The organism is Erwinia aphidicola, assembly GCF_014773485.1.
GTDB lineage: Bacteria > Pseudomonadota > Gammaproteobacteria > Enterobacterales > Enterobacteriaceae > Erwinia > Erwinia aphidicola.
This window is the reverse complement of sequence record NZ_JACXBP010000013.1, coordinates 1-57,671: the sequence shown is the minus strand read 5'-3', so window position 1 is coordinate 57,671 and position 57,671 is coordinate 1. Positions and strand designations below refer to the sequence as shown.

Here is a 57,671-nt window from a genome sequence, read left to right as displayed (position 1 = left end):
GACTTGCCTGCTGGTATTTGGCTTTGACGTGCAGGTGGTGCCGCCAGAGTATCTGTTACAGGCGCTGCTGTCGGCGGGCTGTTTCTATGCCATCTACTATGTCAGCTACAAAACCCGGCTGCGCGCGCGCAGCACGGCTCCTGCACGACAGATATTTACCATCAACCGTATTGAAGCCCACCTGAGCTGGGGGCTGATGGCTCTGGTGGCGCTGGGCACCGTCAGCGTGTTCTTTATGCATAACGGCTTTCTGCTGTTTAAGCTGCACAGTTACAGCCAGATTTTCTCTGCGGATGTCTCCGGCGTGGCGCTCAAGCGCTTCTTCTACTTCTTTATTCCGGCGATGCTGGTGGTTTACTTCCTTAAGCAGGATTTACGCGGCTGGCTGTTCTTCCTCGTTGCCACCGTCGGCTTTGGTCTGCTGACCTACACCATCGTCGGCGGCACGCGCGCCAATATCATCATCGCCTTCGCCCTGTTTCTGTTTATCGGCATTATTCGCGGCTGGATCACGCTGTGGATGCTGGTGCTGGCGGGTGTGGGTGGCATTGTTGGCATGTTCTGGCTGGCGCTTAAGCGCTATAACCTCGACGTTAGCGGTCCGGAGGCGTTCTACACTTTCCTCTATCTGACGCGGGATACCTTCTCCCCCTGGGAGAATCTCGGCCTGCTGCTGCAAAACTACGACAAGATTGATTTTCAGGGGCTGGCCCCAATCTGGCGCGATTTCTATGTGTTTATCCCCAGCTGGCTGTGGCACGGGCGGCCAACAGAAGTGCTTAACAGCGCGAACTACTTTACCTGGGAAGTGCTGGATAACCACTCTGGCCTGGCGATTTCCCCCACGCTGATTGGCTCACTGGTGGTGATGGGCGGTGCGCTGTTTATCCCACTGGGTGCGGTTGCCGTCGGCATGATTATCAAATGGTTTGACTGGCTGTATGACAAAGGCCGCCATGAACCTAATCGCTATAAAGCCGCAATTCTGCAAAGCTTCTGTTTTGGCGCGGTGTTTAACATGATCGTGCTGGCGCGTGAGGGGCTGGATGCGTTTGCTTCACGCGTGGTGTTTTTCTGTATTATTTTTGCTGCCTGCGTAGTGGCCGCTAAGCTGCTGTACTGGCTGTTGGATGTGGCCGGATTAGTCCGTCCGCGGTCGACTAGCCGACCGCTGTCACCACAGCAGTAGCCTTTGTTTTGCTTATGACCTCAAGGAAATCCCGATGAATGCCCCTGTAACCGTGCCGCACTATCAGATTCGCGGCATTACGCTGTCAGGCTTTAGTGATATGGCGCAGTTTGTCGACTACCTCAATCACGACGGTAAGCTGAAAACCGGCACGCTGGTGGCTATCAACGCCGAGAAAGTGCTGACGGCTGAAGCAGATGCGGCAGTGGCTGAGCTGATTGCTGCGGCAGAATATAAGTATGCCGACGGCATCAGTATTGTACGTTCGATCCGCAAGAAGTATCCGCAGGCCGACGTGTCACGTATTGCCGGCGCCGATCTGTGGGAAGCGTTGATGGAGCGCGCCGGGCGCGAAGGTACTCCAGTGTTTCTGATTGGCGGGCGGGAGTCGGTGCTGGCGCAGACTCAGGACCAGCTGCGCCGCCGCTGGAATGTGAATATCGTTGGCGCTCAGGACGGCTTCTTCACCCCCGCCGACCGTGATGCGCTCGTTGCCCGCATTCAGGCCAGCGGCGCAAAGCTGGTGACCGTCGCGATGGGCTCGCCGCGCCAGGAGATCCTGATGCGCGACTGTAAAGCCGTTTACCCGGATGCGCTGTATATGGGTGTAGGCGGTACCTACGACGTGTTTACCGGCCACGTGAAGCGTGCGCCAAAGATATGGCAGAAAATGGGTCTGGAGTGGCTTTACCGCCTTCTGTCGCAGCCTTCACGACTTAAGCGCCAGCTGCGACTGCTGAAATACCTTAAATATCACTGGCGCGGCGATCTTTAACGCCAGAGACATTTTTCACTAACCTGGCTTTTTAGTGGCTTTTTTGCCACAAAGAGGCAGAAAAACGCTGTGACTTTAGACGGAATGCACAAAGCGTAATCAAACGCGTTTTTTTGTGAAAAAAGCACTGGACAGGTAAGGCTCCCGTCCGTAGTATGCACATCCGCAACGGCGCTACGCGCCCGTAGCTCAGCTGGATAGAGCGCTGCCCTCCGGAGGCAGAGGTCTCAGGTTCGAATCCTGTCGGGCGCACCATGAATTTTGTGCGCAATGAGCGGCGGTGGTAACATTTACCGCGTTAGTCAGTAGTGAAAAGAAGTAAAGAAATCAGGTATGGTGGCTATAGCTCAGTTGGTAGAGCCCTGGATTGTGATTCCAGTTGTCGTGGGTTCGAGTCCCATTAGCCACCCCAGATTTTTAGTAAAGATTTTGTCGTATGCGAAGGTGGCGGAATTGGTAGACGCGCTAGCTTCAGGTGTTAGTGTCTTAACGGACGTGAGGGTTCAAGTCCCTCTCTTCGCACCACAAAATCTGTAGCAAAGAAGTGCCAGCAGTATTCGGCGAGTAGCGCAGCTTGGTAGCGCAACTGGTTTGGGACCAGTGGGTCGGAGGTTCGAATCCTCTCTCGCCGACCAATTTTAAGACCCTGCTGTACTGCGGGGTTTTTGCTTAAAACCTGAAGGTTTGGGCAACGATAAGAAAAGTAGTGGCAAAAAGAAGTATTCGGCGAGTAGCGCAGCTTGGTAGCGCAACTGGTTTGGGACCAGTGGGTCGGAGGTTCGAATCCTCTCTCGCCGACCAATTTAAGAAACCTGCTTGAAAAAGCAGGTTTTTTTTCGTCTGTAGCCAATGAGGATGAGAACCTCCGAAGGAGGTTTGAGCCGAGCGCAGCGAGACAGCGTTGCTTTAGCAACGGCCCGCAGGGCGGCTCGCAGAGCCGCAATCCTCTCTCGCCGATCAATTTAAGAAACCTGCTTGAAAAAGCAGGTTTTTTTTCGTCTGTAGAGATGACCTTCCCTCCTTTCTTTCCGTGAAGAAGTGCCTGTGCAGCGGACCCGTCCCGATATTATCACTCCACGCATTATCAGTTCGTCTCTGTTCGGAGACATCTAACCACTTGTTTTAAAATGTGTTTACCTGACTTTGCTTTACTTGTCTCTAATCAGCGACGCAGGGAAGAGGGGGATGTGGGTTTTTAACGACAGCAACCCTGAGCGGTTATAGCAATCTTAAATTTTAAATATCGATAAATCATAGAGATAGAATATTGAGAAGCAGAGAAATACCATTCTGGCACGGCATATGCAATACTATCCCTGTAGATGCTCATTCCACCTCTTATGTTTGCTAACGCTTCATAAACCTGGGAATGATGCAGAGCCACATTACGGTACCTGTTGTCCAGCCAGCCAATATCGCTTACGCCTTATTGGATTTATCGGGCAAAACGTTGAGTCGGGTACCAATCGGTTGTCCTAACCGACCTGATATTTAGACCTGCCAGATGGCAGGTCTTTTTTTTTACCTGGTGCCGGTCATCGTTCAGCTTGCAGATATGACGGGTCAGAATAACTGGCGAAAAAACTCGCCGGACAATGAAAACATGTCTCCTGTGGATTGTTCTTTTTGTATGCACTCTTAATGGATGTTTGACATCTCTAAAACAGTTTTTACATACTGTTGATTTAATTTTTACTGATAAATCAATTTACCTGCTGTAAGCCTGATCTGTTCCGGACCTGTGATAATGAATGAGACAGCTGATTCAGAAAGCTGCATTTCCAATTCATATTCATTGCAAGGTTGCAGGGGGTTTAAGAATTTAGCATTGTGGACTTGAAAATGCGCATTGAATCCGTAATTTAATAAAATATCACTAATAAACTCAATGATTAAAGAGGCCGGACAAACAGGATAGCCAGAGAAATGATTCTTGAGTATGTGATGGAATTCATTGATTTTAAATCTGATAAGTAACCTATCCTTTAATTTTTCAACTTCAACTATATTAAACAAATCAGAACCATAACTAAGCTTATCAACTGATGCATTATCGTTAGTGAGTTGTATCTTTTTTAGAAAAAAATCTGCACGTCCTGATATCTGATCTGAAACTATCTGCGTTGTTCTGACATGTATAAATTCACCAGATGAAATCATCTCTCCTTTGAGAACCACTTTTTCCAGATTCATCGGATTATTAATATCCATATTTTTAATCATTACAGGAATGAAAACGCTATCCGGATGTTTACCAAATACACTTTCTGCTACAAGAGAAGAAAACTGATGAATTCCTTCAATGAGCAGCGCCTCATTTTTTCTAAGGTAGGACATAGAGTAATTTTTTATCAGCAGGCGTCCAGTTGGAAATCCTTCAATTTGCTCGCGGTTTGAGTTTTTAATTTCGCATAGATCCAGAAAAGCCATTAAATATCCTTAATTAAGCCGAGTGAGTCAGGTAACGCTGCGGTTTGTGTGATCTTCATCACAAAAAATGCTGAGAATAAATTATATAAATTCGCACTTTCATGATTAGAGCAATTGTATGTCTAAAAAAGATAATGCTTCAACATCAAGAGTTTTAGTAGTCGGTGGAACCTCTGAAATAGGTAGGAAGGTAATATCTTCGCTTGCCGGTGATGGCTATTCTATCGATTTTACCTATTTTACCAATGTAAGCTGTAAGGATGAGATCTTAGAAGAAGTTAAGTCCACTAACTCATTTAAAGTAAACCTGACCGATCTGGATGCCGTATCTGATTTTCTTCATGAGATAGCTGAAGACAATTACGATAGTGTAATCTACTGCCCAGGTGAGAATCCGTGTAAGTTGTGTCACGATCTTGCTCAGGATGATATTGTCAGAATAACAAACCTGAATTTCGTTTCTCCAACCTTGATTTTTAATCATTTAAGTAAAAAAATGATTGAATCCAAGGAAAAAGATAACCTGTTGGTTTATTTCAGCTCAATATCATCTGGCAAAGCATCAATTGGCGACTCTGTTTACGGTGCAACGAAAATTGCTACTGAAAGATATCTTGCCTCATTGAGTCTCGAACTGGCCAGGTTTAATGTCAGAACATTGTGTATATCACCGGGTTTCGTCGATACGAAAATGATGCATAGCTGTCGTGAAATATCGGGAGCATCATATAACGATATCTTAAGGTCTATACCAGCAAGAAAGATGCTACAAACAACTGACGTGGCGAAGGTTGCTACATTTTTTATAAACAACAAAAATGTTACCACGGGTAATACCATCGTTATTGGGAATGGAGAAAAAGTATTTTGAACATTCAAGAAAGAATCAAAAATGTGTTTAAAAAAGTGATGTATCTCAGTGAAGATACCCACCTGGAGAATGATAAGTCTCTTTTTTTATTCTACGATATGTCTTCTGTTGATTTCATCGATTTTGCATTTGAAATCAGAAAGGAATTCAGCGTAATTTCAAAGGATGAACATCTCTGGCCTGTTAAAAGTTTAATGGATGACCCTGATTATTACTCATCTGAAAATACATGGACGGATTTGGGTTTGAAAAAAATCAATGAATGCTTATTGCTCAGCGAGGAGTGTCTCATCATGAATAGAAAAATCACCGCGAAGGAATTGATGGAGTACTTCACTATTAACTATATTACCAAAAGGCTAAGTCAGGAGATAAAGTGAGGAAAGTGTATATTAATGGAATAGGAGTTAATGGTGGAAGATATGGTTCGCTGAGTGAGTTGCGGGCTATATTAAATAACAAAGCGACTACTCTGATTAACAAAAATGTATCTTTAACCAGCAGAGATATGATACAGCGCGAAGATCGTGCTGTTTTAAATTCAATAACATTGATGGCCGTGAATGCACTGCATGATTTACTATCACAAAATAATTATGATGACAGGTCTGACTGGGACATATTTACAGCATGTGATTACGCTTTTGATGATAATTTACTGTGCGATGGTATCGCACATATCAAGGAGCGGGGGAAAGATAATTTTTGGCATTCACTGGCACTGTTTTCCGAAGTGGTTAATCCACTGGAGCTATTAAGAGGGCTCCCGACAAATACCTTATACCACATATCAAAAATTTTGAACAATAACGGAAAGGGATTGCCGGTAGATGCAGGTAATTTAAGTGAATTAGTTTCTTTGAATTTTATTCAGAACAAGCGTCCAACGCTTATCGTTAGTGCAGGTGGACAAACCGGAACGAAAGATAGAGTTATTCAACGTAAAAATAAATTAGCAAACAGTTTTATTCAAAATATGACATGGGGAGGGTGTGCTCTGCTTACGGGGGACTACACACCTCAAAGTATTGGCAGCATTCAGGATGTTGTATTAACCAGCGATCAATCTGCAGACTTATCGATATATTTAGATAAATATTTACCTGCTACAGATGATGCCGTTTATTTTATTCCTTTTGGGGAACGATTGCATGAATGGGATGACGATGCGATCGCCAGGAGTGCCCTGAAGAAGATTGATTATGATGTGATTGGATATGCTGGCCGCCCAGATATGTTAACGAAACTTGCATGTTTCATGAACGATGATAATGTTCCGGATCAATCCATAGCTTATTTATCAGGATATGACTCGCAATATGGTTTCGGTTGCGCTGTTATACAAAAAGGAGTATCAAATGAACAAGGCTGAAGCATCCGTTTCTCCTCTGTGTATTAGCGTTTACAGTGCCATAACACCATTAGGAAACTCTATTGATGAGGTCTCTCCTTTTCTGAAGAATCAAGCTTCTGGTTTTTCTGAAATAAATAAATTTCATACTGAAGATTATAAGTGTAAGTTTGCCGGAATTCCCCAGGCGTACAATAGAAATCTCGCATGGCCAGCCAAAAATGAAAGTGCCCCCTATGAGGTTCTATATGCCAGAGATGCGGCCAGTCAATTAATTCGAAAAATTAATATCTTCGATTACTATAATCCGCATGAAGTAGGCTGTATTCTTGGTGTTGAACAACCTATTTTAGATGTTAATATCTGCAAAGCTGTTCATGATAATTTATCTGGAGATATCACTAAAGAATCTGTATTCACCGCAGCGAGAGACAGTTTCGATACAAAACTTTTCGAGGCTAGCACTCCCGGAGGCCTTATTAATGAAGTAAAAAAACATATACCATTCTCTGCATTTTCAATCTCCTTGCCCGGTGTTTGTGCTGCATCTTTACAAAGTGTGTCGATGGCTATAGAGAGTATAGAGTCAGGCTCGGCAAGAGCGGTAATATGTGGTGGCATCTCTGCTAAGGTCACCCCCTTTGATTTGGCCCTCTTTGAGGGGATGGGAGTCGTCAGTACCGATGTGCGCTTTAACGCCGATGAAATGTCAAGACCATTCGATAAAGACAGAGGCGGATTTGTACTGTCTGAAGGGGCAGTCCTGTTTTTGATTGAGAGAGAGTCCGAAGTCTTAAAGCGGGGAGACAGCCCTTTGCTGCGAATTTGTGGGCATGGGTTTTCGATGAGTGCACAACATATTGTCACACCCCATACTGATGAAACTGAAATGACCTCTGCCATGTTGAGAGCACTGGAGCGCTCAAAACTGAAGCCTGCAGATATAGATGTCATCAGTGCTCACGGAACATCAACGCAGCAGAACGATTTACATGAAGCTAATGCTATTGCCAAGATTTTTAAACAACATAAGCCGTATGTGACGGCAACGAAGTCCAACCACGGTCATATGATGGCCGCTGCGGGAGCGATGGAAATCCTATGCATCATTTCATATTTGAAGCATGGTTATATTCCCGGTATCGCCAATCTTAATAAGGTGGATAATAATATCCCTGAGATCAATCTGGTAAAAAACACCACTGAATTTAGGCCCAGATATATACTCAAAAATTCGTTTGGGATGGGAGGTGTAGCGTCTTCTGTTATCTTTGAATCTTATATGTGTTAGCCAATGCTATTATGCATTCTTAATGGTGGCGAAGGTTGTATTTATATTTTCAGGCAGCGCCATAATGGCGTTGTCAGATTGTTGTCTCATCTGTCGTGGCTATATGCACCCGGGTTTATATTAAATTCCAGTAAGTTAACGAAAAATAAATATACCTCCTCTCTTATTTTACGTGCATTTATCGGGGTGATTAACAAATTTCAGCGGCGAAGAGGGAAGTGGTCTTTTAGTCATTCAGAAAATGAAACTCTTTGTGCGTTTACTGCTACAAAATTAATTAAAAGTATTGGTGTTGATATTGAATACGTCACTAGCAAACCACGAGAATCAATAATAACCTACCTGGGAAGTAACATTGGTAATAACCTAATAAAAACCACTTTAAATCCCCATGAGATGGCAATTATTGTTATGTCGTGCATGGAAAGTGCTTTTAAAGCACTCTCTTTTTCAATTAAAGAAGATTTTTCTTTAGATTTGTTTAATGTTCTATTGATAACTGAAAATACCTGTCGCCTCAGAATTAAACTCATTAAAAATGAATACTTTATCGCTAATGTCCATTACGTCCTGAACGACAGGCGGGTCGTTTCTGTGTGCTGTGTCAGAAATACCGATTTAACCTGACCAGCCGGGAGTGATGCAGTGATTGAGTTATCACTTTCACGTCAGGTTGACGATCTGGATCCGACACTGATGCTAATGCGAAAGAGTAAAAAAAAACCGGGCAGAGCCCGGTTAGTTGCACCATTTAATCATCAGGGATTATTTTTCAGCGTCAGCAGCAGGCCGTCGCGACGCATGCTGGCCGCTTCTTCCGGCTTGTGCTGGCGGTCCAGCGTATCGGCCAGCCAGGCATAGTCAAACGCGTCCGGGCGCTGCGCGAGCGCAGAACGGAAGGCTTCACTGGCCTGTTCCCACTCCCCGTGCTGCATCAGCAGTTGCCCCAGCGTGCTGTACAGCAGCGGCGTGGCGCCGTGCTGCTTAATCTGCTGACGCAGTGCTTTTTCCAGCTGCTCCGGGTTACCGGTTTTCAGGCGCGGCATCAGCAGCACCAGGCGCTCGTCATACTGGCGCTTCAGGCCATCCAGCACGATTTGCTGCGCGGTGTCATGGTCGTCACAGACGATCAGGTGATCGGCCATGGCGACCTGCAATGCAGTTTCATGACGCGTTTTACGGCTCTGATTCTGCCACCAGCGCTTCAGGCCATCGCTGCCCTGATCGGCCATTGCCTGGCTCATCAGACCCAGCCATGCCTGCTGCTGTAGCGCAACACGATGAGTTTCATCACCCACCTGCACTTTCTCCATCGCTGGCAGAATATCTAACAGCGCGCTCCATGCCTGAGTACGTACGTAAGCCTGCTCGGCCAGGCGCAGCACTTCAGGATGACGCGGAGCAATCTCCAGCAGGCGGTCAACGCCGTGACGGGCGGCGTGATCTTCATTGCGTGCCAGCTGGATGCGCACGCGGGTAATCTCAACCGGCAGCGGGTCGCCGTCGTTGAGCTCGGTGGCACGTTCCAGATGCTGATTGGCGCGGATTTCGTCACCGCGCTGCTGGGCGGCCTCAGCGGCCAGCAGATAGTTGACCATCGGCTGCTCAGCGTGATCGGCATGGCGCGACAGCAGTTTTTCCACCTGCTGGTAGTCACCTTCCGCCAGCTTCACCAGCGCAGCATTGGTCTGCTTGCGGGCGCTGCGGCGTTTACGACCGGTGAACCAGCCACGGGTGCGGGCACCGGTGCGGAAAATGCGGCGCAGCAGCCATTCGATAGCGAGGATCGCCAGCAGCGCCAGCACCAGCATAATCACCAGGCCAGTCACGCTGGTTTCAATATTCCAGTTATCGGTCTGGATCAGCACATAGCCCTGATGGCCCGCTATCATTGGGCCAATCACCACGCCAGCGATTAACAGCAGGAAAAGAAGGAGAACTTTTAACATGGTTATTCTCCCTGCTGCGTGGGTTTAGCGGCATTAACAGAAGGTTGTGCCAACAGGTTACGTACGCGGGTCTGCATCAATTTATCCAGCAGTGGCTGGCTTTCCAGCGCGTCCGGCACGTCCATCGATACGCTCTGCTGGCTCAGTTCATCGAGCTGGCTGAGAAACGCCTTGGTGCTGGCATCGTTAGTATCGAACCAGGCACGCACCCAGGCGGAAACGGTATCGATCGACTGCTTATAGATTTCGTCCTGATGGCGCGGTACGGCCTGGGCGGCAATCAACAGGCGCGAACGGATATTTTCACGCAGATAAACGTCCTGATTCGGTGCCAGCAGCGGCTCAGCGGTGGCATCGCGGCGGCGGATGGTGATGAAATCATCCATAAAGTTATGCCAGCTTTTCACCAGGTTCTGGCGCCATTCACGCAGGGATGAAGAGAGTTCGCCGCTGTCGGCATCCATTGGCTCATCATCGCTGTTGTTGTCGGCAAGGCGCAGATTATCCACGCCGTTAGACAGCTGGTTCAGCTTAAGGATGATGCCGTCATAGTCGACCTGGCTGAGGGTGGAAAGCGTGCTGATATCCTGCGCCAGGGCGCGACGTGCGTCGATCAGGCTGGGATCGTTCATGTCGGCCAGGCTGGCGTCGGCGCTCTTCAGCAGCGCGGCGGCGGTGGTGACATCCTGATCGCTCCACAGCTTACGCCCGGCCATTTTCACCAGATAATCAGACTGGGCCAGCAGCCAGGTCTGTGCGTCGCTGCCGGAAATCGTCGCAACCTTCTCTTTCAGTTCGTCGAGCTGCTGGCTCATCGCCGTTTGCTGCTGACGCGCTGTATCCAGTGCGCTGGTCTGCGTTGCCAGCTGCTGAACCAGTGACTGCCGGTCGCTGACCGACTGCTGCTGCAGTTCAGAGAGCTGTGCGGCCAGTGCCTGGCTGGCAGCAGCCTGCTGTTGAGCCTGATGCTTCCCATACATATAGAGGCCACCGCCCACTGCCAGCGCAATCGCGATAGCGACAATGCTGAGCACGGTGGCGCTATTTTTCGCTTTACGCGCTGGCGTAGATTCAGGTGTTGAGGTTTCAACCGCTGGGGTGGTCTCTTCAACCATGGCGGAGGAATCTTTGTGTTCCGTCATAATGGCTCATCCCATATTAAGTGCGCGTAGTAACGCGTCATTATCGGCACCCCCGGCGACACAGATGTTCGCCCAGCCCAGTTCCCTGGCCAGGGTAGCCAAACGTTCACTGACGACAACAAGCCGACAGTGCAGAAGCCATTCATCCCGATCGACCTCGGGGAATAGCGAGTAAAGCTGTTGCAGCATCTCTCCGCTGGTGACCACCAGGGTATCTATTCCCTGATTGCGCCAGCGCCGGCCCTGCTCCGCGCCGTGGTAATACTTTGCACACCGTTGATAGCACTCAATAAACTCTACCTGAGCGCCACGGTTAAGCAAAGTTTCCGCCAGTAATTCACGCCCGCCGTTGCCGCGCAGAATCAACGCCCGCTTGCCAGCGACCGCCTGCAGCGCCGGGAGTTGAATAAGAATTTCACTGGTTTCCTGCTCGTGCGGCCAGACAACGTCGTAACCGCTGACGGCATGCAGCGCCAGCGCGGTGCTGCGGCCTATAGCATAATAGTTCAGGCTGGCGGGCCATGTTGCTCCGGCGCGCATTAACGCGGGCTGAGCATAGTGAATGGCGTGCTGTGAGAGAATAAACACCAGATCCCCGTCCTGCAATGCGCTCAGGCGTGCGGGTAGAAGGTCCAGCTGAGTTCCGGGGGTAAATTCAATCAGCGGAAAGGCCCAGGCAACCTGGCCGCGTGCGCACAAACGGCTGACCAGCTCATCTGCGGCAGGTGACGGACGGGTTACCAGGATACTCATGTTGGTGGATTTCCCTGATAAACCTCGGCGAGAATTTCGCGCGCGCCGTTATCCAGCAGCTCTTCCGCCAGCGAAATTCCCATTTTCTCGGCATCCGCACGCGGGCCACGGCGTTCACCGCTGACCATTTGACTGCCGTCCGGTGAACCCACCAGACCGCGCAGCCACAGCTGCTCACCTTCCAGCAGCGCGAAGCTGCCGATAGGCACCTGACAGCCACCTTCCAGCCGGGTGTTCATCGCACGTTCAGCCAGCACGCGGCAGGCCGTGTCTGCATCATTCAGCGCTGCAAGTAGCCCGATGGTGTAAGCGTCATCAAGGCGGCACTCAATGCCCACCGCGCCCTGGCCAACGGCAGGAAGCGACTCCTCAGCGGGCATGATCTGGCGAATGCGATCGCCAAGGCCCAGGCGCTTTAATCCGGCCACGGCCAAAATAATCGCGTCATACTCTCCGGCATCCAGCTTGCTTAAGCGAGTGCCGACGTTACCCCGCAGCGAGCGGATCACCAGATCCGGACGACGTGCGCTGATCTGGCACTGACGGCGCAGGCTGGAAGTGCCGACAATGGCCCCCTGCGGCAGCGCGTCAACCGAATCATAATGATGGGAGACAAACGCATCGTGCGGATCTTCTCGTTCACAGATCGTCACCAGCCCCAAACCCTCAGGAAAAGCGACCGGGACATCTTTCATCGAGTGCACGGCAATATCGGCGCGGCCTTCCAGCATCGCCTGTTCCAGCTCTTTGACGAACAGACCCTTGCCGCCCACCTTCGCCAGTGGCGTGTCAAGGATCACATCACCCTTGGTGACCATCGGCACCAGTTCGACGCGCAGCCCCGGATGGCTGGCGGTTAAACGCTGCTGTACGTACTCCGCCTGCCATAAGGCCAGCGGACTTTGCCTGGTGGCAATTCTTAAAATTTTGTCTAACATGCTTGATACCGTTTTGATCGTTCACTGATTATCCTATCATTGAACCGGGAAGGCTGTCAGTTAAACGGCGGCACACGGACGTATTGCAGTGGGTTGAACGCAAAATGTGCTAAACTGTTAAGTAGCGCAACTTTCTTTACGGTCAATCTGCCAGGTGTTAGATTGATCACGTTTCCAGCAAAAATCTGCACGACTATTTTTAAAGCAAACGGCAGATTTCGGAAACCGAACTTTTATATACCCTTTTCAGTCCATAAGGGTGTAAGCACTGGGACAATCAGGCGAGACGTCTTGTACCTCTACATTGAGACACTGAAACAGAGACTGGATGCCATTAACCAGCTGCGCGTTGACCGCGCACTGGCCGCTATGGGACCTGCATTCCAACAGGTTTACAGTCTGCTGCCGACCTTATTACATTGTCATCATCCGCTGATGCCGGGTTACCTTGAAGGTAACGTTCCACATGGCATCAGCTTCTACTCGCCTGATGAAAGCCAGATTAGCTATCTTAATGATTTGGAAGATAAATCCGGATCTCTTGCCGCCATTCCCGCCGCGGGTGAAATGCCGATTACCGGTGTTTACTCCATGGGCAGCACCTCCTCTATCGGCCAAAACTACACCTCTGACCTCGATATCTGGGTCTGCCATCAGTCGTGGCTGGACAATGACGAGCGCCTCAGCCTGCAAAAAAAATGCACCCTGCTGCAGAAGTGGTGCGCCTCAATGGGGGTGGAAGCCAGCTTCTTCCTGATTGATGAAAACCGTTTCCGTCATAATGAGAGCGGTAACCTGGGTGGAGAAGACTGTGGTTCAACCCAGCACATTCTGCTGCTTGATGAGTTCTATCGCACCGCCGTGCGCATGGCGGGCAAACGAATTCTGTGGAATATGGTGCCGCGTGAAGAGGAAGAGCATTACGACGACTATGTGATGTCGTTGTATCAGCAGGGTGTGCTGACGCCCAATGAGTGGCTCGACCTCGGTGGCCTCGGCACGCTGTCGGCGGAAGAGTATTTCGGCGCCAGCCTGTGGCAGCTGTATAAAAGTATCGACTCGCCGTACAAAGCCGTGTTGAAAACCCTGCTGCTGGAAGCCTATTCATGGGAATATCCGGCCACCCGCCTGCTGGCAATGGATATCAAACAGCGCCTGCACGATGGAGAAATCGTCTGCTACGGGCTGGATCCTTACTGCATGATGCTGGAGCGGGTAACGCACTATCTGACCAGCATTGACGACCACGCACGCCTTGATCTGGTGCGCCGCTGTTTCTATCTGAAAGTGTGTGAGAAGCTCTCACTCGCGACAGAGGATGCCGGCTGGCGCCGCGAGATCCTCAGCCAGCAGGTAAAAGAGTGGGGCTGGGACAGCGCACGTCTGACGATGCTCGACAGCCGAGCCGACTGGAAAATCGGCCAGGTACGCGAAGCGCACAACGAGCTGTTAGACGCGATGATGCAGAGCTATCGCAACCTGATCCGTTTTGCGCGGCGCAACAATTTAAGCGTGAGTGCCAGCCCGCAGGATATTGGCGTACTGACGCGTAAACTGTATGCCGCGTTCGAAGCGCTGCCGGGGAAAGTCACGTTACTGAATCCGCAGATCTCCCCGGATCTCTCTGAGCAGCACCTGACCTTTATTCACGTGCCTAACGGCCGCGCCAATCGTGCAGGCTGGTATCTGTACAACCAGTCGCCGGATATGAGCTCGATCATCAGCCATCAGCCGCTGGAATATAACCGCTATCTCAATAAGCTGGTGGCGTGGGCATGGTTCAACGGATTGCTGACCAGCAAAACAAGGCTGCATATTAAAGGCAATGAGATTTGCGACCTGGCGCGTCTGCAGGAGCTGGTGGCCGATGTGTCACACCATTTCCCGCTGCGCCTGCCTTCTCCGACGCCCAAAGCGCTCTACAGCCCCTGCGAAATTCGCCATCTGGCCATTATCGTCAATCTCGAATATGACCCGACGGCCGCGTTCCGCAATCAGGTGGTTCACTTTGATTTCCGCAAGCTGGACGTGTTCAGCTTTGGCCAGCAGCAGCAGTGCCTGATTGGCAGCATCGATCTGCTGTACCGCAACTCGTGGAATGAAGTGCGTACCCTGCATTTCAACGGCGAGCAGTCGATGATCGAAGCGCTGAAAACCATCCTCGGCAAAATGCATCAGGACGCCTCACCGCCGGACAATGTTGAGGTGTTCTGCTACAGCCAGCATCTGCGCGGACTGATCCGTACCCGCGTGCAGCAGCTGGTGTCCGAGTGTGTTGAGCTGCGTCTCTCCAGTACCCGCCATGAGCCGGGCCGTTTTAAAGCGCTGCGCGTGGCGGGCCAGACGTGGGGGCTGTTCTTTGAGCGCCTCAGCGTGTCAGTACAGAAGCTGGAAAATGCCGTGGAGTTCTACGGTGCTATCTCCAATAACAAGCTGCACGGCCTGTCGCTGAAGGTGGAAACTGACCAGGCGCGCTTACCGGCAGTGGTGAACGGCTACGCCAGCGAAGGGATTATCCAGTTCTTCTTTGAAGACACGCGCGACGATCGCGGCTTCAATATCTATATCCTCGACGAAACTAACCGCGTTGAGGTTTATCACCATTGCGAAGGCAGTAAAGAGGAGCTGGTGCGCGACGTCAGCCGCTTCTATTCCTCTTCACACGATCGCTTCACCTACGGTTCCAGCTTTATCAACTTCAATCTGCCGCAGTTCTACCAGATTGTGCCGCTTGACGATCGCTTCCAGGTGATCCCGTTTCGCAGTCAGACTCTGACCCAGCTGTGCGCCACGCTACCGGAAAGCGGCTCCAGCGAAGATTACGCCCAGCGCTATCAGATGCATTAATAGCGTCACGGCGGCTTCTGCTGCGCGATTCGCTTTTCCTGTTGCTTTTCGAACTTCACCTGCGATGATAGACAGCATTAGGTATCTTTCACGAGCAGAAAAGAATGAAGAAAACGATTTGCCAGCTGGCACTTTTACTGACTGTCGTCAGCCTGGCGGGATGCGGGCTAAAAGGGCCGCTCTATTTCCCAAAGGATGAGCAGCCGAAGTCACAGGTGACCCAACCGGTCCAAACCACGCCATCAACGACGCCATCCACCGATACCGGTCAAACGCCTGCAAGCGGCGGGACGAGTGTGCAACCGGCTCAGTAACCCATGACGCACCCGGCGGAGCAGAAAATGCAGTTCTCAAAAATGCAGGGCCTTGGCAACGACTTTATGGTTGTGGATGCCGTCACGCAAAACGTCTATTTCTCTCCAGAGCTGATCCGCCGCCTGGCCGATCGTCATCTGGGGATCGGCTTTGATCAGTTGCTGATCGTCGAACCGCCTTACGATCCCGATCTCGATTTTCACTACCGTATCTTCAACGCCGACGGCAGTGAAGTAGCGCAGTGCGGCAATGGCGCCCGCTGTTTTGCCCGCTTTGTGCGCCTGAAAGGGCTGACCAATAAAAGCGATATTCGCGTCAGTACGCAAAATGGCCGCATGGTGCTGAGCGTCAACCAGGATGAACTGGTGTGCGTGAATATGGGCGAGCCGAATTTTGAGCCGCAGCAGGTGCCGTTCCGCGCCAACAAAGCTGAATCAATCTATCTGATGCGCGCCGCTGAGCAAACGGTGATGTGCGGCGTAGTGTCGATGGGTAATCCTCACTGCGTGCTGCAGGTTGAAAGCATTCAGACCGCCACGGTCGAGGTCCTCGGACCGGTGCTGGAAAGCCACGAGCGCTTCCCGGAGCGCGTTAACGTCGGCTTTATGGAAGTGGTCAGCCGTGAACACATTCGCCTGCGCGTCTATGAACGCGGCGCGGGAGAAACCCAGGCCTGCGGCAGCGGCGCCTGTGCGGCGGTGGCGGTGGGAATTCAGCAGGCGCTGCTGAGCGATAAAGTGCGGGTCGATCTGCCTGGCGGCACGTTGCACATCGCCTGGAAAGGTCCGGGGCATCCGCTGTACATGACCGGGCCAGCCACTCACGTTTACGACGGGTTTATTCATCTATGAAATATGTCGGGGAGCCACAGCAGGAAGAGAGCGAACTTCTGCTGGACGATCGCGCCGTCAGCGATTTTCTGCTGCAAAATCCAGACTTCTTTATTCGCAATGCGCGCCAGGTTGAACAGATGCTGGTACCGCACCCGGTCCGCGGCACCGTGTCGCTGGTCGAGTGGCAGCTGGCGCGCCAGCGCAACCATATCCAGCAGCTGGAAGAAGAGATTACGCTGCTGATGGAGCAGGCGAGCGCCAACCAGCAGCTGTTCGATCGGCTGTTTGCGCTGCAGGCGCAGTTGGCTTCGGCCCCGAGCCTGCATGAGATGCTGAATCGTCTGCACCGCTGGGCGCGTGAATTTGGGCTGGCCGGGGCGAACATCCGCCTGTTCAGCGAGAAATGGCAGATCGGTGCGCCATCCGATTTCACCCAGCTGGCGTTGCCGCGTCAGGCTTTCGAATCCGTGCGCATTCAGCGTCTTGGCAAGCAGAATCACTATCTCGGCAGCCTCAACGGCCCTGAACTGCTGCTGCTGTTACCGCAGGCGAAAGCCATCGGTTCAGTCGCCATGTCGCTGCTGGGCGAAGAGGGCGACCTCGGCGTGTTGATCTTCAGCAGCCGCGACAGCCAGCACTATCAGTCCGGGATGGGTACCGTCCTGCTCCAGCACCTGGCGCTAATGCTGCCGCAGCTGCTGTCGCGCTGGATTGAGCGCGTGTGAGCAGCGAATCGCCTCTGCAACCTGCCGTAGAGGGCTTCCTGCGTTACCTGAAGGTTGAGCGCCAGCTCAGCCCGCTGACCCAGATCAACTACCAGCGCCAGCTGACGGCAGTTATCGCCCTGCTGGACGAACTCAAGGTCAGCGACTGGCCGCGCCTCGATGCCGCGCTGGTACGTTCGCTGGCTGCACGCAGCAGCCGCAGCGGACTGAAACCCGCCAGCCTGGCGCTGCGCCTCTCTGCGCTGCGCAGTTTTCTTGACTGGCTGATTAGCCAGGGCGTGATTAAAGCGAATCCGGCGAAAGGGGTGGCGACGCCGCGTGCGCCGCGCCACCTGCCGAAAAATATTGATGTCGATGAAGTGGATCGCCTGCTGGAGATCGACCTTAACGATCCGCTGGCGGTGCGTGACCGGGCGATGCTGGAAGTGATGTACGGCGCAGGGCTGCGTCTGTCTGAACTGGTCGGTATCGACCTCGGTCATCTCGACCTCGCGACGGGTGAAGTCTGGGTGATGGGTAAAGGCAGCAAAGAGCGCCGCCTGCCGATTGGCCGCACGGCGGTGCTGTGGCTTGAACACTGGCTGGCGCTGCGCGAGCTGTTTGCACCCGAAGATAACGCGCTGTTCCTGGCGAAACAGGGCCGGCGTATCTCGGCGCGCAATGTACAGAAGCGCTTTGCCGAATGGGGCGTGAAGCAGGGGCTGTCGGGCCACGTACATCCGCACAAACTGCGCCACTCTTTTGCCACGCATATGCTGGAATCCAGCGGAGATTTGCGTGCGGTGCAGGAGCTGCTGGGTCATGCCAACCTGACCACCACCCAGATCTATACTCATCTCGACTTTCAACACCTGGCGTCGGTTTACGATGCTGCTCATCCCCGTGCGAAACGAGGAAAATCCTGATGCACTTTTACCGACCACTGCGCCCGATTGCGGCGATGACCTTCGATCTCGACGACACCCTGTATGACAACTCCCCAGTGATCCGTCGTACCACTAAAGAGTCCCACGCTGCGCTGCAGGCGCATCATCCTTTACTGAAGGATTACAGCGTTGAACAGTATCAGCAGGTGCGCGATCGCCTGCTGGCCGCCGAGCCGGAAATCTATCATGACGTTAGCGAATGGCGCCGCCGTGCGGTTGAGCAGGCGATGCTGGATGTCGGTATTGCTGCGACCCAGGCCGCCAGCGGCTCGCGCGAGGTGATGGACGTGTTCGCCCACTGGCGCAGCCAGATCGACATTCCTGAAGAGACGCACCAGACGCTGAGCGCGCTGGCCAAACGCATTCCGCTGGTGGCGATCACCAACGGTAACGCTGAACCGCATCTGTGCGGGCTGGATCACTACTTCCAGTTTGTGCTGCGTGCCGGTCCGGACGGGCGTGCTAAACCGTATCAGGATATGTATCAAACGGCGGCTGAAAAGCTGAATCTGCGTCCTGAGCAGATCCTGCATATCGGTGACGATCTCACCACCGATGTTGCCGGTGCGGTTCGCTGCGGGATGCAGGCGTGCTGGATTAACCTGCGTGAAGGGAATCTGATGCATATCGACGATACCCGCCTGCTTCCCACGCTGGAAATTTCGCAGTTGGCTTCTTTAACTGCGCTTGTATAATAAGCTGGTTAAATATCCAGTGGGTGGCCTGACGCCGCCCCCGATCTCCGACGGTGCCTATGGACGTTTCTGACCTGCTCGACAGCTTGAATGACAAACAACGCGAAGCCGTAGCCGCCCCGCGCAGCAACCTGCTGGTGCTGGCGGGTGCCGGCAGTGGTAAAACCCGCGTGCTGGTGCATCGCATTGCCTGGCTGATGGCGGTTGAAAACTGTTCTCCGTATTCGATCATGGCCGTCACCTTCACCAATAAAGCGGCGGCGGAGATGCGCCACCGCATCGAGCAGCTGATCGGCACCAGTCAGGGCGGCATGTGGATCGGGACCTTCCACGGCCTGGCGCACCGCCTGCTGCGTGCGCACCACCTCGATGCTAACCTGCCGCAGGATTTTCAGATCCTCGACAGTGAAGACCAGCTGCGCCTGCTTAAGCGCCTGATCAAGGCGATGAACCTTGATGAGAAGCAGTGGCCGGCCCGCCAGGGGATGTGGTACATCAACGGCAAAAAAGATGAAGGGCTGCGGCCGAAACATATTGAGAGCTACGGCAACCCGATTGAGCAGACCTGGCTGAGGATCTACCAGGCCTATCAGGAAGCCTGCGATCGCGCCGGGCTGGTGGACTTCGCCGAGCTGCTGCTGCGTGCACACGAGCTGTGGCTGAACAAGCCGCATATCCTTAATCACTACCGCGAGCGCTTCACCAATATTCTGGTGGACGAGTTCCAGGATACCAACAACATCCAGTACGCCTGGATCCGCATGCTGGCGGGCGACAGCGGCAAAGTGATTATCGTCGGCGATGATGACCAGTCAATCTACGGCTGGCGCGGGGCGCAGGTGGAAAATATCCAGCGTTTCCTCAACGATTTTCCCGGCGCGGAAACTATCCGTCTTGAGCAGAACTACCGCTCGACCAACAACATCCTTAAAGCCGCCAACACCCTGATCGCTAACAACAACGGGCGCCTGGGTAAAGAGCTGTGGACCGAAGACAGCGACGGTGAACCGATCGCCATCTACTGCGCGTTTAACGAGCTGGACGAAGCGCGCTTTGTGGTAAACCGCATTAAGGTGTGGATGGAGAACGGCGGCGCGCTGAACGACTGTGCCATTCTCTACCGCAGTAACGCCCAGTCGCGCGTGCTGGAAGAGGCGCTGCTGCAAACCAGCCTGCCTTACCGGATTTACGGCGGGATGCGTTTCTTCGAACGGCAGGAGATCAAAGATGCGCTGGCCTATCTGCGCCTGATCTCTAACCGCAACGATGACGCGGCATTTGAGCGCGTGGTGAATACGCCAACGCGCGGTATTGGCGACCGCACGCTGGATGTGGTGCGCCAGACTTCGCGCGAGCGCCAGCTGACGCTGTGGCAGGCTACGCGTGCGCTATTGCAGGAGAAAGCGCTGGCCGGGCGTGCTGCCTCCGCGCTGCAGCGCTTTACCGAACTGGTCGACTCGCTGGCGCAGGAAACGGTTGAGATGCCGCTGCACGTACAGACCGACCGGGTAATCAAAGACTCCGGCCTGTGGATCATGTACGAGCAGGAGAAAGGTGAGAAGGGCCAGGCGCGTATTGAGAACCTTGAGGAGCTGGTAAACGCCACGCGCCAGTATGCCTATCAGGATGAAGATGAAGATCTGATGCCGCTTCAGGCGTTCCTGTCCCATGCCGCGCTGGAAGCGGGTGAAGGCCAGGCTGACAAATGGCAGGATGCGGTGCAGCTGATGACCCTCCACTCGGCCAAAGGGCTGGAGTTTATGCAGGTGTTTATCGTCGGCATGGAAGAGGGGATGTTCCCGAGCCAGATGTCGCTGGATGAGGGCGGGCGGCTGGAGGAAGAGCGTCGTCTAGCCTACGTTGGCGTGACGCGTGCCATGCAAAAGCTGACCTTGACCTATGCGGAAACCCGACGTTTGTATGGCAAAGAGGTGTATCACCGTCCGTCGCGCTTTATCGGCGAGCTGCCGGAAGAGTGCATCGAGGAGGTTCGCCTGCGCGCCAGCGTTACCCGCCCGGTGAATCATCAGCGCATGGGCACGCCGGTAGCACAAAACGACAGTGGCTTTGCCCTTGGTCAGCGCGTGCGCCACGCCAAGTTTGGTGAAGGGACTATCGTCAATCTGGAAGGCAGCGGCGAACACAGTCGTCTGCAGGTCGCGTTCCAGGGGCAGGGCATAAAGTGGCTGGTTGCGGCCTACGCGAAACTGGAAACAGTCTGATACTTTACGGGCGCGTGGCCTGCTTGACGGCTTTTTCGTCTCAGCGTAACATGCGCCCACCATTACCCTTAGAGGACACCCGCCTTGGACACACCCAGTACATACTGGCTCATTGACCTGCTCACCAGGTACAACTCCTAAGGCTATCCTCCTTTGCCGATAGCCTTCGTGGTTGTTGGCGACCCCCGTATATCGTCGCACTGAGTCAGTTTTGCTCGCTGACTGAAACGCTTGTTTCCCGTGTTCAACGCTTTGTCCCATTTGTTGTTACGAATTGGGAGTACAGCTATGCTGAGCGCATTTAAACTGCATCAAAACCGTCTGACCCGCCTTGAACTGGATGATGCTGATGCCAGTGAAGAGCTGACGGGGTCCGTTTGGGTCGACCTGATTGAACCCGAAGAAACCGAGCGTGACCGTGTGCAGACCGAACTGGGTCAGAGCCTTGCGACACGTCCGGAACTGGAAGATATCGAAGCCTCGGCGCGTTTCTTCGAAGACGAAGATGGCCTGCATATCCACTCCTTTTTCTTCTATGAGGATGCGGATGATCACGCGGGTAACTCCACCGTGGCGTTCACCATCCGCGAAGGGCGACTCTATACGCTGCGCGAGCGCGAGCTGCCGGCGTTCCGTCTCTACCGCATGCGCGCCCGCAATCAGACGCTAATCGACGGCAATGCCTTCGAGCTGCTGCTTGACCTGTTTGAAACCAAGATCGAACAGCTGGCGGATGAGATTGAAAATATCTACAGCGACCTGGAAAAGTTGAGCCGCGTGATTATGGAAGGGCAGCAGGGCGATGCCTTCGACGAAGCGCTGTCTACGCTGGCGGAGCTGGAAGATATTGGCTGGAAAGTGCGCCTGTGTCTGATGGATACCCAGCGCGCGCTTAACTTCCTGGTGCGCAAGGCCCGCCTGCCGGGTAACCAGCTGGAGCAGGCGCGCGAGATCCTGCGCGATATCGAATCCCTGCTGCCGCACAACGAGTCGCTGTTCCAGAAGGTCAACTTCCTGATGCAGGCGGCAATGGGCTTTATCAATATTGAGCAGAACCGCATTATCAAGATCTTCTCGGTGGTTTCGGTGGTGTTCCTGCCGCCAACGCTGGTGGCTTCCAGCTACGGGATGAACTTTGAATTTATGCCGGAGCTGAAGTGGAGCTTTGGCTATCCAGGGGCGATTACCCTGATGATCCTGGCGGGGCTGGCACCTTACGCCTACTTTAAGCGTAAAAACTGGCTGTAAGATAAGAGTAAAAACCCCGCGTTCTGCGGGGTTTGCTTACGTAGACAATTACTGGCAGCTTGAACGACCGGTTTTATTGTTAACTCATTATCAGTAAATAGCAGCACGACTCTGCTCATTAACCTCGCGCTAAGGTTAAGGCTGACGAGGCTTCTCATCAGACGCGGCATTTTGCCACGGTTAGGGATGGTTGATGCGGCGGGACGATGAATACAAGACGGGTCCTGGAGTGGCGCATTGCCTGATGGTGAGATGCGACAGGGTGAAGGTGACTGAGTGGAGAAAAGGAAAGAAAGATGGGATCGGGACCCCGCCTGGTCATTGTGAGATCCCTCTCCCGAACCGCTAATTAAATCAGCGGCTCAATCAATTGCAGCAGCGCTGCAATCAGGTTAAGTACCGCAGCAATAATTGCCAACATAACCCGCTCCTCCATCTCTGTGGAGCGCGACGTCACCACCGGTTTCGCCTCCCTTCGCCTGTACCTCCGGTGTTTCCATCTGTTGAGGAAGGATATGCCACGCTACCGTTTAAAGGCCCTGTCAGCACCACCTGTTACAGGCAGGACTTATTAGTTAATACACTGAATAAGCCAACACCAGGGATAAGGTCACGGCAGCAAGGTTAATCATAATTTCCTCAACCGCGTGATTATATCCCTGGAGATGAATTAAACAACGCTTGGATTGATTTAATTTTGCACAGATGATATTTTCCAATCGTTGAGGATGGATATGCCACGCAGGCTTTCCCGGTTTATCGGCAGAAGCCAAAAGTCAGAATTAAACCCCGCCACCAACGGGGTTTTTTTCTGCCCTGAATTCTTACGCCCTTCCTGGGCTGGCGCATCCCGGCGGCAACGCGTACTCTTTAACCTCTTCTTTCAATAGATAAAGTTTTACTCTATGGAACGCATTTCCCTGCACGGGCAGTGGGCGATTCTGCTTGGCGTCTCGCTGTTACTCGGTTTTATACTCCAGACTTTTCACGTACCGGCGGCGCTGCTGCTTGGCCCGATGATTGTCGGCGTGGTAATGGGGCTATGTGGTGCAACCATCCGCATTGATAAACGTATTTTCGTGCTGTGCCAGGCGGTACTGGGCTGCATGATCGCTCAGAGCCTGTCGCCATCTATCCTGCAACCGCTGATTGCCGACTGGCCGATAGTGCTGGCGGTATTGATCCTGACGCTGGCGGCCAGTGCGCTCTCCGGGTTTTTACTGGTGCGCTTTAGTAGCCTGCCGGGGCCGACCGGGGCGTGGGGATCCTCCCCTGGCGGGGCATCCGCCATGGTGGCGATGGCAGGGGACTTTGGGGCTGATACCCGGCTGGTGGCATTTATGCAGTATCTGCGGGTACTGTTTGTCGCTACCGCTGCCGCCATTGTGGCGCGTATCGGCTTAGGCGACAGCGCACATGCGGCCGATACTGACTGGTTTCCCGCACTTGGCTCGCCGTTTGCCGCCACGATTGGCGTGATGCTGCTGGGCGCATTTCTCGGGCAAAAGTTTCGCATCCCTTCCGGCGCACTGCTGCTCCCGGCGATTATTGGCGCGACATTGCACTCCAGTGGAACGCTGAGTTTGCAGGTGCCGGAGTGGCTGCTGGCGCTGGCCTATGCGCTGATTGGCTGGACCGTCGGGCTGCGTTTTACCCGCCCGGTATTCCTGCTGGCGCTGCGCACGCTGCCGCAGATGGTGATATCGATAATTGGTCTGATGCTGCTGTGTGGCTCGATGGCATGGATGCTGACCAAAACGCTGCATGTCGATATGCTCACGGCCTATCTGGCAACCAGCCCCGGCGGGTTGGATACCGTGGCGATCATTGCGGCCGGCAGCCGGGTGGATATGGCGTTTGTGATGGCGATGCAGACGCTGCGCCTGTTTACCATTCTGTTCACCGGCCCGGCGCTGGCACGTTTTCTCTCGCGCTATGCGCGCAGCTGACTCAGCCAATCATATAGGTGGCCGTGGCGCTGGCGATATGCAGGCCCGCATCGTTATGCAGTTCGACGCGCGCCACCGACACTTTATTACCGCCGCGCAGCAGGCTGCTGCTGGCGATAAAGCGCTCACCGCGCCCCGGACGCAGGTAATCCACCCGTAAATCGATGGTGCCCATGCGCGATAATCGCTGGCGCAGCTCCTCTTCGGTAATACTCTCCTGGCGGGTCAGCGCGCTGGTGACGCACACCAGCCCGGCGGCGACATCCAGCACCGATGCAATCACCCCGCCGTGCAGGATCTTCTGCGCGGAGTTGCCGACCAGCATCGTCTGGTCGGCCAGGCTAAGCTCGGCGTAATCGGACTCCAGCCGGTCAAGTTCCAGCCCCAGGGCGCGATTGAAGGGCATGTGGTAGACAAAAATTTCACCGATCAGGCGGCGGGCGGCAGCCTGATCCATAGGTACTGCTGACATTATCGGCTTTTCCTGTGATGCGTGCTGAGTGAAAGTCAGGTTAACGGAGTGTGTATATTATGCTTCGTTGTTAGTGCTTTCCACTTTCGAAAATGAGCACTAATCCCTCATGATTTTTCTGTGTAGAATGGCGTGCTTTTTATTCAATCATTCGCCTCTCTGGGAGAACCCTATGGCTCTGCTGAAAGGATTGCTGGCGTCAGCAATTCTGTTTCCTACATTAGTGCTGGCTCAGGAAGCCACGGTTAAAGTGATTCATGACCGTCCTGCGGTGAAGGGCAGTATTATTGCCAACATGCTGGAGAAACACGACAACCCGTTTGTCCTGTTGCCTTATGAAAGCAACTATCTGCTGTATACCGATACCAGCAACATTAATAAGGAAGCGATCGAGTCTTATAACTGGGACAAAACGAAACACGATGAAGTGAAGTTTCAGCTGAGCCTCGCATTCCCGCTGTGGCGCGGCATTCTCGGTGAAAACTCGGTGCTTGGCGCATCCTATACTCAGAAATCCTGGTGGCAGCTCTCTAACCGCAGCGCCTCTTCGCCGTTCCGCGAAACTGACTACGAGCCACAGGTCTTCCTCGGCTGGGCAACAGACTACAGCCTGGGCGGCTGGACGCTGCGCGATGTGGAAACCGGTGTGAACCATCAGTCCAACGGCCGCTCCGACCCAACCTCGCGCAGCTGGAACCGCGTCTATGCGCGTCTGATGGCGGAAAACGGCAACTGGCTGGTGGAAGTGAAACCCTGGTACCGTATTCCAGAAAATGAAAATAATGACGATAACCCGGATATCACTAAGTACATGGGGTATTATCGCCTGACGGTGGGATATCAGTGGGGCGAGAGCATCTTCAGCGTGAAGAGCCAGTATAACTGGAACAGCGGCTACGGCGGCGCTGAACTGGGCTGGAGCTACCCAATGACTGAGCATGTGCGTTTTTACACGCAGGTGTATAGCGGTTATGGTGAATCCCTGATCGATTACAATCATCGTCAAACGCGCGTCGGTGTCGGCGTGACGCTCAACGACCTCTTCTAAGGTCGCCGCTTACCGGGCAGGCACTGCCGCCCGGTTAAAAATTCAGTCACTTCAGATTTTGGGGACAATGTGTCTACGGCAGCAGTCATCAATAAAGAAACGCTGGCAGAGCAGGTATTACGCGATACCTTCGGCTACCAGCAGTTTCGTCCGGGGCAACAAACTATCATTCAGGAATCGCTTAACGGCCGCGACTGTCTGGTAGTCATGCCGACCGGCGGCGGAAAATCACTCTGTTATCAGATCCCGGCGCTGGTGCGCGAAGGGCTGACGCTGGTGGTGTCGCCGTTGATCTCGCTGATGAAAGACCAGGTGGACCAGCTGCTGGCAAACGGCGTGGCGGCAGCCTGCCTCAACTCGACGCAGAACCGTGAAGAGCAGCAGGAAGTGATGGCGGGCTGTCGTACTGGCCGCATCCGCCTGCTGTACATTGCGCCTGAACGTCTGATGATGGACAACTTCCTCGACCAGCTGACGCACTGCAATCCGGCAATGCTGGCGGTCGATGAAGCTCACTGTATCTCCCAGTGGGGCCACGATTTCCGTCCGGAGTATGGCGCTTTAGGCCAGCTGCGCCAGCGCCTGCCGGATGTGCCGGTGATGGCGCTGACCGCGACCGCCGATGAAACCACGCGTAACGATATTGCCCGCCTGTTACAGCTTGACGATCCGCTGATCCAGATCAGTAGCTTTGACCGCCCCAATATCCGCTACACGCTGGTGGAAAAATTCAAACCGACCGAACAGCTGCTGCGCTATGTGCAGGATCAGCGCGGTAAGTGCGGCATTATTTACTGTAACAGCCGGGCAAAAGTGGAAGACACTGCAGCCCGACTGCAAAGCCGTGGGCTCAGCGTCGGGGCTTATCATGCCGGAATGGATAACGCCCACCGTGCGCACGTGCAGGAAGCGTTTCAGCGCGACGATCTGCAAATCGTGGTGGCGACCGTCGCATTCGGCATGGGCATCAACAAACCCAACGTGCGCTTCGTGGTGCACTTTGATATCCCGCGTAATATCGAATCCTACTATCAGGAAACCGGCCGCGCCGGGCGTGACGGTCTGCCTGCTGAAGCGCTGCTGCTGTACGATCCGGCCGATATGGCCTGGTTACGTAAGTGCCTGGAAGAGAAAGCGCCAGGCCCGCTGCAGGATATCGAGCGCCATAAGCTGAATGCGATGGGCGCGTTTGCCGAAGCGCAAACCTGCCGCCGCCTGGTGCTGCTGAACTACTTCGGCGAAGGCCGTCAGCAGGCGTGCGACAACTGTGATATCTGCCTCGATCCGCCGCGCCGCTACGACGGACTGGTGGAGGCACAGAAAGCGCTGTCCTGCATTTACCGCGTGGGTCAGCGTTTCGGGATGGGCTATATCGTCGAGATCCTGCGCGGGGCCAACAACCAGCGCATCCGCGATATGCAGCATGATAAATTGCCAGTCTATGGCATTGGCCGCGAGCAGACGCACGAGCACTGGACCAGCGTGCTGCGCCAGCTCATTCACCTCGGTCTGGTGACGCAGAACATTGCGATGCACTCGGCGCTGCAGCTGACCGAAGCCGCCAGGCCAATTCTGCGCGGGGAAGCGCCGCTCCAGCTGGCGGTACCGCGCCTGGTCAGCATTAAGCCGCGCAGCAGCAGCCAGAAGTCGTTCGGCGGCAACTATGATCGCAAGCTGTTTGCCAAACTGCGCAAGCTGCGTAAAGCGATTGCGGATGAAGCGAACGTGCCGCCATACGTGGTATTTAACGATGCGACGCTGATTGAAATGGCAGAGCAGATGCCGATTACCGCCTCAGAGATGCTGAGCGTGAACGGGGTCGGTCATAAGAAGCTGGAACGTTTTGGCAAGCCGTTCCTGGTGATGATTAAAGAACACGTCGACGGCGACGACGTGGAGTAATGGATAACGGCGGGCCAAGCGGAAAACGGTCGGCCTCTCCTGCATTTGCCGCGGGCGACATTTTTGCCGCCCGCCCCAATTATTCAGGCCATTCTGCGCGCCGAAGCCAGCAGCGCACCCACCGCCATAAACAACCCACCAAACGTCCGGTTCAACAACTTCATCTGTTGCGGGCCTTTAATCCATACCGCAATGCGCGTCGCCAGCGTGGCGTATCCAATCATCACAATGATATCGACCACCACCGTGGTGACGCCGAGCACCAGATACTGCATCGCCTGGGGCTGATGCGGAATAATGAACTGCGGGAACAGTGCGGCGAGGAAAATGATGCTCTTCGGGTTGGTCAGATTGACCAGCACTGCGCGGCGAAACAGCTTGCGGCGCGGCATCGCCTTCGCCACCGCGCCGAGGTCAATCGCGCCGGATGAGCGCCACTGCTGAATGCCCAGCCACACCAGATATGCGGCACCCGCCCACTTGAGAATTTCAAACGCCAGCACCGACTGAGAAAACAGCGCACCCAGCCCAACGCCGACCAGCACGATATGCAGCGAAAGCCCGACCTGCAGCCCGGCAATGGAGGCCACTGCACCGCGATAGCCGTGGCTAATGCCGGTACTCATGGTGTTAATCGCCCCGGAGCCGGGCGACAGGCTTAAAATGCTGGTTGTTAACAAATAGGTTAGCCACCATTCGATGGTCATGGGGTAAAGCTCCCTGAAAACGCTCAATTGTGACACAATACGACATTGTTGAACGTTGCGCTATGGGTAACAATGTCCGCTGCCCGCAGTTTGTCTCTTCTGGAAAACGCCCGATGGAACATCTTAAAAACAGCTGGCTGATGCGGGAGAGAGCCTTCGCCGCTTTTGCCACCGGCCCGCTGCTGGATTTCTGGAAGCAGCGTGAAGAGGGTGAGTTTACCGGCGTGGAAAACGTGCCGATCCGCTATGTCCGCTTCATCTCCCCGCAACACGATAAAGTTATTTTGCTGTGTCCCGGCCGGATTGAAAGCTATGTGAAATATCCCGAGTTGGCCTACGACCTGTTCCACAGTGGGTACGACGTGGTGATTATCGACCATCGTGGCCAGGGGCGCTCCGGCAGGCTTCTTGCTGATTCGCATCGCGGACACGTGGTGGAATTTGAAGATTACGTCGACGATCTGGAAACCCTGTATCTGAAAGAGATCGTCGCACGCCACTATCGTCATCGCTACGCGCTGGCCCACTCGATGGGCGGGGCGATCCTCGCGCTGATGCTGGCGCGCCAGCCAGCAGCCTTCGACGCGGTGGCGCTGGCATCGCCGATGTTCGGCATCTATCTGCCGATGCCGCTGTGGATGGCGCATCAGATCCTTAACTGGGCGGAGAAACGCCCGGCGGTGCGCGATGGCTATGCGCTCGGCACCGGGAAATGGCATGCGCGCCCCTTTGCCATCAACGAGCTGACGCACAGCCGCGAACGCTATCGCCGTAATCTGCGCTTCTACGCTGACGACCCGGGGCTGCGCGTCGGCGGACCAACTTATCACTGGGTGCGTGAAGGCGTGCGCGCCGGGCAGAGCATCCTCAGTCAGGCCGCGCAGATTGGCACGCCGCTGCTGCTGCTGCAGGCATCAGAGGATAAGGTGGTGGATAACCGCGCTCAGGATCTGTTCTGTCAGACGATGGTGGCGGCAGGCCAGCCCTGTGCCGGAGGCAAACCGTTGGTGATTGACGGTGCCCGGCACGAGATCCTGTTTGAGAGCGACCGCATGCGTGCCGAAGCGCTGGAGGCGATCCTCACCTTCTTTGCACGCCACCCGTAAGTGGCCAGTATTCAGTGACCGGCGGGGAGTCCCGCCAGAAAATGTTAACCAGAGGTTTTATGTTCCATATTGTTGCTTCAGACCTGGATGGCACGCTGCTGTCACCGGATCACACCCTTTCTCCTTTTGCGCGCGAAACGCTACAGCTGCTGACGCGTAAAGGCGTGCACTTTGTCTTCGCCACCGGTCGTCACTACATTGATGTGGCGCAGATGCGCGACAGCCTCGGCATCGACGCTTACATGATCACCTCAAACGGCGCGCGCGTGCACAACACCGCCGGTGAGCTGGTGTTCAGCCATAATCTGGATGAAGATATCGCGCAAGAGCTGTTTGCCATGCAGCACGCCAACCCCGATATCTACACCAACGTCTATCGCGATGAAGAGTGGTTTCTTAACCGCCATCGTCCGGAAGAGGTGGATTTCTTCCGCGAATCAGACTTTAACTACCAGATTTTTCAGCCGGGCCAGCTGCAGACCGACGGCATCAGCAAGGTGTTCTTTACCTGCGCGATCCCCGAGCTGCTGGTGCCGCTGGAGCAGGCGCTGATGGCGCGCTGGGGCGACCGGGTAAATGTCAGCTTCTCGCTGCCGACCTGTCTGGAAGTGATGGCGGGCGGCGTGTCGAAAGGACATGCGCTGGATGCGGTTTCAAAATCGCTCGGCTATTCGCTGCAGGAGTGCATCGCCTTTGGTGACGGCATGAACGATAAAGAGATGCTGAGCATGGCGGGTAAGGGCTGCGTGATGAGCAACTCGCATCAGCGCCTGAAGGATATTTTGCCGGAGCTGGAAGTGATTGGTTCAAATGCCGATCTGGCGGTGCCGAAGTATCTGCGCGAGCTCTTTAACGTCTAAGCTTTTAAAACGGGTCAGGCATGCCTGACCCCTACGTTTTATCGTCCTAAAAAATGCACCGCTTTATCCGGGAAGTCGGTAAACAGCCCGTCGACGCCGGCCTTGTGGTACAGCAGGTCATACAGCTGGTCGACATCACTGACATACGGCGGCAGCCGATCGGCGCGCACGGTGTAAGGGTGCACCACCATCTTATTCAGATGCGCTTCTTTAACCATGTCGGTGACGCGCACGTCGCCGCGCTGTGATCCGTCCGCTATCAGCATGTGGTAATCCGGCCCGATACCGTCGGCATACTGTGCAATCGTCTTCATCGCACCCGGTTTAAACATCCAGTCGTAGCTGTAATTTACCCACTTGCCGTTCTGCTGCTCCTGGGTTTCATCCCATTTGGTATAGGCAATCAGCTGCACCAGCTTGAGGTTCATCGCGCGCTGCGGTTCCAGCTCGGTTTTGATGCGCTTCACTTCGTTATAGTCAAAGCACTGCAGATAAACCTTATCGTCCTTGCCGCTATAACCATACTGTTTCAGCACATCCAGCACCTTCGCCGAGATGTCTTTGCCCTCCTTACGATGGAACCACGGTGCTTTGATCTCGGTATAGATACCGATGTTCTTGCCGGTAGAGTGGTTCAGACCCTGGATAAACTCCAGCTCCTCCTCGAAGGTGTGCACGCGGAAGTCCGATTTTCCCATCGGGAAACGTCCTGGGAAGGTCTGTACTTTTTTGCCGTTCTCAATCTCAAACCCTTCGCTGAACTTCAGGCTTTTAATCTCGGCCAGCGTAAAGTCGATGGCGTAATAGCGCCCGTCTGCGCGGGCACGCTGTGGGAAGCGCGTGGCAACATCGGTGACGCGATCGAGGTAGTGGTCATGCAGCACCACCAGACGATCGTCTTTGGTCATCACCAGATCCTGCTCAAGATAATCGGCACCCTGGGCATAGGCCATCGCCTTCGCCGGCAGCGAATGTTCCGGCAGATACCCGCTGGCCCCGCGATGGGCAATCACGATGGGTGCGGTACTCGCGGCCGTAGCCGCGAGAGAGGTCGAAAGCAGTAAAGTTGCGATAACGTTTTTCAACATAATGGCGTCTCCTTTCAGCGAGTTTTCAGTGCCTGCTTGTGTTTGTTCTCACTTACCATGGTCATAAACAGCAGGATCACTGCCAGTACGCAGCCGCCGATCATCACCATAAAGCCGCCGTCCCAGCCGAAGAAGTCCACGGTGTAACCGACGATGGCACTGGCCGCGACGGAACCGCCGAGGTAGCCAAACAGCCCGGTGAATCCGGCCGCCGTCCCTGCCGCTTTCTTCGGTGCCAGCTCCAGGGCATGCAGGCCAATCAGCATCACTGGGCCGTAGATCAGGAAGCCGATAATCGTCATACACGCCATATCAACGCCCGGATTGCCGGCCGGGTTCATCCAGTACACCACGGTGGCAATCGTCACCAGTACCATAAAGAACACGCCGGTGGCACCGCGATTGCCCTTGAAGACTTTATCCGACATCCAGCCGCACAGCAGCGTCCCTGGAATACCGGCGTACTCGTAGAAGAAGTAGGCCCACGAAGATTTATCCAGCGTGAAGTGCTTCACCTCTTTCAGGTAGGTCGGTGACCAGTCGAGGATGCCGTAACGCAGCAGATAGACGAACACGTTCGCCAGCGCGATATACCACAGCAGCTTGTTGGGCAGGATGTACTGCATAAAGATCTGTTTCGCCGTCAGCTCTTCTTCATGCTTTTCATCATAGTCCGGCGGATAGTCGTTCTTATACTCTTCAATCGGCGGCAGGCCGCAGGATTGAGGGGTGTCACGCATTAAAGCAAAGGCAAAGATGGCGATAAGAATGGCGCCGAAGGCAGGCATATACAGCGCGGCTTTCCAGTCGTTAAACCACGCCATCCCCAGCAGGAACAGCAGTGGAGGGATCCCGCCGCCAACGTTGTGCGCGCAGTTCCACACCGACACGATACCGCCGCGCTCTTTTTGCGACCACCAGTGCACCATGGTGCGTCCGCACGGTGGCCAGCCCATTCCCTGGAACCAGCCGCACAGGAACAGCAGCACGAACATCACCATAATGCTCGACGTCGCCCACGGCACGAAGCCCATAAACAGCATCACCACCGCGGCCAGGATCAAGCCAGCAGGCAGAAATACGCGCGGGTTTGAGCGGTCCGATACCGAACCCATAATAAATTTGGAGAAGCCGTAAGCAATGGAGATCCCGGACAGGGCAAAGCCGAGGTCGCCGCGCGAAAAGCCCTGCTCAACCAGGTAAGGCATTGCCAGTGCGAAATTCTTTCGCACCAGATAGTAGGCGGCGTAGCCAAAGAAAATACCCAGAAAGATCTGCCAGCGCAGTTTGCGGTACAGCGGATCGACGCGGCTGTCATCGACACGCGGTTGATGTGCAGCAGGTTTGAAAATACTTAGCATGTAAACGGCCTCCCGTGGCTTATAAAACTGACACCCTGATGGATGTTCAGCAAAAGGAACAAAATCCGGCCAGTGCAGGGTTAAATGTTCCATTTCGCGCACAGCCTAGTGGTTATCAGCACAAAGGACTGTGAAGAAGGGCGCAGATGTTACACTTTTATGACAAAGTGGCTATATGTGCATCACAAAATGATGAAATATTTTCGCAATGAAACGATAAAGCGTGATGACTATCACGTTTTGAGCGAGAGGGGATGCTGCTGTGTTCGTTTGGTGAGTGGTTATGTTCTAAATGGAAGATGTGAGGAAGGGAAGATAAATGCGATTAACGCAGTCGGGCGTTAATCGCATCAGGCGTTAAGCCTGCGCTTTAGGTTTGGCCGGGCGAATTTTCATCGTCAGGCCTTTGAGGAAGTTACGCAGGATCTGATCGCCACATTCGCGGTAGTTTTTATGCCCCGGTTTACGGAAGATCGCGCCGATCTCTGACTGACCTACCGCAAAATCGGTGCTTTTCAGCAGCTCAATAATGTCGGTAGTTTTCAGGTCGAATGCCACGCGCAGCTTTTTCATCATGATGTTGTTGGTCATCTTGCGTTCGATAGAGGGCGCCGGGGCATCTTCGCTTTTGCCGCGACGCTCGAAAATCAGACCGTTGAGAAAGTAACCCATGATGACATCCGGGCAGGCGCGAAAACCGGGCTCTTCCTCTTTCTTCAGGAAGCTGGCAACTTCGGCTTCTGTTACTTCGCTCTCTGCCAGCGCCAGAATGCTTACCACTTTCGCATCGCTTAAATTCAGCATGTAACGCACGCTGCGCAGGACATCATTATTCGTCATAGGAACTCTCTTTCATTGAAACCATAGCAATGAGCGCATTATAGAGACAATTCGTGAGTTAAACAGGAAAAACCGCCAGCGGCAGGCTGGCGATGGTGTTACAGAGGATTGATCGCGGATAACGGCGTGCCGGGGCGTGAAGCGTCACGCACCAGCGGCAGGTGATCGCAGGCGTGCTGACGGGCGGAACGGATAAATGCCTCCACGATTGGCTGGCGCTGTTCGCCATCGCGCACGGCGGCATATAGCCTGCTCCACAGGCCGTCCCCTAACGTTTTCGTCACCACCAACCCCTGGTGTTCAAAACTTTCTACCACCCAGTGCGGCAGTGCGGCAATGCCCATCTGCGCGGAAACCATCTGAATCAGCAGCAGCGTATTATCGACGTTTTTCAGCGCCGGGCTGATGCCCGCGGGCTGCAGGAAATGGCGCCAGATATCCAGGCGCTGGCGCTGTACCGGGTAGATCATCAGCACTTCACTGGCCAGATCCTCCGGCGTGATGTGATCCTTCTGTGCCAGTGGGTGATCCGGGGCCAGCACCAGGCGTACCTCAAAATCAAACATCGGCGTATAGAACAATCCGCTGCGCGGCAGAATATCTGAGGTCAGGACGATATCCAGCTCGCCCTGCTGTAAAGCGGGCTGTGGATCAAAGGTCACGCCCGACTTGAAGTCCATTACGACCTGCGGCCAGCTCTGACGGAAGTTATTCAGCGCGGGCGTCAGCCACTGAATACAGCTGTGACACTCAATGGCAATGCGCAGCGTGGTCTGATGCGGCTCGTGGCATGCCTGAAGCGCGTGCTGGATCTGCGGCAATACCTGCTCTGCCAGCTGTAACAGGATCTCCCCCTGTGGCGTAAAGCGCAGCGGCTGGCTTTTTCGCACAAACAGGCGAAAGCCAAGGCGCTGCTCCAGATCGCTGAACTGGTGAGATAACGCTGATTGCGTCTGGTGGAGCTGAGCGGCAGCGGCGGCCAGCGACCCGGTATTTCGCAGTGCCTGCAGCGTTCGCAGGTGCTTGAGTTCGATCATGAGAGTCCTTCACATCGACAGTGAACATTTTGCGCTTGTGGTGAATACACTACCTGCGGATTATAGCGGTGTAAACATCTGGATGGCTAAATGAGTCAGCCAGCCCGGTAAAAATGGATTCTACGAGGCAAAACTGATGACTATTCTGAACCATACACTTGGATTTCCGCGTGTCGGTCTGCGCCGCGAACTGAAAAAAGCACAGGAAAGCTACTGGGCGGGTAACAGCTCTCAGGAAGCGCTGTTGGCGACCGGTCGTGAACTGCGCGCCCGCCACTGGCAGCAGCAGAAAGAGGCCGGTGTTGACCTGCTGCCGGTCGGCGATTTCGCCTGGTACGATCACGTCCTGACGACCAGCCTGCTGCTGGGGAACGTTCCGGCGCGCCATCTCAATAAAGACGGTTCAGTTGACCTCGACACCCTGTTTCGCCTGGGCCGTGGCCGTGCACCCGGCGGTGAACCGGCGGCGGCGGCAGAAATGACCAAATGGTTTAACACCAACTATCACTACATGGTGCCGGAATTTGTGCAGGGCCAGCAGTTCAAGCTGAGCTGGACTCAGCTGCTGGACGAAGTGGATGAAGCGCTGGCGCTTGGACACAAAATCAAACCCGTGCTGCTTGGCCCGGTAACCTATTTATGGCTGGGGAAAGTGAAGGGCGCCGCGTTTGACCGCCTGAGCCTGCTCAAAGCGATCCTGCCGGTTTACCAGCAGGTGCTGGCTGAGCTGGCAAAACGCGATATCGAGTGGGTGCAGATTGACGAGCCAGCGCTGGCGCTGGAACTGCCAGCCGAATGGCTTGCGGCCTTCAAACCTGCTTATGCTGCATTGCAGGGCCATACCAGACTGCTGCTGACCACCTACTTCGACAGCATCGGCCAGAATATCGATACCATTCGCGTACTGCCGGTGCAGGGCCTGCATGTGGACCTGGTGCACGGTAAAGACGATATCAACGCGCTGAACCGCCAGCTTCCGGCGAGCTGGCTGCTGTCGGTTGGGGTGATCAATGGCCGTAACGTCTGGCGTGCCGACCTCAGCCGCTGGTTTGAGCGCCTGCAACCGCTTGTCGCCGCCCGTAAGCAGCTGTGGATTGGCTCTTCCTGCTCGCTGCTGCACAGCCCGATTGACCTGAGCGTGGAGACCCGCCTCGATGACGAGGTCAAAAGCTGGTTCGCCTTTGCCCTGCAGAAATGCGCAGAGCTGTCGCTGTTGAGCCATGCGCTAAATAACAGTGACCCGGCCTCGCTGGAAGCCTGGAGCGCCCCAATTCGCGCCCGAAAATCCTCGACCCGAGTGCACAATCCGGCAGTGGGCCAGCGCCTGGCGGCAATAACCGCTCAGGACAGCCAGCGTAATCACCGCTATACGGTGCGCGCGGAGGCTCAGCGCCAGCGCTTCCAGCTGCCTGCGTGGCCCACCACCACCATCGGTTCGTTCCCGCAGACCAGCGAAATTCGTGGCCTGCGCCTCGATTTTAAGCAGGGGCGTCTGGATGCTAACCACTACCGCACCGGTATCGCTGAGCACATCAAGCAGGCGATTGTCGAGCAGGAGCGCCTGGGGTTGGACGTGCTGGTCCACGGGGAAGCCGAGCGCAACGACATGGTGGAGTACTTTGGGGAAAACCTCGACGGCTTCATCTTTACGCAAAATGGCTGGGTGCAGAGCTACGGCTCACGCTGCGTGAAGCCACCGGTGATTATTGGCGACGTCAGCCGCCCACAGGCCATCACCGTGGAGTGGGCTAAGTATGCCCAGTCGCTGACCAACAAGCCGGTGAAAGGTATGCTGACCGGTCCGGTGACCATTCTCTGCTGGTCATTCCCGCGTGAAGACGTTTCGCGTGAAACCATCGCTAAGCAGATTGCCCTGGCGCTGCGTGATGAAGTGGCAGACCTGGAAAAAGCGGGAATTGGCATCATCCAGATTGATGAGCCAGCGCTGCGAGAAGGGCTGCCGCTGCACAAATCCGACTGGGCCGCCTACCTGGAGTGGGCAGTGGACGCTTTCCGCCTGAACGCCGCCGTGGCGCAGGATGACACCCAGATCCACACCCACATGTGCTACTGCGAGTTCAACGACATTATGGATTCGATCGCTGCGCTGGACGCCGACGTGATCACCATTGAAACCTCACGGTCCGATATGGAGCTGCTGGAGTCGTTCGAAGAATTTGAGTACCCGAATGAGATTGGCCCGGGCGTATACGACATTCACTCGCCGAACGTGCCGTCGATAGAGTGGATAGAAGCGCTGCTGCTGAAAGCGGCTCAGCGTATCCCGACTGAACGTCTGTGGGTTAACCCGGACTGCGGCCTGAAAACCCGTGGCTGGGCTGAAACCCGCCAGGCGCTGGCGAACATGGTACAGGCGGCGCAAAACCTGCGTAACGCCAAAGCGTAATTATCTGTGTTGTTGATGTGTATTTGGGGCGCTAAGCGCCCCCTTTTTTATGCCTTTGGCGCAACGCCATACTGTTTAAACCACGCCAGCATACGTTGCCAGCCGTCCTGGGCGGACTCGGCATGATAGCTGGCGCGATAGTCAGCATTGAAGGCGTGACCGGCATCGGGATAGACAATAATTTCCGCATTCGCATTGGCCGCCCGCAGTGCCTGACGCATAGTTTCCACGCTCTCCTGCGGGATGCTGTCATCTTTACCACCGTACAGCCCTAATACCGGGGCATTCAGATCGACGGCGATATCGACCGGCTGCTTCTGCTGCTTCATGGTTTTATCACCGACCAGCTTGCCGTACCAGGCGACGGCAGCCTTCAGCTGCGGATTGTGCGCCGCATAGAGCCAGGTAATGCGCCCGCCCCAGCAGAAACCGGTAATCGCCATATTGCGCATATCGCCGTCGTGACGCGATGCCCAGTTAGCCACATGATCCAGGTCGGCCAGCACCTGATTGTCCGGCACTTTACTCACCAGCTCTGAGAACAGGGTTGGGATATCGTCATATTCGCTCGGGTCGCCCTGGCGGAAGTAGAGCTCAGGAGCGACAGCCAGATATCCCTCCGCCGCCAGGCGGCGACAGATATCGCGGATGTGTTCGTGAACGCCGAAGATCTCCTGGACGACTAACACCACCGGCAGCGGGCCCGTGGCATTACGCGGTTTGGCGTGAAACGCCGGCATATTCTCCCCCTGAGTGGGAATCGAGGTTTCCCCGGAGATAATCCCGGCGCTGTCGGTAATAATTGTGGTGGCAGCCGTCGGCAGGACTGCGGGCGCAAAGCCTTTTTCGCTCAGTTCTTGAGTCATGTTATCTTCGTTTTTCATGGTTCTCTCCGTGCAGGCGCGAATGCAATCAGCTAACTATAGCCAGGAATGCGATGGGGTCAGAGCTTGAGTGAGGGTATCTCTTTATCACCTGATAAAGCTGAACCACAGGGCAAGTTGTGTCAAAGTGGCATGAGCAAATAATGAAATGTGATGCTGGTCACTATTTTCAGTGTAAGGCGTGTAACTTTCATTTTAATCAGCGACATTAATCACACTAAAGAGCGCCGTTATTCCTTACAGTAGCGCTTAATTACTATCCCCGCTTTCCGCGACAGGAGTTTGAAATGGCACATTCTGACGTTTTCCATCTTGGCCTCACTAAAGCCGATCTCCAGGGCGCGACGCTGGCCATCGTGCCTGGCGACCCGGAGCGCGTAAAGAAAATTGCTGCCCTGATGGACAATCCTGTCCACCTGGCTTCACACCGTGAATTTACCACCTGGCGCGCCGAGCTTTCCGGTAAGCCGGTGATCGTCTGTTCGACCGGTATCGGCGGTCCTTCGACGTCTATTGCCGTGGAGGAGCTGGCGCAGCTCGGCGTACGCACCTTCCTGCGCGTGGGTACCACCGGTGCTATTCAGCCGGACATCAACGTTGGCGATGTGCTGGTGACGACCGGTTCCGTACGTCTCGACGGTGCCAGCCTGCACTTTGCGCCGCTGGAGTTCCCGGCGGTAGCGGATTTCACCTGCACCACCGCGCTGGTCGATGCGGCGAAAGAGGCCGGCGCGCGCACCCACATCGGCATCACTGCTTCATCTGATACTTTCTATCCGGGCCAGGAACGTTACGACACCTGGTCAGGCCGGGTGGTGAGCCGCTTCCAGGGGTCGATGAAAGAGTGGCAGGAGATGGGCGTGCTGAACTATGAAATGGAGTCCGCTACCCTGCTGACCATGTGTGCCAGCCAGGGACTTCGCGCCGGAATGGTCGCTGGGGTGATTGTTAACCGTACCCAGCAGGAGATCCCGGATGCGGAAACCATGAAAAAAACCGAAAGTGACGCGGTGAAAATCGTGGTTGAGGCTGCACGCCGCCTGATCTAAATTTCTCACTTTGCGGGCAGCGTCTGAAAGCTGCCCGCAAACCGCAACCGCCCCCTCATTTATCTGCGTACCTTCTCCAAAATTTCTCCTAAGCCCGTGAGCAAGTTGCTTTTTATCTGGACATTTATACAGTGCGCCTCTATTTTTCCCCTGTCAGGGTTTCAGCAGGAGAAGCAGGGTGGATCCAACAATCGTTTATAGCGCAGGTATCGGTCTGGTCGGGCTACTGGCAGGGTGGCTGTTCGCCTCTTATCGCAGCCAGCAGCAGCTGGCGAAGGGCGAGACGGAGCGGCAGCTGCTGTTACAGGCGTCTGAGCAGGCGCAGGCTGAACGTCAGCGCTTACAGCAGCAGCTTGAGGCCCAGTTACTTGTCCATAAGCAGAGCGAGCAGGAGCTGCGCCAGCTGCACGCTGCGCATGCCGCAGCCGGTGAAAAGCTACAGCACCTCGATCACTGGCGCGCAGAGAGCGACCAGCTCACGCGTGAATTGCGCACTCAGCTGGAGATCAACAGCGCCCAGGAGGCGGAGCTGCGTGAAGTTACCATCCGCCTGGAAGAGACGCGCATGGCGGCTGAAGAGAAGCAGCGCCTGCTGGTCAACAGCGAGCAGCGCCTTAATGCGCAGTTTGAAAACCTGGCAAACCGAATTTTTGAAAACAGCGGCCGTCGCGTCGATGAACAGAACCGCCAGAGCCTGAATGGGCTGATTACGCCGCTGCGTGAACAGCTGGAGGGCTTCCGCCGTCAGGTGCAGGAAGGTTTCGGTCAGGAAGCGCGCGAACGCCATACGCTTTCTCACGAAATTCGTAACCTGCAGCAGCTCAATGCCCAGATGGCGCAGGAAGCGATTAACCTCACCAAAGCGCTGAAGGGCGATAACAAAACTCAGGGCAACTGGGGGGAAGTGGTACTCAGCCGGGTGCTGGAGGCTTCCGGCCTGCGCGAAGGTCATGAGTATGAGACTCAGGTGAATATACAGCTGGAACAGAGTGGCCGCATGCAGCCGGATGTGATTGTGCACTTGCCGCAGGGCAAAGACGTAGTGATCGACGCCAAGATGACGCTGGTGGCCTATGAACGCTACTACAATGGTGAAGATGAAGCCGGGCGTGAAGCGGCGATTAGCGAGCACATCGCCGCCATCCGCAGCCACCTGCGGGGCCTTAGCCGAAAAGATTACCAACAATTGCCCGGTTTACGCTCGCTGGATTATGTGTTGATGTTTATCCCGGTGGAGCCGGCCTTTCTGCTGGCTATCGACCGTCAACCAGAGTTGATCAACGAGGCGCTAAACCTCAATATCATGCTGGTCAGCCCGACCACGCTGCTGGTGGCGCTGCGCACGATCAACAACTTATGGCGCTATGAGCATCAGAGCCGTCATGCCCAGCGCATTGCCGACCGGGCCGCCAGGCTCTATGACAAAATGCGCTTATTCGTTGACGATATGAGTGCTATCGGCCAGAACCTGGATAAAGCTCAGGATAGCTACCGTCAGGCGATGAAAAAGCTGTCGGAAGGGCGCGGCAACCTGATTGCGCAGACGGAAGGCTTCCGCCAGATGGGCGTTGAGATCAAACGCCCGATAAATCCTCGTCTGGTCGAGCAGGCGCTGCCCGCGGAAGAGGGGGAGGAAGATGACGCTGCCGGGGAAGCAGAAAGTGAAGAATTTTCTCCTGCCGCAATGCCACACCGCATCAATGAATAAGCGTGTGGCAAGTGCCTGGTCAGCGTGACTCTGGTACACTTGGCAAATATTTGATTGTAGAGCAGGCAAAACAAATGGCAGATGAATCAAAGGACACCACCCACTTCGGCTATCGCACGGTAGCGAAAAACGAAAAGGCCGAGATGGTGGCTGATGTTTTCCATTCCGTTGCGGCCAAATATGATCTGATGAATGACCTGATGTCTATGGGCATCCACCGCATCTGGAAGCGTTTTACCATCGACTGCAGCGGCGTGCGCCGTGGGCAGCGCGTACTTGATTTAGCAGGCGGCACCGGCGATCTCACGGCAAAATTCTCACGTCTGGTCGGTGAGACCGGTGAAGTGGTGCTGGCCGATATCAACAGCTCAATGTTGAAAGTGGGCCGTGAAAAGCTGCGCAACAAAGGCGTCATCGGCAACGTAAATTACGTTCAGGCCAATGCCGAAGCACTGCCGTTCCCGGATAACTACTTCGACTGCATTACTATCGCTTTTGGTCTGCGTAACGTGACCGAAAAAGAGAAAGCGCTGGCCTCGATGTTCCGGGTGCTGAAGCCGGGCGGGCGTCTGCTGGTGCTGGAGTTCTCCAAGCCGCAGTTCGAACTGCTGAACAAAGCCTATGACGCTTACTCTTTCCACATCCTGCCGCGTATTGGCGAGCTGGTGGCGAAAGATGCAGGTAGCTACCGCTACCTGGCAGAATCCATCCGAATGCATCCCGATCAGGAAACCCTGAAGCAGATGATGATGGACGTTGGCTTTGAAAACACCACGTATCACAATCTGACGGGCGGCATTGTTGCCTTGCACCGCGGATTTAAGTTTTAAGCAGGAAAACGCATGACATTAACGCCGCTGTTAACTGCCAGTCTGGAGAGCGCGCTTAACCAGATTTTATACCGCGATCGCGGCCTGAAGGCGGCGCGTCAACGTCTTAACGGGCGTAGCCTTGCTATCGTTCTTGCGGAACTGCAACAGCCCGTCACCTTCGTCTTCAGTGAAAACCAGGTGGATGTGATAGGTGCGTGGGGTGACACGCCAGACTGTACGGTGAAAACCCGTCTGGCAACCTTGCCAAAACTGCGCGACCGCCAGCAGCTGACGGCCCTGATCCGCAGCGGCGAGCTGGAGGTGGAAGGTGACCTGCAGCTGGTGCAGCAGTTCTCTGCACTGCTGGACCTCGCAGAACTCGACCCGGCGGAATATCTTGCCCCGTGGATTGGCGACATAGCTGCGGAAGGGCTGACAAAGTTTGCCCGCCGTGGTTTCAACGCGCTGCGCCGTGATGTCGAGCGTAAGCAGAGTTATCTGGGCCAGACGCTGACGGAAGAGTGGCGGCTGGCACCGGGTAAGCTCGAGCTCGCCTGGTTCAGTGAAGAAGTGGATGCCTTAACCCGATCGTTGGATGCCCTTGATGCCCGAATTAATCAGCTGGAGGTCAAATGACCTTCGGTGAACTGCGTCGTCTCTACCTGATTATCCGCGTTTTTCTCAGCTACGGCCTGGATGAACTGATCCCCAAAACCCGCCTGACTTTACCCATTCGCCTGTGGCGCAAATGCCTGTTCTGGATGCCAAATCGCCACAAAACTCAGCCGCTGGGCGAGCGTTTGCGTCTTGCGCTGGAGCAGCTCGGGCCGGTGTGGATCAAGTTTGGTCAGATGATGTCGACCCGCCGCGATCTGTTCCCGCCACACATTGCTGACCAGTTGGCAATGTTGCAGGACCGCGTGGCGCCGTTTGATGGTGCCAAAGCGTTGAAGCTGATTGAGCATTCACTCGGTGCGCCAATTGAGAGCCAGTTCGACGACTTCGAGATCGTCCCGCTGGCTTCCGCCTCGATTGCTCAGGTTCACACGGCGACGCTGAAAGAAAACGGTCGCGAGGTGGTGATCAAAGTGATCCGCCCTGACATTCTTCCGGTAATTAAAGCGGATATGCGCTTGATCTACCGCCTGGCCCGCTGGGTGCCGCGCCTGTTGCCTGATGGCCGCCGTTTGCGCCCGCAGGAAGTGGTCGCCGACTACGAAAAAACGCTGCTGGATGAACTGAATCTGCTGCGCGAAGCCGCGAACGCCATTCAGCTGCGGCGTAACTTTGACAACAGCAGAATGCTGTATGTCCCAGAAATCTATTCCGATTACTGCAGTGAAAATATGCTGGTTATGGAGCGTATTTATGGCATCCCGATCTCTGATGTGGTGACGCTGGAGCAGCACGGTGTCAACATGAAGCTGCTGGCCGAGCGCGGCGTGCAGGTGTTCTTTACCCAGGTGTTCCGCGACAGCTTCTTCCATGCGGATATGCACCCGGGCAATATTTTCGTCAGCTATGAACACCCTGAAGATCCGCAATATATCGGCATTGACTGCGGTATCGTCGGCTCGCTGAACAAAGAAGATAAGCGCTACCTGGCGGAAAACTTTATCGCCTTCTTCAACCGCGATTATCGCAAAGTGGCTGAACTGCACGTCGATTCAGGCTGGGTGCCGCCGGATACCAATGTTGAAGACTTCGAGTTCGCCATTCGTACCGTGTGTGAGCCGATCTTCGAGAAGCCACTGGCAGAGATCTCTTTCGGCCACGTGCTGCTTAACCTGTTTAACACTGCGCGACGTTTCAATATGGAAGTGCAGCCGCAGCTGGTACTGTTACAGAAGACGCTGCTGTATGTTGAAGGCGTCGGCCGCCAGCTTTATCCGCAGTTGGATCTCTGGAAGACAGCCAAGCCGTTCCTTGAAGACTGGATTAAAGACCAGATCGGCATTCCTGCTATCGTGCGTGCACTGAAAGAGAAAGCGCCGTTCTGGGCAGAGAAGATGCCGGAGCTGCCGGAGCTGTTTTATGACAGCCTGCGGCAGCATAAGCAGCTGCGTCACAGTGTTGACCGCCTGGCAAGCGATCTCAAAGGGGAGCGGACCAGGCAGCATCAGTCACGCTATCTGTTTGGCGTGGGCGCCACGCTCCTGCTGAGCGGAACGGCTATTTTGCTGACGCGCTCTGAGTGGGATATGTTCTCCGCCGCCCTGATGGCTGCAGGTGCTGTCGCCTGGCTGATAGGTTGGCGCAGAACAAACTGATTGTCATGAAAGGTAAATAGGCAGTTTATTGTGCGTGGGTGGGGTTTGCGCATCGTCAGCATGACATAAGCTGTTATATACTCGAAATTCGCATCAATTATTGATATCAGAGGTAATAATGGGTGGCATTACACTTCCACATTTGTTGATCATCGCCGTACTGGTTGTCCTGCTGTTCGGTACTAAGAAACTGCGTTCGCTGGGTTCTGACCTCGGTTCATCAATCAAAGGCTTTAAAAAAGCTATGAGCGATGAAGACGACAAGGAAAAGGATAAAGCGCATGCTGATGATGCTGACTTCAACGCCAAACTGGCGGACAAACAGCATACTGAAGCAAAAAAAGAAGACGTTAAGAACGACAGGGTATAAACCGTGTTCGACATAGGCTTTAGTGAGCTGGTACTGGTATTCGTTATTGGCCTGGTGGTTCTGGGTCCGCAGCGTCTACCCGTAGCGGTTAGAACAGTGATGGGCTGGATCCGCGCACTGCGTTCGCTGGCGACCAGCGTGCAGAATGAACTGGCGCAAGAGCTGAAAATTCAGGAGCTGCAGGACGGCCTGAAGAAAATCGAACAGGCGAGCAAAGACAGCCTCTCCCCTGAGCTTAAAGCCTCGGTGGAGGAGCTGAAGCAGACGGCTGACTCGATGAAACGCTCTTACCTTGGTGATAATGAAAAAGCTGACGATGAAGCGCACACCATTCATAACCCGCTGGTAAAAAACCCGCAGGAATCCCATGAAGGCGTGACGCCAGCCGAAGCGGACCATCAGGCCAGCGCGCCGGCACAGGCACCGGTCACCGTGACCCAGACCGCCGCGACGCCGCAGCCTGAAGTCAACCCTGAGCCGGCTGTACCCGCTGAACCGAGAGCCCCCGTGAATTCCACTCAAGCGAGCGATAACGTAAAACATGGCAGTTGAAGATACCCAACCGCTTATCAGTCATCTGATCGAGCTACGTAAGCGCCTGCTGAACTGCATCATTGCTGTTCTGGCAATATTTCTGTGCCTGGCTTACTTCTCCAATGATATCTACCAGCTGGTTTCCGCACCGCTGATTAAGCAGATGCCTGCGGGCGCCAGCATGATCGCCACCGATGTCGCCTCGCCATTCTTTACGCCGATTAAGCTGACAATTATTGTCTCGCTGTTCCTGTCGGTACCGGTGATCCTCTATCAGGTCTGGGCATTCGTTGCGCCTGCGCTGTATCGCCACGAGCGCAAGCTGGTTATGCCGCTGCTGTTTTCCAGTTCATTCCTATTCTACCTGGGGATGGCTTTCGCCTACTTTATTGTCTTCCCGCTGGCGTTTGGCTTCTTCGCCAAAACCGCGCCTCAGGGCGTACAGATTGCCACCGACATCAATAACTATCTCGACTTCGTGATGACGTTATTTATGGCGTTTGGTGTGTCGTTTGAAGTGCCGATTGCTATCGTGCTGCTGTGCTGGACCGGTGTGACCACGCCAGAAGATCTGCGCGCTAAGCGCCCTTATGTGCTGGTTGGTGCGTTCGTCGTTGGGATGTTGCTGACGCCGCCGGATATCTTCTCCCAGACGCTGTTAGCCATCCCGATGTACTGCCTGTTTGAAGTCGGGGTTTTCTGCGCACGCTTCTATGTGGGTAAAAATCGTCGCGATGGAGATGAAGAAGAGCAGGACGCCGAATCGGAGTAATTGCCGCGAACGGCTGCCTCTGGCAGAACATATTGAGTTTACTAACCGCCCGTCAGGGCGGTTACTGTTTGGAAGAGACTATGTTTGATATTGGTGTGAACCTGACCAGCACGCAGTTTGCTAAAGATCGCGCTCTGGTGGTGAAACGTGCGCGCGAAGCGGGCGTTGAAGGCATGTTGATTACCGGGACCAGCGCGCTGGAGAGCCAGCAGGCCTGCAGTCTGGCGCAGCAGCACCCGGACTATTGCTGGTCCACTGCCGGCGTGCATCCACATCACGCCAGCGAGTGGTCGGCGGAAACCGCGTCAACCTTACGCCGCCTGGCAGAGAATCCACAGGTCGTCGCCATTGGCGAATGTGGCCTGGACTTCAACCGCAACTTCTCTGACCCGCAACAGCAGGCCTACGCGTTTAACGCGCAGCTGGAGCTGGCGGCTGAGCTGGCGCTGCCGGTTTTCCTGCACTGCCGGGAAGCGCACCAACGTTTTATTGAGATCCTTGAACCCTGGCTGACAAAACTTCCGGCGGCGGTGCTGCACTGTTTTACCGGCACGCGTGAAGAACTGGAATCCTGCCTGTCGCTGGGATTGTCGATTGGCATTACTGGCTGGGTATGTGATGAGCGGCGCGGGCAGGAACTGCGTGAGCTGATGCCATTGATCCCGGCAGAGCGCCTGCTGCTGGAAACCGATGCACCGTGGCTACTGCCGCGTGACATGCGCCCGCGCCCGGCGACGCGCCGAAATGAGCCCTGCTTCCTGCCGCATATCGTTCAGCAGGTGGCGCTGCTACGGGGTGAGGATGCACACACCCTGGCGCAGCAAACGGCGCTGAATGCGCGCACGTTGTTCCGGCTGTAAGGGGTGAAGTCTGTCGCTGAGAAGAGTGACGCTCTTGCGGATGAATTACAGCTTTTGAAACTGGCGATTGCCAACGCTGCGAACCACCTGCTTATTAAGCAGGTTAAGCAACAGCATCGACCGGGCTTCACCATCGGGCTCGGTAAAGATTGCTTTCAATCCTTCAAATGCCCCTTCGGTTATGATCACGGTATCACCGGGCTGCGGCAGGTCGTGATCGATAACAATTTCTACCGGGTCATTTTGCAGCGCGGTGATCACATCCAGCGGCACGGTGGCGGGCTGGTTTCCAAAGCGGACAAAATGGCTTACGCCACGCGTTGCGCTAATGGTGGTGGTGTGGATGGATTCCGGATCAAACTCAATAAAAAGATAGTTGGGAAATAGCGGCTCGCTGACCTGAGTACGTTTTCCGCGCACGGTTTTCTCTAAAGCAATCATTGGGCTAAGGCAATGCACGGCCTGACGCTCAAGATGTTCTTTCGCGCGCAGCAGCTGACCTCGTTTGCAATAAAGTAAATACCAGGATTCCATAACGTCACTTTCCAATTATCTGGCCGATAAGGATAGCAAAATCGCTCACATAGATATAGCGGGATTGGCAGTAACCGCGGGTTTTCACGCGCGTTCTTATTAACGAAACGCATAACCCTATGGCTTTAAATTAGCAATAATTAGCCGCGCCGTTTGCCAATATACGCGCTATTTGAATTTGACGTCATCTGGCAAGTTGTATCAGTATCCAGCTCTGTCTATTGGCAACGTTGAACAGGCGAAAGTGGAACTGTTCCTGCTGCGTAATGACAAAATGGCGCATGGTGAGCCGCAGGTGCCGTTCCACTGCGGCTAAACTTCATAACAAAACTAACGACGAGCGCAGGATCGGCACTATAATGACCGACTCACTGACCGTACTGATGGAAAGTCATGAAATACCACGACTTACGCGACTTCCTTTCTCTGCTTGAACAGCGTGGGGAATTAAAACGCATCAAACACGAGATCGATCCCGATCTGGAAATGACCGAAATTGCCGACCGCACGCTGCGTGCCGGCGGCCCGGCGCTGCTGTTCGAAAACCCCAAAGGTTACGACATGCCGGTGCTGTGCAATCTGTTTGGTACCCCGGATCGCGTGGCGATGGGCATGGGCCAGGAAGATGTTAAGGCGCTGCGTGAAGTTGGCCGCCTGCTGGCCTTTCTGAAGGAGCCGGAGCCGCCGCGCGGTTTTCGCGACTTCTTCGACAAAATGCCGCAGTGGAAACAGGTGCTTAATATGCCGACCAAACGGCTGCGTAATGCGCCGTGCCAGGAGCAAATCTTCGAAGGGGATGAGGTGGACCTGAACCGCATCCCGGTGATGAAATGCTGGCCGGATGATGCGGCCCCGCTGGTCACCTGGGGGCTGACGGTCACCCGTGGGCCACTTAAAGAGCGGCAGAACCTCGGTATTTATCGCCAGCAGGTGATTGGCAAAAACAAACTGATTATGCGCTGGCTGTCACACCGTGGCGGCGCGCTGGACTTCCAGGAGTGGTGCCAGCAGCATCCGGGCGAACGCTTCCCGGTTTCGGTAGCATTAGGCGCTGACCCGGCCACTATTCTGGCGGCCGTCACACCGGTGCCGGATACCCTGTCGGAATATGCTTTTGCTGGCCTGCTGCGCGGGACCAAAACCGAAGTGGTGAAATGCGTTTCTAACGATCTTGAAGTTCCCGCCAGTGCTGAAATTGTGCTGGAAGGCTACATCGAGCCGGGCGAAATGGCGCCGGAAGGACCCTACGGTGACCACACGGGTTACTATAATGAAGTAGACAGCTTCCCGGTGTTCACCATCACGCATATCACGCAGCGCCGCGATGCGATCTATCATTCGACCTATACCGGGCGTCCGCCGGATGAACCTGCGGTGCTGGGCGTGGCGTTGAATGAAGTGTTTGTGCCGATCCTGCAAAAGCAGTTCCCGGAAATTGTGGATTTCTATCTGCCGCCAGAGGGCTGCTCTTATCGCCTGGCCGTGGTGACGATCAAGAAACAGTATGCCGGGCATGCCAAACGCGTCATGATGGGCGTCTGGTCTTTCCTGCGGCAGTTTATGTACACAAAATTTGTTATCGTTTGCGATGACGACGTTAATGCGCGTGACTGGAACGATGTGATCTGGGCCATCACTACGCGCATGGATCCGGCTCGTGATACGGTACTGATCGAGAATACGCCGATCGACTATCTCGATTTTGCCTCACCGGTTTCCGGCCTGGGGTCAAAAATGGGGATGGATGCGACTAATAAATGGCCTGGCGAAACGCAGCGCGAGTGGGGCACGCCAATCCGTAAGGACCCGGCGGTGACTGCTCGCATTGATGCGATTTGGGATGAGTTAGGCATCTTGAGTGATACACCAGCGCGCTGAAGCGCTGGCGGTCAAATGATAATGACGACCCGACAGAGGGAACGCATGACAACCTTAAGCTGTAAAGTGACCTCAGTAGAGGCGATTACCGATACCGTGTACCGCGTACGACTGATCCCGGAGGCGGATTTCAACTTCCGCGCCGGTCAGTACCTGATGGTCGTGATGGACGAGCGTGATAAGCGTCCGTTCTCACTGGCTTCTACGCCGATGGAAAAAGATATTATCGAACTGCATATCGGTGCTTCCGAGCTGAATCTGTATGCGATGGCAGTCATGGAGCGCATTCAGCAACAGCGTCAGATCACCGTAGATATTCCTCACGGTGACGCGTGGCTGCGTGAGGAGGGCGATCGCCCCCTGGTGCTGATTGCAGGCGGTACCGGTTTCTCCTATGCGCGTTCTATTCTGCTGACCGCACTGTCGCAGCAGCCGGATCGCCATATCGCCATTTACTGGGGTGGGCGCGAGCTGAAGCACCTGTATGATTTGGATGAACTGAACGCGCTGGCAGTTAAGCACCCGAATCTGCAGGTGATACCGGTTGTTGAGCAGCCGGAAGAGGGCTTCACCGGCCGTAACGGCACCGTGCTGACTGCCGTAATGCAGGATTATACCAGCCTTGCCGGGCACGATATCTATATTGCCGGTCGTTTTGAAATGGCGAAAATTGCCCGTGAGCGTTTCTGTGCCGAGCGTGGTGCACTGGAAGCGCACATGTTTGGCGATGCCTTTGCCTTTATCTGATGGTTCAGGGGGCAGCAATGCTGCCCCCGCAGGATAAAAAAACCGCCCTGACGGGCGGTAAATTAGCAATAAAACTGCCAGATCAACGTATCACAGACGCTCGAAAACCGTCGCGATCCCCTGGCCCAGACCAATACACATTGACGCTAAACCAAACTGTGCATCGCGGCGCTCCATCAGATTAAGCAAGGTAGTACTGATACGTGCTCCCGAGCAGCCCAGTGGATGCCCTAACGCAATGGCACCGCCGTTCAGATTGACCTTCTCATCCAGTTGTCCCATCAGCCCCAGATCTTTAATGCACGGCAGTACCTGCGCAGCAAAAGCCTCGTTCAGCTCAAAAATATCGATATCTGCAGCGCTCAGCCCGGCGCGTTTCAGCGCCAGCTGCGAGGCCGGAACCGGGCCGTAACCCATAATCGACGGATCGCAGCCCACGACTGCCATCGAGAGAATACGTGCGCGCGGCTTCAGGCCCAGCTCCAGCGCACGGGATTCGCTCATAATCAGCATCGCGGCTGCACCGTCGGAAAGTGCCGAACTGGTACCTGCCGTCACGCTGCCGTTAACCGGATCAAATGCCGGGCGCAGTGCGGCCAGGCTATCAACGGTGGTTTCAGGGCGGATTACCTCATCAAAGTCATAGCGTTTGAGGACGCCGTCGGCGTCGTGCCCGGAGACCGGGGCGATCTCATTGGCGAAATGCCCTGCCTGGGTAGCGGCAGCTGCATGCTGATGCGAACGGGCAGCAAACTGATCCTGCATTTCACGGCTGATACCGTGCAGGCGTGCCAGCATTTCTGCGGTCAGTCCCATCATGCCTGCGGCTTTTGCTACGCTGCGGCCCAGGCCAGGGTGGAAATCCACGCCGTGATTCATCGGCACATGGCCCATGTGCTCCACGCCGCCGATCAGACAGGCGCGGGCGTCACCGACCATAATCATGCGCGCCGCATCGTGCAGCGCCTGCATGGATGAACCACACAGGCGGTTAACGGTGGTGGCAGGAACGCTGTGAGGGATTTCTGCCAGCAGCGCGGCATTGCGGGCAATATTGAACCCCTGCTCCAGCGTCTGCTGCACGCAGCCCCAGTAAATATCATCCAGCGAGGCGGCTTCCAGCGCCGGGTTACGGCTCAACAGGCTACGCATCAGATGGGCGGAGAGATCCTCAGCGCGCACGTGGCGGAAGGCTCCCCCTTTCGAACGGCCCATCGGCGTGCGGAGGGCATCAACGATGACTACTTTTTCCATTTTGCTTTCCTCACGCAGTTTTCAGAGTGGCGTCAGCCAGGGGGGTTGCCTGTGGATACCAGCTGGCACGTTGCGCTGCCTTGTCACGTAGTGCCTCCGGCACCTGATACAGCGCACCCAGTTCGGCAAAAGGTTCGGCACCCGCGACAAAAGTATCGCTGCCCAGGGTATCCAGATAGCGGAATGCTCCGCCGTGGAACGGAGGAAAACCGAGGCCATACACCAGCGCCATATCGGCTTCCGCCGGGCTGGCAATGACGCCCTCTTCAAGGCAGCGCACCACTTCATTAATCATCGGGATCATCATGCGGGCGATAATTTCCTCATCGCTGAACACCCGTTTCGGCTGGCAGACGCTCTGCAGCAGACGATCGGTTTCGCTATCGCCGACCTTTTTCGCTTTGCCTTTGCTGTCGGTTTCCCAGCGCCAGAAGCCCTGCTGATTTTTTTGTCCATAGCGTTTAGCGTCGAACAGCACATCAATGGCATCGCGGTAATCTTTCTTCATACGCTGAGGGAAGCCATCGGCCATCACGCTTTGGGCATGGTGCGCAGTATCAATACCGACCACATCGAGCAGCCACGACGGGCCCATTGGCCAGCCAAACTGTTTTTCCATCACCCTGTCGATTTGGCGAAAATCGGCACCGTCGCGCAGCAGCAGGCTGAAGCCGGCAAAGTAGGGGAACAGCACGCGATTGACGAAGAAGCCTGGGCAGTCATTTACCACAATCGGCGTTTTGCCCATTTTGCTGGCCCAGGCAACCACTTTGGCGATGGTTGCATCGGCAGTTTTATTACCGCGGATCACTTCAACCAGCGGCATACGCGGTACCGGGTTAAAGAAGTGCATGCCGCAGAAGTTTTCCGGGCGGGTTAAGGCTTCCGCTAACTGGCTGATGGGAATAGTTGAGGTGTTCGATGCCAGAATCGTATCCGGGCGAATATGACTTTCCGTCTCCGCCAGCACGGCGGCTTTGATCCTGGGATTTTCCACTACTGCTTCCACCACCACATCGACGCGGTCAAAACCGGCATAATGTAGCGTTGGCTGAATGGTGCTGATGACGCTGGCCAGCTTCATGCCGTCGATTTTGCCGCGCGCCAGCTGTTTGTTCAGCAGTTTGGCAGCCTCGCCCATGCCCAGCGCCAGCGATTTCTCACTGATATCTTTCATTACCACCGGCACGCCTTTCCAGGCCGACTGATAAGCAATACCGCCGCCCATAATCCCGGCGCCCAGCACGGCTGCCTGTTTGGGTGTTTCCACATCGCGCGTCAGTTTTTTCGCTTTGGCTTTCACTGCCTGATCGTTAAGGAAGATGCCAACCAGCGCCCGCGCTTCATTAGAACGCGCCAGCGGTACAAAAGCGGCGGTTTCCAGCTGTAATGCTGCATCACGGCCCATCCCGGCGGCGGCTTCAATGGTTTTGACCGCGGTAATTGGCGCCAGATAGTGTTTCCCGGCGGTCTGCATCACCAGCGCTTTGGCCGTGCTGAAGCTCATTGCCGCTTCGATTTTGCTCAGCTTCAGCGGCTCCAGCTTCGGCTGGCGGCGTTCACGCCAGGCCTGTTTACCCGCAACCGCCTCTTTTAATACGCTTAGCGCTGCGCCGTGTAGTTTTTCTGCTGCGACCACGGCGTCCACCAGGCCCAGCTTCAGCGCCTGAGCAGCATCGATATCTTTACCGGCAGCGATAATTTCCAGCGCGCTATCCGCCCCTAACAGGCGTGGCAGGCGTACCGAACCACCGAAGCCCGGCATAATACCCAGTTTGGTTTCTGGCAGACCGATGCGCGTGTCCGGCGTGGCGATGCGGAAGTCTGTTGCCAGCACGCATTCGCAACCGCCGCCGAGCGCATAGCCGCTGATGGCGGAAACTGTCGGAACCGGCAGGTCCTCCAGACGGTTAAAGATACCGTTGGCAAAGGCCAGCCACTGCGTCAGTTTTTCGGCCGGTGCCGCAAACAGAGAAAGAAATTCTGTAATATCGGCACCGACGATAAAGGCCGATTTGCGCGAGCTGAGTAGCAGCCCGCGCAGCTGCGGCTGCTGTTCCAGCACGGTAAGCGCGTCGCCCAGGCTGGCGACGGTTTGGGTATCCAGCTTATTGACCGAGCCGGGGGCATCAAATACCAGTTCGGCTATGCCGTCTTCCAGCCAGTCGAGGGAAAGGGTTTCGCCTTGGTAGAGCATGTCTGTCTCCTGAGCCGCGATTAAGGGATCTGGTCATACCAGATGATCGTGAGTGTGGGAGCGATGTTAATTATTTGCAAACGATACGTTGTCGATTTGCAAACAAGATCACAGCTGCGCCAAAACGGCATACCCCAGCGGGCTGTGATAAGATGCGGGCACTATCGCCACAACGGAGACAGGGGTATGGAGTCGCTAGTTACGCTCTATCAGGAGCATGTGAAAACACTGCAACAGCGCGCGCAGCAGGTTCTGGCGCGTCACAATCTTGATGCAATGCTGATTCATTCCGGGGAATTACTGACGGTATTTCTCGACGATCACACCTATCCATTCAAGGTCAATCCGCAGTTTAAAGCCTGGGTGCCGGTTACTCAGGTGCCGAACTGCTGGCTGTGGATTGATGGGGTGAATAAACCCAAGCTGTGGTTTTACTCTCCTGTCGACTACTGGCATAACGTCGAACCCCTGCCAAACAGCTTCTGGACGGGTGCGGTGGAGGTTATCGGCCTAAAGAATGCCGATGATATCGGCCAGCAGCTGCCAGCGCAGCGCCAGAACGTGGCCTATATTGGCCCGGTCGCCGAGCGCGCGCGGCAGTTGGGCTTCAACAGCGATTCGATTAACCCTAAAGGGGTGATCGACTTCCTGCACTATCATCGCGCCTATAAAACCGGTTATGAGCTGTACTGCATGCGCCAGGCGCAGAAAATTGCGGTTACCGGCCATCGTGCGGCAAAAGAAGCCTTCAAATCGGGGATGAGTGAGTTTGATATTAATGTCGCTTACCTCAGTGCAACCGGGCACCGCGATACCGACGTGCCGTATGGCAATATCATTGCGCTGAACGAGCATGCGGCGGTGCTGCACTACACTAAACTCGATCAGCATGTGCCTGAGCAGCTGCGCAGCTTCCTGATTGACGCCGGAGCCGAGTATAACGGTTATGCCGCCGATCTGACGCGCAGCTACGCTGCGAATAGCGGTAGCGAATATGCCCAGCTGGTGAAAGAGATGAATGCCGAAGAGCTGGCGCTGATCGGCACCATGAAAGCTGGCGTGCGCTACAGCGAGTATCATGAGCAGATGCATTTTCGTATCGCCAGCCTGCTGATTAAGCATCAGTTGGTCAACGGCATCAGTGCGGAAGCGATGGTGAAGGACGATCTTACCGGGCCATTTATGCCGCACGGTATTGGTCATCCACTTGGCCTGCAGGTGCATGATGTCGCCGGCTTTATGCAGGACGATCGCGGCACGCATCTGGCCGCTCCGCAGCAGTATCCCTATCTGCGCTGCACGCGTATGGTGGAGCCGGGCATGGTGCTGACTATCGAGCCGGGCATTTACTTTATTGAGTCACTGCTTGCACCATGGCGCGCCGGGAAGTTCAGTAACCATTTTGACTGGGCGAAAATCGATGCGCTGAAGCCTTACGGCGGTATCCGCATTGAGGATAACGTGGTGATCCATGCACACAGCGTGGAAAACATGACGCGCGACCTGAACCTGGCCTGATGGACGCTTACGACATCCCGGCGGAGCTGTTCAGCTACAGCGAAGAGATCAAGAAAAGCCGCTTTATTACGCTGTTAGCACATACTGACGGCGTGGAAGCGGCCCGGGCTTTTGTTCAGCAGGTTAAACAGCAGCACCCAACGGCCCGGCATCACTGCTGGGCCTTTGTCGCCGGGGCACCGGATGACTCGCAGCAGTTGGGTTTTTCTGATGACGGTGAGCCTTCGGGTACCGCAGGCAAACCGATGCTGGCGCAGCTGATGGGTAATAATATCGGCGAAGTCACGGCCGTTGTGGTGCGCTACTATGGCGGCATTATGCTGGGCACCGGGGGGTTGGTAAAAGCCTACGGCGGTGGCGTACAGCAGGCATTACGCTTGCTACCACGTACGATTAAAGTGCCGATGCTCAGTTTTCAGCTTATCTGTGACTATGCGCAACTGAGCGATATTGAACGCATGGTGAGCCGGTTTGACGGGCAGCTGTTACACAGTGAGTTTTTACACAATATCACCCTGACGCTGGCGCTGCCTCATGCGCAGGTTGCAGGTTTCAGGCAGAATTTATCCGACTTTAGCCGGGGCGCACTGCAGCTAGCTCCGCTCAAATAACTCTTAACGTCAGGAAAGGAACGGCAGAATGCATTTTCGTGCCATAACCCGCATAGTGGGTTTGCTGGTCATCTTATTCTCAGGGACGATGATCGTGCCCGGACTGGTGGCACTGATCTACCGCGACGGGGCGGGGCGTGCATTCACGCAGACGTTCTTTATGGCGCTGATGATCGGAACACTGCTGTGGTGGCCGAACCGTAAGCAGAAAAGCGAGCTTAAGCCACGCGAAGGCTTCCTTATCGTAGTGCTGTTCTGGACCGTGCTGGGCAGCGTAGGGGCAATGCCCTTTATCTTCGCCGAGCAGCCGAACCTCTCGTTAACCGACGCCTTCTTTGAATCTTTCTCCGGTCTGACAACCACGGGTGCGACGACGCTGGTGGGGCTGGATTCCTTGCCGAAAGCGATTCTCTTCTATCGCCAGATGCTGCAGTGGCTGGGGGGGATGGGGATCATCGTACTGGCCGTTGCCATTCTGCCGATCCTCGGCGTCGGTGGCATGCAGCTTTATCGTGCGGAAATGCCAGGCCCGCTGAAAGACAACAAAATGCGGCCACGCATTGCGGAAACCGCTAAAACGCTGTGGCTAATCTATGTACTGCTGACCGTGGCCTGCGCGCTGGCGTTATGGCTGGCGGGGATGCCGTTGTTTGATGCCATCGGTCATAGTTTTGCCACTATCGCGATTGGCGGCTTTTCCACCCATGATGCCAGCATCGGCTTTTTTAATAGTCCGACGATTAACACCATCATCGCTATCTTCCTGCTGATCTCCGGCTGTAACTATGGTCTGCACTTCTCATTATTAAGTGGACGTAGCCTGCGAGCATACTGGCGCGACCCGGAGTTTCGCATGTTTATTGGCGTGCAGATCACGCTGGTGGCTATCTGTACCGTGGTGCTCTACTTCCATAATGTTTACCAGACCGGGCTACAAACGCTGAATCAGGCATTCTTCCAGGTGGTCTCAATGGCCACCACCGCCGGCTTTACCACTGACAGTATTGCTCGCTGGCCACTATTCTTGCCGGTGCTATTGCTGTGCTCAGCGTTTATTGGGGGCTGTGCCGGCTCAACCGGCGGCGGCCTGAAGGTGATCCGCATTCTGCTGCTGTTCAAGCAGGGCTCGCGTGAGCTGAAAAGGCTGGTGCACCCGAATGCGGTATACACCATCAAGCTCGGCAACCGTGCGCTGCCGGAACGTATTCTGGAAGCGGTGTGGGGGTTCTTCTCCGCCTACGCGCTGGTGTTTATTCTCAGCATGCTGGCGATCATTGCCACCGGCGTTGACGACTTCTCGGCGTTTGCTGCGGTCGCTGCGACGCTCAATAACCTTGGCCCCGGTCTGGGCGTGGTCGCGGACAACTTTACTTCCATGAACGACACCGCGAAGTGGATCCTGATTTTAACGATGCTGTTCGGGCGTCTTGAAGTCTTTACCTTGTTAGTCCTGTTTACGCCGACCTTCTGGCGCGAATAATTGAGAGTGTAATCATGAAAGCGTTAATCCTGTTTTCCAGCCGCGATGGCCAGACCCGTGAAATTGCCTTCTATATAGCTAACCAGATAAAAGGAGAGCGCGAGTGTGACGTGTTCAATATCCAGCTGGTTGATGAGATTGACTGGGCGCAGTATGACCGCGTGCTGATCGGCGCCTCTATCCGCTATGGACACTTCCAGCCGGTGGTAGCGAAGTTTGTGAAAACACACCTTAGAGAGCTGCAGCAGCGTTCAAGTGGCTTCTTCTCAGTAAATCTCACTGCGCGTAAACCAGAAAAGCGTACTCCGCAGACCAATGCATATACCCGTAAGTTTTTACTACAGTCGCCATGGGAGCCAGATTGCTGCGCAGTTTTCGCAGGTGCGCTGCGCTATCCACGCTACGGCTTCTTTGATCGCATCATGATCCAGCTGATTATGCGTATGACAAACGGCGAAACCGATGCGAGTAAGGAAGTGGAGTATACCGACTGGCAACAGGTGACACGATTTGCCCATGAATTCGCTGCTTTACCGAGCAAGTTGTCGTAAAAAAGCACGCTTCGCTGAAAAATGACGCGCTCAGTCATTTATTTGCAATAAACGCTTGTCACGCGTCAGGATCTCCCTATAATGCGCAACCACTGAGACGGCACAACGGCTTACAGGCCAGCGGCTCAGGAGGTTCAGGAAGTATCTGAACCGCCGGAAAAACTTCTCAAAAAGAAGTTGACTCCGAAGGAGGAAAGCGTAATATACGCCACCTCGCGACAGGAAGCCCCGGCACTGCTCGCAACGCTCTTTAACAATTTATCAGACAATCTGTGTGGGCACTCGCAGGATTGATATCAACGTCTCCGGACGTAAAAAATATCAAGCCTCACGAGTGAACACATAATGAAATTCATTATGACGTT

The 57,671-nt window shown here is 54.9% G+C and carries 50 protein-coding genes, 5 tRNA genes and 1 other RNA gene (1 of these 56 running past the window's edge); 41 read left to right on the top strand and 15 right to left on the bottom strand.

What is annotated here, in order from left to right:
• The 8 genes from wzyE to ID864_RS21955 all read left to right on the top strand — a co-directional run.
• On the top strand, positions 1 to 1,189 hold the 3' portion of the coding sequence (gene wzyE, locus ID864_RS21990; protein ID WP_048914357.1) for an ECA oligosaccharide polymerase. Its footprint begins 158 nt before the window's first position; the window shows 1,189 of its 1,347 coding nt (coding positions 159-1,347); its start codon lies beyond the left edge, outside the window; its stop codon occupies positions 1,187 to 1,189.
• A 34-nt stretch (positions 1,190 to 1,223) separates the two neighbouring features.
• On the top strand, positions 1,224 to 1,964 hold the full coding sequence (wecG, locus tag ID864_RS21985; RefSeq protein ID WP_191150363.1) for a lipopolysaccharide N-acetylmannosaminouronosyltransferase: 741 nt from the start codon (positions 1,224 to 1,226) through the stop codon (positions 1,962 to 1,964).
• 178 nt (positions 1,965 to 2,142) lie between these two features.
• Positions 2,143 to 2,219: transfer RNA gene (locus tag ID864_RS21980), tRNA-Arg, on the top strand.
• Positions 2,220 to 2,300: 81 nt separating this feature from the next.
• Positions 2,301 to 2,376, top strand: a tRNA-His gene (locus ID864_RS21975).
• A gap of 26 nt (positions 2,377 to 2,402) precedes the next feature.
• Positions 2,403 to 2,489 (top strand) — tRNA-Leu (locus ID864_RS21970).
• Positions 2,490 to 2,522: 33 nt separating this feature from the next.
• A tRNA-Pro gene (locus ID864_RS21965) sits at positions 2,523 to 2,599 on the top strand.
• Between the two features lie 89 nt (positions 2,600 to 2,688).
• Positions 2,689 to 2,765: transfer RNA gene (locus tag ID864_RS21960), tRNA-Pro, on the top strand.
• A gap of 33 nt (positions 2,766 to 2,798) precedes the next feature.
• A non-coding RNA gene (locus ID864_RS21955) (RtT sRNA) lies at positions 2,799 to 2,924 on the top strand.
• 732 nt (positions 2,925 to 3,656) lie between these two features.
• On the opposite strand, the gene ID864_RS21950 is transcribed toward ID864_RS21955, so the two are convergent.
• Complete coding sequence (locus tag ID864_RS21950) at positions 3,657 to 4,394, bottom strand: hotdog family protein (RefSeq protein WP_191150362.1); 738 nt, start codon at positions 4,392 to 4,394, stop codon at positions 3,657 to 3,659.
• Between the two features lie 118 nt (positions 4,395 to 4,512).
• Here ID864_RS21950 and ID864_RS21945 point away from each other — a divergent pair, with 118 nt between their 5' ends.
• Genes ID864_RS21945 through ID864_RS21930 form a run of 4 tightly spaced genes read left to right on the top strand, consistent with a single transcriptional unit; the run spans position 4,513 to position 7,907 of the window.
• Positions 4,513 to 5,265, top strand: a complete 753-nt coding sequence (locus ID864_RS21945; RefSeq protein WP_191150361.1) for an SDR family oxidoreductase — start codon at positions 4,513 to 4,515, stop codon at positions 5,263 to 5,265.
• Positions 5,262 to 5,645, top strand: coding sequence for a hypothetical protein (locus ID864_RS21940; protein ID WP_099755282.1), 384 nt, complete (start codon positions 5,262 to 5,264; stop codon positions 5,643 to 5,645). The genes ID864_RS21945 and ID864_RS21940 overlap by 4 nt, the downstream gene beginning before the upstream one ends.
• Positions 5,642 to 6,637, top strand: a complete 996-nt coding sequence (locus tag ID864_RS21935; RefSeq protein ID WP_191150360.1) for a hypothetical protein — start codon at positions 5,642 to 5,644, stop codon at positions 6,635 to 6,637. Before ID864_RS21940 ends, ID864_RS21935 begins: the two co-directional genes overlap by 4 nt.
• Positions 6,624 to 7,907 (top strand): beta-ketoacyl-[acyl-carrier-protein] synthase family protein, encoded by a 1,284-nt coding sequence (locus ID864_RS21930; RefSeq protein WP_191150359.1) that lies wholly within the window; start codon positions 6,624 to 6,626, stop codon positions 7,905 to 7,907. Before ID864_RS21935 ends, ID864_RS21930 begins: the two co-directional genes overlap by 14 nt.
• A gap of 758 nt (positions 7,908 to 8,665) precedes the next feature.
• Here ID864_RS21930 and hemY read toward each other — a convergent pair.
• The 4 genes from hemY to hemC are packed head-to-tail and all read right to left on the bottom strand — an operon-like array spanning position 8,666 to position 12,689.
• On the bottom strand, positions 8,666 to 9,856 hold the full coding sequence (hemY, locus tag ID864_RS21925) for a protoheme IX biogenesis protein HemY (RefSeq protein ID WP_048914360.1): 1,191 nt from the start codon (positions 9,854 to 9,856) through the stop codon (positions 8,666 to 8,668).
• Between the two features lie 2 nt (positions 9,857 to 9,858).
• Positions 9,859 to 10,998 (bottom strand): uroporphyrinogen-III C-methyltransferase, encoded by a 1,140-nt coding sequence (gene hemX / locus ID864_RS21920; RefSeq protein ID WP_048914361.1) that lies wholly within the window; start codon positions 10,996 to 10,998, stop codon positions 9,859 to 9,861.
• Positions 10,999 to 11,004: 6 nt separating this feature from the next.
• Complete coding sequence (gene hemD, locus ID864_RS21915) at positions 11,005 to 11,751, bottom strand: uroporphyrinogen-III synthase (RefSeq protein ID WP_048914362.1); 747 nt, start codon at positions 11,749 to 11,751, stop codon at positions 11,005 to 11,007.
• Positions 11,748 to 12,689: a hydroxymethylbilane synthase gene (gene hemC, locus ID864_RS21910; protein WP_048914363.1), complete on the bottom strand. Its 942-nt coding sequence runs from the start codon at positions 12,687 to 12,689 to the stop codon at positions 11,748 to 11,750. The genes hemD and hemC overlap by 4 nt, the downstream gene beginning before the upstream one ends.
• 291 nt (positions 12,690 to 12,980) lie before the next feature.
• Here hemC and ID864_RS21905 point away from each other — a divergent pair, with 291 nt between their 5' ends.
• The 9 genes from ID864_RS21905 (at position 12,981) to ID864_RS21865 (ending at position 24,449) form a co-directional block, all read left to right on the top strand.
• Positions 12,981 to 15,536, top strand: a complete 2,556-nt coding sequence (locus tag ID864_RS21905; protein WP_048914364.1) for a class I adenylate cyclase — start codon at positions 12,981 to 12,983, stop codon at positions 15,534 to 15,536.
• A 104-nt stretch (positions 15,537 to 15,640) separates the two neighbouring features.
• A complete protein-coding gene (gene lptM / locus ID864_RS23905) occupies positions 15,641 to 15,850 on the top strand; it encodes an LPS translocon maturation chaperone LptM (RefSeq protein ID WP_099753797.1) in 210 nt (69 codons plus the stop codon).
• A gap of 27 nt (positions 15,851 to 15,877) precedes the next feature.
• Positions 15,878 to 16,702, top strand: a complete 825-nt coding sequence (gene dapF / locus ID864_RS21895; RefSeq protein ID WP_191150358.1) for a diaminopimelate epimerase — start codon at positions 15,878 to 15,880, stop codon at positions 16,700 to 16,702.
• Positions 16,699 to 17,409, top strand: coding sequence for a DUF484 domain-containing protein (locus tag ID864_RS21890; RefSeq protein WP_191150357.1), 711 nt, complete (start codon positions 16,699 to 16,701; stop codon positions 17,407 to 17,409). Before dapF ends, ID864_RS21890 begins: the two co-directional genes overlap by 4 nt.
• Positions 17,406 to 18,314 carry a tyrosine recombinase XerC gene (gene xerC / locus ID864_RS21885; protein WP_048914366.1) on the top strand — a complete coding sequence of 303 codons (909 nt, stop codon included), beginning with the start codon at positions 17,406 to 17,408 and terminating at the stop codon, positions 18,312 to 18,314. Before ID864_RS21890 ends, xerC begins: the two co-directional genes overlap by 4 nt.
• Positions 18,314 to 19,030: a 5-amino-6-(5-phospho-D-ribitylamino)uracil phosphatase YigB gene (yigB, locus tag ID864_RS21880; protein ID WP_133622252.1), complete on the top strand. Its 717-nt coding sequence runs from the start codon at positions 18,314 to 18,316 to the stop codon at positions 19,028 to 19,030. The genes xerC and yigB overlap by 1 nt, the downstream gene beginning before the upstream one ends.
• Before the next feature lie 59 nt (positions 19,031 to 19,089).
• A complete protein-coding gene (uvrD, locus tag ID864_RS21875) occupies positions 19,090 to 21,252 on the top strand; it encodes a DNA helicase II (protein ID WP_048914368.1) in 2,163 nt (720 codons plus the stop codon).
• A 288-nt stretch (positions 21,253 to 21,540) separates the two neighbouring features.
• The gene (corA, locus tag ID864_RS21870) at positions 21,541 to 22,500 is read left to right on the top strand and encodes a magnesium/cobalt transporter CorA (RefSeq protein WP_048914369.1); all 960 of its coding nucleotides are present in this window, start codon (positions 21,541 to 21,543) and stop codon (positions 22,498 to 22,500) included.
• Positions 22,501 to 23,405: 905 nt separating this feature from the next.
• The gene (locus tag ID864_RS21865) at positions 23,406 to 24,449 is read left to right on the top strand and encodes an AbrB family transcriptional regulator (protein ID WP_099753793.1); all 1,044 of its coding nucleotides are present in this window, start codon (positions 23,406 to 23,408) and stop codon (positions 24,447 to 24,449) included.
• Between the two features lies 1 nt (position 24,450).
• Here the strand turns inward: ID864_RS21865 and ID864_RS21860 are convergent, their stop codons facing one another.
• Positions 24,451 to 24,921: a thioesterase family protein gene (locus ID864_RS21860; protein ID WP_191150356.1), complete on the bottom strand. Its 471-nt coding sequence runs from the start codon at positions 24,919 to 24,921 to the stop codon at positions 24,451 to 24,453.
• 172 nt (positions 24,922 to 25,093) lie between these two features.
• On the opposite strand from ID864_RS21860, the gene pldA reads away from it, so the two are divergent.
• Positions 25,094 to 25,969 (top strand): phospholipase A, encoded by an 876-nt coding sequence (gene pldA / locus ID864_RS21855; protein WP_048914372.1) that lies wholly within the window; start codon positions 25,094 to 25,096, stop codon positions 25,967 to 25,969.
• Between the two features lie 69 nt (positions 25,970 to 26,038).
• A complete protein-coding gene (gene recQ, locus ID864_RS21850) occupies positions 26,039 to 27,871 on the top strand; it encodes an ATP-dependent DNA helicase RecQ (RefSeq protein WP_048914373.1) in 1,833 nt (610 codons plus the stop codon).
• Between the two features lie 83 nt (positions 27,872 to 27,954).
• Here recQ and rhtB read toward each other — a convergent pair whose 3' ends face one another.
• Positions 27,955 to 28,578 carry a homoserine/homoserine lactone efflux protein gene (gene rhtB / locus ID864_RS21845; protein ID WP_048914374.1) on the bottom strand — a complete coding sequence of 208 codons (624 nt, stop codon included), beginning with the start codon at positions 28,576 to 28,578 and terminating at the stop codon, positions 27,955 to 27,957.
• 113 nt (positions 28,579 to 28,691) lie between these two features.
• On the opposite strand from rhtB, the gene pldB reads away from it, so the two are divergent.
• Both pldB and yigL read left to right on the top strand, forming a co-directional pair.
• Positions 28,692 to 29,684 carry a lysophospholipase L2 gene (pldB, locus tag ID864_RS21840; RefSeq protein WP_191150355.1) on the top strand — a complete coding sequence of 331 codons (993 nt, stop codon included), beginning with the start codon at positions 28,692 to 28,694 and terminating at the stop codon, positions 29,682 to 29,684.
• Positions 29,685 to 29,743: 59 nt separating this feature from the next.
• Positions 29,744 to 30,544: a sugar/pyridoxal phosphate phosphatase YigL gene (yigL, locus tag ID864_RS21835; RefSeq protein WP_062818058.1), complete on the top strand. Its 801-nt coding sequence runs from the start codon at positions 29,744 to 29,746 to the stop codon at positions 30,542 to 30,544.
• A gap of 38 nt (positions 30,545 to 30,582) precedes the next feature.
• Here yigL and glpQ read toward each other — a convergent pair whose 3' ends face one another.
• From glpQ to metR, 4 genes are all read right to left on the bottom strand, one after another.
• Positions 30,583 to 31,632: a glycerophosphodiester phosphodiesterase gene (gene glpQ / locus ID864_RS21830; protein WP_048914379.1), complete on the bottom strand. Its 1,050-nt coding sequence runs from the start codon at positions 31,630 to 31,632 to the stop codon at positions 30,583 to 30,585.
• A gap of 14 nt (positions 31,633 to 31,646) precedes the next feature.
• The gene (gene glpT, locus ID864_RS21825) at positions 31,647 to 32,993 is read right to left on the bottom strand and encodes a glycerol-3-phosphate transporter (RefSeq protein WP_048914380.1); all 1,347 of its coding nucleotides are present in this window, start codon (positions 32,991 to 32,993) and stop codon (positions 31,647 to 31,649) included.
• 357 nt (positions 32,994 to 33,350) lie between these two features.
• A complete protein-coding gene (locus tag ID864_RS21820; protein WP_048914381.1) occupies positions 33,351 to 33,833 on the bottom strand; it encodes a YehS family protein in 483 nt (160 codons plus the stop codon).
• A 98-nt stretch (positions 33,834 to 33,931) separates the two neighbouring features.
• Positions 33,932 to 34,870, bottom strand: coding sequence for an HTH-type transcriptional regulator MetR (metR, locus tag ID864_RS21815; protein WP_048914382.1), 939 nt, complete (start codon positions 34,868 to 34,870; stop codon positions 33,932 to 33,934).
• Between the two features lie 136 nt (positions 34,871 to 35,006).
• Between metR and metE the strand changes: the two genes are divergently transcribed.
• A complete protein-coding gene (gene metE / locus ID864_RS21810) occupies positions 35,007 to 37,277 on the top strand; it encodes a 5-methyltetrahydropteroyltriglutamate--homocysteine S-methyltransferase (protein ID WP_099753789.1) in 2,271 nt (756 codons plus the stop codon).
• Between the two features lie 47 nt (positions 37,278 to 37,324).
• Here the strand turns inward: metE and ID864_RS21805 are convergent, their stop codons facing one another.
• Complete coding sequence (locus tag ID864_RS21805; RefSeq protein ID WP_048914384.1) at positions 37,325 to 38,161, bottom strand: dienelactone hydrolase family protein; 837 nt, start codon at positions 38,159 to 38,161, stop codon at positions 37,325 to 37,327.
• A gap of 287 nt (positions 38,162 to 38,448) precedes the next feature.
• Between ID864_RS21805 and udp the strand changes: the two genes are divergently transcribed.
• The 9 genes from udp (at position 38,449) to tatD (ending at position 46,536) form a co-directional block, all read left to right on the top strand.
• Positions 38,449 to 39,210 carry a uridine phosphorylase gene (udp, locus tag ID864_RS21800; protein ID WP_048914385.1) on the top strand — a complete coding sequence of 254 codons (762 nt, stop codon included), beginning with the start codon at positions 38,449 to 38,451 and terminating at the stop codon, positions 39,208 to 39,210.
• Between the two features lie 178 nt (positions 39,211 to 39,388).
• The gene (rmuC, locus tag ID864_RS21795) at positions 39,389 to 40,918 is read left to right on the top strand and encodes a DNA recombination protein RmuC (protein WP_048914386.1); all 1,530 of its coding nucleotides are present in this window, start codon (positions 39,389 to 39,391) and stop codon (positions 40,916 to 40,918) included.
• A 74-nt stretch (positions 40,919 to 40,992) separates the two neighbouring features.
• On the top strand, positions 40,993 to 41,748 hold the full coding sequence (ubiE, locus tag ID864_RS21790; RefSeq protein WP_048914387.1) for a bifunctional demethylmenaquinone methyltransferase/2-methoxy-6-polyprenyl-1,4-benzoquinol methylase UbiE: 756 nt from the start codon (positions 40,993 to 40,995) through the stop codon (positions 41,746 to 41,748).
• Positions 41,749 to 41,760: 12 nt separating this feature from the next.
• Entirely contained in the window at positions 41,761 to 42,366 is a 606-nt protein-coding gene (gene ubiJ, locus ID864_RS21785; protein ID WP_099753787.1) for a ubiquinone biosynthesis protein UbiJ, read from the top strand.
• On the top strand, positions 42,363 to 44,000 hold the full coding sequence (gene ubiB, locus ID864_RS21780; protein WP_191150354.1) for a ubiquinone biosynthesis regulatory protein kinase UbiB: 1,638 nt from the start codon (positions 42,363 to 42,365) through the stop codon (positions 43,998 to 44,000). The genes ubiJ and ubiB overlap by 4 nt, the downstream gene beginning before the upstream one ends.
• Positions 44,001 to 44,118: 118 nt before the next feature.
• Entirely contained in the window at positions 44,119 to 44,370 is a 252-nt protein-coding gene (tatA, locus tag ID864_RS21775; protein ID WP_048914390.1) for a twin-arginine translocase TatA/TatE family subunit, read from the top strand.
• 3 nt (positions 44,371 to 44,373) lie between these two features.
• Positions 44,374 to 44,922 carry a Sec-independent protein translocase protein TatB gene (tatB, locus tag ID864_RS21770; protein ID WP_048914391.1) on the top strand — a complete coding sequence of 183 codons (549 nt, stop codon included), beginning with the start codon at positions 44,374 to 44,376 and terminating at the stop codon, positions 44,920 to 44,922.
• Positions 44,912 to 45,676 carry a Sec-independent protein translocase subunit TatC gene (gene tatC / locus ID864_RS21765; protein WP_048914392.1) on the top strand — a complete coding sequence of 255 codons (765 nt, stop codon included), beginning with the start codon at positions 44,912 to 44,914 and terminating at the stop codon, positions 45,674 to 45,676. Before tatB ends, tatC begins: the two co-directional genes overlap by 11 nt.
• Positions 45,677 to 45,756: 80 nt before the next feature.
• Positions 45,757 to 46,536 carry a 3'-5' ssDNA/RNA exonuclease TatD gene (tatD, locus tag ID864_RS21760; protein WP_133622240.1) on the top strand — a complete coding sequence of 260 codons (780 nt, stop codon included), beginning with the start codon at positions 45,757 to 45,759 and terminating at the stop codon, positions 46,534 to 46,536.
• Between the two features lie 45 nt (positions 46,537 to 46,581).
• Here tatD and rfaH read toward each other — a convergent pair whose 3' ends face one another.
• Positions 46,582 to 47,070 (bottom strand): transcription/translation regulatory transformer protein RfaH, encoded by a 489-nt coding sequence (gene rfaH, locus ID864_RS21755; protein WP_048914394.1) that lies wholly within the window; start codon positions 47,068 to 47,070, stop codon positions 46,582 to 46,584.
• Between the two features lie 393 nt (positions 47,071 to 47,463).
• On the opposite strand from rfaH, the gene ubiD reads away from it, so the two are divergent.
• Both ubiD and fre read left to right on the top strand, forming a co-directional pair.
• Positions 47,464 to 48,948, top strand: a complete 1,485-nt coding sequence (gene ubiD, locus ID864_RS21750) for a 4-hydroxy-3-polyprenylbenzoate decarboxylase (protein WP_099753785.1) — start codon at positions 47,464 to 47,466, stop codon at positions 48,946 to 48,948.
• Positions 48,949 to 48,993: 45 nt separating this feature from the next.
• A complete protein-coding gene (gene fre / locus ID864_RS21745) occupies positions 48,994 to 49,695 on the top strand; it encodes an NAD(P)H-flavin reductase (RefSeq protein ID WP_048914396.1) in 702 nt (233 codons plus the stop codon).
• Positions 49,696 to 49,785: 90 nt separating this feature from the next.
• Here fre and fadA read toward each other — a convergent pair whose 3' ends face one another.
• Together fadA and fadB are read right to left on the bottom strand one after the other, a co-directional pair.
• Positions 49,786 to 50,949: an acetyl-CoA C-acyltransferase FadA gene (gene fadA / locus ID864_RS21740; RefSeq protein ID WP_099753784.1), complete on the bottom strand. Its 1,164-nt coding sequence runs from the start codon at positions 50,947 to 50,949 to the stop codon at positions 49,786 to 49,788.
• Positions 50,950 to 50,959: 10 nt separating this feature from the next.
• Positions 50,960 to 53,146 (bottom strand): fatty acid oxidation complex subunit alpha FadB, encoded by a 2,187-nt coding sequence (fadB, locus tag ID864_RS21735; RefSeq protein WP_191150353.1) that lies wholly within the window; start codon positions 53,144 to 53,146, stop codon positions 50,960 to 50,962.
• A 186-nt stretch (positions 53,147 to 53,332) separates the two neighbouring features.
• Between fadB and pepQ the strand changes: the two genes are divergently transcribed.
• Genes pepQ through hemG form a run of 4 tightly spaced genes read left to right on the top strand, consistent with a single transcriptional unit; the run spans position 53,333 to position 57,306 of the window.
• Positions 53,333 to 54,664, top strand: coding sequence for a Xaa-Pro dipeptidase (gene pepQ, locus ID864_RS21730; RefSeq protein WP_048914399.1), 1,332 nt, complete (start codon positions 53,333 to 53,335; stop codon positions 54,662 to 54,664).
• Positions 54,664 to 55,275 (top strand): IMPACT family protein, encoded by a 612-nt coding sequence (locus tag ID864_RS21725; protein ID WP_048914400.1) that lies wholly within the window; start codon positions 54,664 to 54,666, stop codon positions 55,273 to 55,275. Before pepQ ends, ID864_RS21725 begins: the two co-directional genes overlap by 1 nt.
• Before the next feature lie 28 nt (positions 55,276 to 55,303).
• On the top strand, positions 55,304 to 56,755 hold the full coding sequence (gene trkH, locus ID864_RS21720; protein ID WP_048914401.1) for a Trk system potassium transporter TrkH: 1,452 nt from the start codon (positions 55,304 to 55,306) through the stop codon (positions 56,753 to 56,755).
• Between the two features lie 14 nt (positions 56,756 to 56,769).
• Positions 56,770 to 57,306: a menaquinone-dependent protoporphyrinogen IX dehydrogenase gene (hemG, locus tag ID864_RS21715; RefSeq protein ID WP_048914402.1), complete on the top strand. Its 537-nt coding sequence runs from the start codon at positions 56,770 to 56,772 to the stop codon at positions 57,304 to 57,306.
• The last annotated feature ends 365 nt before the right edge of the window (positions 57,307 to 57,671 follow it).

Coding starts and splice junctions, on each gene's coding strand:
- hemY (WP_048914360.1), bottom strand. CDS start 9,856: ATGTTAAAAGTTCTCCTTCTTTTCCTGCTGTTAATCGCTGGCGTGGTG.
- ubiD (WP_099753785.1), top strand. CDS start 47,464: ATGAAATACCACGACTTACGCGACTTCCTTTCTCTGCTTGAACAGCGT.
- tatA (WP_048914390.1), top strand. CDS start 44,119: ATGGGTGGCATTACACTTCCACATTTGTTGATCATCGCCGTACTGGTT.
- hemD (WP_048914362.1), bottom strand. CDS start 11,751: ATGAGTATCCTGGTAACCCGTCCGTCACCTGCCGCAGATGAGCTGGTC.
- ID864_RS21725 (WP_048914400.1), top strand. CDS start 54,664: ATGGACGCTTACGACATCCCGGCGGAGCTGTTCAGCTACAGCGAAGAG.
- yigL (WP_062818058.1), top strand. CDS start 29,744: ATGTTCCATATTGTTGCTTCAGACCTGGATGGCACGCTGCTGTCACCG.
- ubiJ (WP_099753787.1), top strand. CDS start 41,761: ATGACATTAACGCCGCTGTTAACTGCCAGTCTGGAGAGCGCGCTTAAC.
- ID864_RS21805 (WP_048914384.1), bottom strand. CDS start 38,161: ATGAAAAACGAAGATAACATGACTCAAGAACTGAGCGAAAAAGGCTTT.
- tatD (WP_133622240.1), top strand. CDS start 45,757: ATGTTTGATATTGGTGTGAACCTGACCAGCACGCAGTTTGCTAAAGAT.
- hemX (WP_048914361.1), bottom strand. CDS start 10,998: ATGACGGAACACAAAGATTCCTCCGCCATGGTTGAAGAGACCACCCCA.
- hemG (WP_048914402.1), top strand. CDS start 56,770: ATGAAAGCGTTAATCCTGTTTTCCAGCCGCGATGGCCAGACCCGTGAA.
- fadB (WP_191150353.1), bottom strand. CDS start 53,146: ATGCTCTACCAAGGCGAAACCCTTTCCCTCGACTGGCTGGAAGACGGC.
- lptM (WP_099753797.1), top strand. CDS start 15,641: ATGAAGAAAACGATTTGCCAGCTGGCACTTTTACTGACTGTCGTCAGC.
- ID864_RS21890 (WP_191150357.1), top strand. CDS start 16,699: ATGAAATATGTCGGGGAGCCACAGCAGGAAGAGAGCGAACTTCTGCTG.
- metE (WP_099753789.1), top strand. CDS start 35,007: ATGACTATTCTGAACCATACACTTGGATTTCCGCGTGTCGGTCTGCGC.
- ubiE (WP_048914387.1), top strand. CDS start 40,993: ATGGCAGATGAATCAAAGGACACCACCCACTTCGGCTATCGCACGGTA.
- rfaH (WP_048914394.1), bottom strand. CDS start 47,070: ATGGAATCCTGGTATTTACTTTATTGCAAACGAGGTCAGCTGCTGCGC.
- hemC (WP_048914363.1), bottom strand. CDS start 12,689: ATGTTAGACAAAATTTTAAGAATTGCCACCAGGCAAAGTCCGCTGGCC.
- corA (WP_048914369.1), top strand. CDS start 21,541: ATGCTGAGCGCATTTAAACTGCATCAAAACCGTCTGACCCGCCTTGAA.
- glpT (WP_048914380.1), bottom strand. CDS start 32,993: ATGCTAAGTATTTTCAAACCTGCTGCACATCAACCGCGTGTCGATGAC.
- ID864_RS21820 (WP_048914381.1), bottom strand. CDS start 33,833: ATGACGAATAATGATGTCCTGCGCAGCGTGCGTTACATGCTGAATTTA.
- fadA (WP_099753784.1), bottom strand. CDS start 50,949: ATGGAAAAAGTAGTCATCGTTGATGCCCTCCGCACGCCGATGGGCCGT.
- udp (WP_048914385.1), top strand. CDS start 38,449: ATGGCACATTCTGACGTTTTCCATCTTGGCCTCACTAAAGCCGATCTC.
- rhtB (WP_048914374.1), bottom strand. CDS start 28,578: ATGACCATCGAATGGTGGCTAACCTATTTGTTAACAACCAGCATTTTA.
- wecG (WP_191150363.1), top strand. CDS start 1,224: ATGAATGCCCCTGTAACCGTGCCGCACTATCAGATTCGCGGCATTACG.
- fre (WP_048914396.1), top strand. CDS start 48,994: ATGACAACCTTAAGCTGTAAAGTGACCTCAGTAGAGGCGATTACCGAT.
- pepQ (WP_048914399.1), top strand. CDS start 53,333: ATGGAGTCGCTAGTTACGCTCTATCAGGAGCATGTGAAAACACTGCAA.
- ubiB (WP_191150354.1), top strand. CDS start 42,363: ATGACCTTCGGTGAACTGCGTCGTCTCTACCTGATTATCCGCGTTTTT.
- ID864_RS21930 (WP_191150359.1), top strand. CDS start 6,624: ATGAACAAGGCTGAAGCATCCGTTTCTCCTCTGTGTATTAGCGTTTAC.
- pldB (WP_191150355.1), top strand. CDS start 28,692: ATGGAACATCTTAAAAACAGCTGGCTGATGCGGGAGAGAGCCTTCGCC.
- ID864_RS21945 (WP_191150361.1), top strand. CDS start 4,513: ATGTCTAAAAAAGATAATGCTTCAACATCAAGAGTTTTAGTAGTCGGT.
- ID864_RS21860 (WP_191150356.1), bottom strand. CDS start 24,921: ATGTCAGCAGTACCTATGGATCAGGCTGCCGCCCGCCGCCTGATCGGT.
- yigB (WP_133622252.1), top strand. CDS start 18,314: ATGCACTTTTACCGACCACTGCGCCCGATTGCGGCGATGACCTTCGAT.
- tatC (WP_048914392.1), top strand. CDS start 44,912: ATGGCAGTTGAAGATACCCAACCGCTTATCAGTCATCTGATCGAGCTA.
- trkH (WP_048914401.1), top strand. CDS start 55,304: ATGCATTTTCGTGCCATAACCCGCATAGTGGGTTTGCTGGTCATCTTA.
- uvrD (WP_048914368.1), top strand. CDS start 19,090: ATGGACGTTTCTGACCTGCTCGACAGCTTGAATGACAAACAACGCGAA.
- pldA (WP_048914372.1), top strand. CDS start 25,094: ATGGCTCTGCTGAAAGGATTGCTGGCGTCAGCAATTCTGTTTCCTACA.
- dapF (WP_191150358.1), top strand. CDS start 15,878: ATGCAGTTCTCAAAAATGCAGGGCCTTGGCAACGACTTTATGGTTGTG.
- metR (WP_048914382.1), bottom strand. CDS start 34,870: ATGATCGAACTCAAGCACCTGCGAACGCTGCAGGCACTGCGAAATACC.
- ID864_RS21865 (WP_099753793.1), top strand. CDS start 23,406: ATGGAACGCATTTCCCTGCACGGGCAGTGGGCGATTCTGCTTGGCGTC.
- ID864_RS21950 (WP_191150362.1), bottom strand. CDS start 4,394: ATGGCTTTTCTGGATCTATGCGAAATTAAAAACTCAAACCGCGAGCAA.
- glpQ (WP_048914379.1), bottom strand. CDS start 31,632: ATGTTGAAAAACGTTATCGCAACTTTACTGCTTTCGACCTCTCTCGCG.